This is a genomic window from Zoogloea sp., assembly GCF_041911615.1.
GTDB lineage: Bacteria > Pseudomonadota > Gammaproteobacteria > Burkholderiales > Rhodocyclaceae > Zoogloea.
The window spans coordinates 1-54,486 of record NZ_JAYROR010000099.1; the positions used below are offsets into that span (position 1 = coordinate 1).

The following is a 54,486-nucleotide window of genomic DNA, read 5'->3' on the forward strand; positions in this document are numbered from 1 at the left end:
CGGGCGCCGGCGCGTCCGCCGGGCGGGCGGAGGCGGCAAAATCGAAGTAGGCGCGGGATGCTGGCTCCATCGCCAGACGGCCTTGCTGAGGCGGCGGGAAGTAGGGCTGCGCGGTTTGCGCGGCGGGGGCTTCGGCGGACTGCGTTTCGCCCGCCGCGCCGGCGCCGGAAACCGCCAGGGCGCGGGTCAGGGCGTGATAGACGAACTGGTGCACCGCCCGCGCGTCGCGGAAGCGCACCTCGATCTTGGCGGGGTGGACGTTCACGTCGACGCCGGCCGGGTCGAGTTCGAGAAACAGCGCGTAGGCCGGGTGGCGGCTGCCGTGGAGGATGTCGGCGTAGGCCTCGCGGATCGCGTGGGTGACCAGCTTGTCGCGCACGAAGCGGCCATTCACGTAGAAGAACTGGGCGTCGCGGCTGGCGCGGGAATACGCCGGCAGGCTGGCGAAGCCGGTGAGGCGCAGCACGCCGGAGTCGGCCTCGACGGCGCGGGCGGCATTGACGAAGTCGTCGCCGAGCAGGGCGCGCACGCGGGCTTCGCGGCGGCCGGCGGGCAGGCGCAGGCTGACCCGCCCGTTGTGGGCGAGCTGCATCGCCACGTCGGGCCGCGCCAGCGCGACGCGGCGGAAGACGTCGTCGCAGTGGGCGAACTCGGTGCCTTCGCTCTTCAGGAACTTGCGCCGTGCCGGGGTGTTGAAATACAGGTCGGCCACGTCCACCACGGTGCCGTGGTTGAGGGCCGCCGGCGCCAGCTCGCGCGGGTCGGCGTCGATGCGCCAGGCGTGCCCGGCGCCTTCGTGGCGGCTGGTGATGCTCATCCGCGAGACCGCGGCGATGGCGGCCAGGGCCTCGCCGCGAAAGCCCATCGTGCCGACCCGTTCCAGGTCGTCGAGGCTGGCGATCTTGCTGGTGGCGTGGCGTTCCAGCGCCAGCGGCAGCTCGTCCCTGGGGATGCCGCAGCCGTCGTCGGCGACGCGGATGCGCCGGACGCCGCCCTGTTCGAGCTGCACGTCCACCACCGTCGAACCGGCGTCCATGGCGTTCTCGAGCACTTCCTTGAGCACCGAGGCGGGCCGCTCGACCACCTCGCCGGCGGCGATCTGGTTGATGAGGTGGTCGGGGAGGAGGTGGATCGGCATGGCGGCTTCCTGGTCGGCTGGACGCGGATTGTAGCCGCTGCGCACGCAAAAACGCCCCGTGCGCCGGATGGCGGTCGGGGCGTCGCGGTGGGGACGGCTCAGAACGACAGCACGTCGACGCGGGTGATGGGGCGACCGTCCTTGCTGACGGTGCCCGGCACGGCGGCGCCGGTCTTGATCGCCGCCTCGACCTGCGACGGGCTTTGCTTGCCGTAGCGGCCGAGGTAGAGCGCGGCGGCGCCGGCGGCGTGGGGGCTGGCCATCGAGGTGCCGGAGCCGACGGCGAGGCCGCCGCCGAGGTAGGTGGACAGGATGCTCACACCCGGCGCCCAGGTGTCCACGCAGCTGCCGTAGTTGCTGAACGAGGCTTCGGCATTGGCGCCGTCGGTGGCGGCGACGGTGATCGCGCCGGCGACGGTCTTGCCGATGCGGGCCGGCGACGTGGTGCAGGCGTCGGTGGTGCTGTTGCCGGCGGCGATGGCGTACACCACGCCGGCATTGACCGACTTGACGATGGCGTTGTCGAGCATCGTGCTGGTGCCGCCGCCCAGGCTCATGTTGGCCACCGCCGGCTTGACCGCGTTGGCGGTGACCCAGTCGACGCCCTTGATGACGACCGAGGTGGAGCCCGCGCCGGTGCAGTCGAGCACCTTGACGCCGGTGAGCGCGACGCCCGGCGCCATGCCGACCACCCCGGCGGTGTCGTCGCGGGCGCCGATGGTGCCGGCCACATGGGTGCCGTGGCCGTTGCAGTCGGTGTTCTTGCGGTCGCCCACGAAGTTCAGGTGTTTGACGAGGTTGAGGTCGGGGTGGGTGGCGATGCCGGTGTCGATGACATACACGTTGACGCCGCCCACGGTGCCGCTGCCGTTGCCGGCGAGGGTGGACGAGAGCGTGTCGCGGGTCTTGCCGATGCCCCACGGGATGGTCTGGCCGATGGCCCGCATCGGCGCGTCCTCCTCGATGGCCTGCACGCTCGGGTCGGCCTTCAGCAGCGCGAGCTGGGCGTTGGTGAGGCGTGCCGCGAAGCCCTTGATGGCGTGGCTGTAGGCGTGGTCGGCCTTGATGCCGTAGCGGCTCTCGGTGTTCTGCATCCGCTCCATCACCCGGTCGTCCACGTAGCCCCAGCCCTGCGGGTCGGCATCGCGGCGGCTGTCGCGCACGGCCTTGCGCACCGGTGCCTGCACGGCCGAGTCGTTGAACTGGACGATGTAGCGCTTGGTGGTTTCGGCGGCCTGAACGAGCGGGGCGGCGAGGGCGAGGGCCAGTACACAGGGCTGCAGTTTCATGGAGGATTTTCCTGGATCTGGAATTTTTGGTGACGAATTTGTTGGATTTGTAAATTACGGTGGCACTGGCCCCGGCTTTAGGCGGTTCGGAAGATTTTTCAGGGGTATGCGCGTCGGGGGCGATCCTGTGCCGGTCCCGTCGTCGTCTTCGCTGCCTGGCCCGCCTCCGGCGGCGGGCCGCGGCGTCGCGCAACCCGGCTTGCCGGGCAGCCCACCCGGCAGGCCGGGCACATGCCGGTTTCGCAACCTCGCCGGTTGGGCAAGCCCCCGGCTTTTTGCCTTGCGCCCGCACGAGAGCGCCGTGCGGGGCGGGCAAGGGCGAGGCCGGTGCTATGATCGGCGCCCTCTCTCCCCACACTTTTTTACCCGGAGCGCCCCATGAAACTCGGCACCCCTCTCTCCCCGTCCGCCCTGCGTGTGATGCTTCTCGGCTCCGGCGAGCTGGGCAAGGAAGTCCTGATCGCGCTGCAGCGCCTGGGCGTCGAGACCATCGCGGTCGATCGCTACCCCAACGCCCCCGGCCACCAGGTGGCCCACCGCGCCCACGTGATCCCGATGACCGACGGCGCCGCCCTGCGGGCGCTGGTGGAGCAGGAGAAGCCCCACCTGATCGTGCCCGAGATCGAAGCCATCGCCACCGACATGCTCGAGCGCATCGAGGCCGAGGGGCTGGCCACCGTGATCCCCACCGCCCGCGCCGCGCGCCTCACCATGAACCGCGAAGGCATCCGCCGCCTGGCCGCCGAGGAGCTGGGCCTCGCCACCTCGCCGTACCGCTTCGCCGATTCCCTGGCCGAGCTGCAGGCGGCCATCGACGGCAGCGACGGCCAGCCGGCGATCGGCTACCCGTGCATCGTCAAGCCGGTGATGTCCTCGTCGGGCAAAGGCCAGTCGCTCCTCAAGGGGCCGGACGACGTGCAGAAGGCCTGGGATTACGCCGCGGCCGGTGGGCGGGTCAATCAGGGCCGCGTCATCGTCGAGGGCTTCATCGATTTCGACTACGAGATCACCCTGCTCACCGTGCGCGCCAACGATGCGAGCGGCACCGTGCAAACCTACTTCTGCGACCCCATCGGCCACGTGCAGGTGTCGGGCGACTACGTGGAATCCTGGCAGCCCCAGGCCATGAGCCCGACGGCGCTGGTGCGTGCCCGCGAGATCGCCGGCGCGGTCACCGCCAACCTGGGCGGGCGCGGCCTGTTCGGCGTGGAGCTGTTCGTCAAGGGCGACAGGGTGTGGTTCTCGGAGGTGAGCCCGCGTCCCCACGACACGGGCCTCGTCACCCTGTGTTCGCAGCGTTTCTCGGAGTTCGAGCTGCACGCCCGGGCGATCCTCGGCCTGCCGGTGGACGTGAGCCTCGCCGAACCGGGGGCGTCGGCGGTGATCTACGGTGGCATGGAGGCCGCCGGCATCGCTTTCGAGGGCGTGGCCGAGGCGCTGGCCGTGCCGCGCACCGACATCCGCCTGTTCGGCAAGCCCGAAGCCTTCGTCAAGCGCCGCATGGGCGTGGTGGTGGCCAACGGCGCGGATACCGACGAGGCCCGCGAGCGCGCCAAGCTGGCCGCCGGCAAGGTGCGCCCGGTGCGGGGCTGAGCCACCGCCGGGGGGCGTGCGGCCCACGCCGCCACCCCGAAGCCACGACAACCCGGCCGCCCGCCGGCCGGCAACAGGAGACACGCGATGAAACTGCTGCGCTACGGCCCGGTGGGCCATGAGAAACCCGGCCTGCTCGATGCGGAGGGCATCCTCCGCGATCTGTCCGGCCTCATCGACGACATCACCCCGCATACCCTCGCGCCCGCGCGGCTGGCGGCCCTGGCCGCCCTCGATCCGACGCGCCTGCCCCGGGTGGAAGGCCGCCCGCGTCTGGGCGTGCCCTGGAACGGCACCCCCAAGTACGTGGCCATCGGCCTTAACTACCACGACCACGCGGTGGAATCGAACATGCCGGTGCCCACCGAGCCGGTGATCTTCCCGAAGTGGACCAGCTGCCTGTGCGGCCCCGACGACGACATCCTCCATCCGCCCGAATCCACCCAGATGGACTGGGAGGTGGAGCTGGGCATCGTGATCGGCAGCCGCGCCCGTCACGTGGCCGAGGCCGACGCCCTCGACCACGTGGCCGGTTACGTGCTCGCCAACGACGTGTCGGCCCGCGACTGGCAGCTCCAGCGCAGCGGCGGCCAGTGGGGCAAGGGAAAGGGCTTCGACACCTTCGGGCCGGTGGGCCCGTGGCTGGCGACCAAGGACGAGATTCCCGACCCGCAGCAACTCGACCTGTGGCTGGATGTGAACGGCGAGCGCAAGCAGACCGGCACCACCCGCCTGATGATCTTCTCCTGCGCCCAGGTGGTGGCCTACCTCAGCCGCATCATGACCCTCGAACCGGGCGACCTCGTCATCACCGGCACGCCCCCCGGCGTCGGCATGGGCATGAAGCCGCCCCAGTTCCTCCAGGTGGGCGATCTCGTCGAACTGGGCATCAGCGGCCTCGGTAGCCAGCGCCAGCGCATCGTGGCAGGCCGCTGAGCGCAGCAGGATGGTGCGCCGCGCGGGCGACGGCCTGGCGGCGGACCGTACAGGCTGCCGCGCGCTGGCCACCCCCATCCTTCCTCCCTGAAAACCCCCGTATCGCCGCACGCAGCTACGCCGCCGCGCGCAAGCGTGCGGCTGGGCGACGCATCGCTCATCGCGGCGCCCGCCAGTACGATGCACGATCCGAAACGTCGATGCGAAGGCGAGAAAGCGGTTTTCAGGGGCTGAATCATTGTTTACCGGGGGCGCATCGTGGTTTCATGGCCTGAAACTGTGTTGCGGGCCACGGAGACGCAGTTTCAGCGCGTGAATCAACGTTTCTTGGCGGGAAACGCGCTTTCTTGGCGAAAAAACGATGCCAGCCTCGTAAAAAACGCGGTTTCGGGTGCGCAAGTCCGTTTGATGGTCCGGGGGGGCTGTCGCCCACCGGGCCGGGTGGCCGCGCCGCGCGAAGGCGCAAACCGGAAGGATGCAAGGCCGTGGTGTCGCCCAAAAACAAAAAGCGCCGGTTGCCCGGCGCTTTCTGGTGCAGCAGTGGCAGCCTTGCGGCCGCCGGCGGCTTTTAGACCGACATGGCCAGCTCGAACAGCTCGCGCTTGAGGGCGAACTGCTTGGGCAGGCGGTCAGCCAGCTTGTCGAACCATTCCTTGTGGCCGGCCAGCTCGGACTTCCACGCTTCCGCGTCGATCTTGACGAGGGCGTTGAACTCTTCCTTGGTGACGTCGGAACCGGTCCAGTCGATGTCTTCGTACTGGGGCATCCAGCCGAGGGCGTTTTCCTGGGCGGCAACGCGGCCACGGACGCGGTCGACGATCCACTTGAGGACGCGCATGTTCTCGCCGAAGCCCGGCCACATGAACTCACCCTTCTCGTTCATGCGGAACCAGTTGACGCAGAAGATGCCCGGGGCCTGATCGACGGTGTGACCCATCTTCAGCCAGTGGTTGAAGTAGTCGCCCATGTGGTAGCCGCAGAACGGCAGCATGGCGAACGGATCGCGACGGACCACGCCCTGGGCGCCAAAGGCGGCAGCGGTGGTTTCGGAGCCGAGGGTGGCCGCCATGTAGACGCCGTAGTTCCAGTTGAAGGCCTGGTACACCAGCGGCACGGTGGTGGCACGACGGCCGCCGAAGATGAAGGCGGAGATCGGCACGCCGGCGGGGTCTTCCCAGGCCGGGTCGATGGACGGGCACTGGCTGGCCGGGGCGGTGAAGCGGGAGTTCGGGTGCGCGGCCTTGCGGCCGGTTTCCTTCGCCAGCTCCGGGGTCCAGTCCTTGCCCTGCCAGTCGATCAGGTGCGCCGGGGCTTCCTTGGTCAGGCCTTCCCACCACACGTCGCCATCGTCGGTCAGCGCGACGTTGGTGAAGATGATGTTTTCCTTGAGGGTGGCCAGGGCGTTGTAGTTGGTCTTCTCGGAGGTGCCGGGGGCGACGCCGAAGAAGCCGGCTTCCGGGTTGATCGCGTAGAAGCGGGTGGTGCCGTCGGCTTCCTTGCGCGGCTTGATCCAGGCGATGTCGTCGCCGACGGTGGAGATCTTCCAGCCATCGAAGGACTTCGGCGGGATCAGCATCGCGAAGTTGGTCTTGCCGCAGGCGGACGGGAAGGCGGCGGCGACGTAGGTCTTCTCGCCGGTGGGGCTCTCGACGCCGAGGATCAGCATGTGTTCGGCCAGCCAGCCTTCGTCACGGGCCATGTTGGAGGCGATGCGCAGGGCGAAGCACTTCTTGCCCAGCAGCGCGTTGCCGCCGTAACCGGAACCGTAAGACCAGATCTCGCGGGTTTCGGGGTAGTGAACGATGTACTTGGTGGTGGGGTTGCACGGCCAGGACGAATCCTTCTCGCCGTGGCCCAGGGGGGCGCCAACGGAGTGGACGCAGGGCACGAACTCGCCATCGGCACCCAGCACGTCATAGACGGCCTTGCCCATGCGGGTCATGGTGCGCATGTTGGTGACCACGTAGGGGCTGTCGGAGATCTCGACGCCGATGTGGGCGATCGGGGAACCGAGCGGACCCATCGAGAACGGGATCACGTACATGGTGCGACCGTGCATGCAGCCCGTGAACAGCTCGTTCAGGGTCTTGCGCATCTTGGCCGGGTCTTCCCAGTTGTTGGTGGGGCCGGCGTCGTCCTTGTTGGCCGAGCAGATGTAGGTGCGGTCTTCGACGCGCGCCACATCGGAGGGGTCGGAACAGGCGAGGTAGGAATTCTTGCGCTTTTCCGGGTTGAGCTTGACGAGCATCCCGGCTTCGACCATTTCGGCGCACAGGCGGTCGTATTCTTCTTCGGAGCCGTCGCACCAGACGACGCGGTCGGGTTCGGTCAGGGTCGCGATGTCGGCAACCCACTGCTTGAGTTTCTGATTCTTGACGTAAGCGGGCGCGGCGGCGATGGCGGCTTCGGCAATGCTTTGAGACATCTGACGATTCTCCAGGACGTTACGGATTGCGTTTTTCTCATGTGCCGGCTCGGGAGTCCGCCGGCTGGGCGATCGCGTCTTTTGGCCACCAGGGCACGGCGCGTATTATTGGCATCGATCGGGCCCCCGCCTTGACCGAACCCAGGGTGGGTCAATCGGGATTTACCCTAAAGAAGCTAGCCTATAATTATGCCACGGTTCGATGGGCAAGGTCATTCGCACGTCACACCGGAGTGCTGTGGATGTCACGAATTGCAGCAACCGGTGACGTGCTTTCATGATGTGCGCACACCAACTACACCTTCACCTGGAGAGACAGCAGCATGGATGAACGCATTCGACTGGCCGCACTGGAATACCACCGCCTACCCAAGCCCGGCAAGATTTCGATCGCCCCCACCAAGGCCCTGACCAACCAGCAGGATCTGTCCCTGGCCTACTCGCCGGGGGTGGCCGCCGCGTGCGACGCCATCGTCGAGGATCCCGCCGAGGCCGCCAGCCTTACCGCCCGCAGCAATCTGATCGGGGTGGTGACCAACGGCACCGCGGTGCTCGGCCTCGGCAACATCGGCCCGCTGGCCGCCAAGCCGGTGATGGAAGGCAAGGGCGTGCTGTTCAAGAAGTTCGCCGGCATCGATGTGTTCGACCTGGAAATCGACGAGCCCGACGCCGACAAGCTGATCGACATGATCGCGGCCCTCGAGCCCACCTTCGGCGGCATCAACCTCGAGGACATCAAGGCGCCGGAATGCTTCTACATCGAGAGCAAGCTGCGCGAGCGGATGAAGATCCCGGTCTTCCACGACGACCAGCACGGCACCGCCATCGTGGTGGGCGCGGCGCTGCTCAATGGCCTGCACCTGCTGGGCAAGGACCTCTCGAAGGTGAAACTGGTGACCTGCGGCGCCGGCGCCGCCGCGCTGGCCTGCCTGGATCTGCTGGTGATGCTCGGCGTGCCGGTGTCCAACATCTGGGTGACCGACATCGAGGGCGTGGTCTTTGAAGGCCGCACCAAGCTGATGGACCCGATCAAGGCGCGCTACGCCAAGGTGACCGACGCCCGCACCCTGGGCGAGGTGATCGAAGGGGCTGACGTGTTCCTCGGCCTGTCGGCCGGCGGCGTGCTGAAATCCGAGATGGTCGCCAGGATGGCGCCCAACCCGCTGATCATGGCGCTCGCCAACCCGACGCCGGAAATCCTGCCTGAAGAAGTGAAGAAGGTCCGCCAGGACGCGCTGATCGCCACCGGCCGTTCGGACTACCCGAACCAGGTGAACAACGTGCTGTGCTTCCCGTTCATCTTCCGCGGCGCGCTGGACGTGGGCGCCACCACCATCACCGACCAGATGAAGCTCGCCGCCGTCAAGGCGATCGCCGAGCTGGCCCGCGCCGAGGCGTCCGACATCGTCGCCGCCGCCTACGGCGAGAACGTCTCGGGCTTTGGCCCCGAGTACATCATTCCGAAGCCCTTCGATCCGCGCCTGATCGTCAAGATTGCCCCCGAGGTGGCCCGCGCGGCGATGGAGTCCGGCGTGGCGACCCGCCCGATCAGCGATTTCGACGCCTACCGCCAGCAGCTCAACAACTTCGTGTGGCAGTCGGGCCTGGTGATGAAGCCGGTGTTCCAGGCCGCCAAGCGCTCGCCCAAGCGGATCATCTTCTCGGAAGGCGAATCCGAGCGCGTGATGCGCGCGGTGCAAACGGTGGTGGACGAAGGCCTGTGCCGCCCGATCCTGATCGGCCGCCCGGACGTGGTGATCGAGAACATCGACCGCTTCGGTCTGCGCCTGCGCCCCGAGCTGGATTTCGAGCTGGTCAATCCCGAGACCGATCCGCGTTATGACCAGCTGTGGAGCCACTACCACTCGCTGATGGAGCGCAAGGGCGTGTCGCTGGATTACGCCAAGCGCGAGGTGCGCCGCCGCCCGACGCTGCTCGGTTCGCTGCTCCTCAAGTTCGGCTACGCCGACGGGATGATCTGCGGCACCTACGGGATGCACGGCCTGCACCTCAAGTTCATCGAAACGGTGCTGGGCCGCCAGAAGGGCGTGCGCAACTTCTACACCATGAACTTGCTGGCACTGCCGGGGCGCACGGTGTTCCTGTGCGACACCTATGTGAACTACGACCCGACGCCCGAGCAGGTGGTCGAGATGACCCGCCTCGCCGCCGACGAGGTGCGCCGCTTCGGCATCCAGCCGCGCGTCGCCCTGCTGTCGCACTCGAGCTTCGGCACCGACAACTCCCCCACCGCCGAGAAGATGCGCAAGGCGCTGGTGATGCTCCACACCGAGCATCCCGATCTCGACGTGGAAGGCGAGATGCACGGCGACGCGGCCCTCGATGCGGGCATCCGTCAGCAGATCTTCCCCAACGCCAAGATGAAGGAGGATGCCAACCTGCTGATCTTCCCGACACTCGATGCGGCCAACATTGCCTTCAACCTGCTCAAGACCGCCTCCGGCGAGGGCATGACCATCGGCCCGATCCTGCTCGGCTCGGCCAAGCCGGTACATATCCTCACCCCGACCGCCACGGTGCGGCGGATCGTCAACATGACGGCCCTCACCGTCGTCGAGGCGGGCCGCTGATCGAAACGATCGGCTTAGTTCCGGCCGCCCCATGCCGTTAAGCTTCCCAGCGCTCGCGTGGAGGACGACGGCATGATGGACGGCAGGGCGGCACTGGTGCTCACGGGGGGCGGCGCGCGCGCGGCCTACCAGGTCGGCGCGCTCATCGCCATCCGCGACGTGTGGGGCCGGCGCGCCGAAAATCCGTTTCCGATCATCTGCGGAACATCCGCCGGTGCGGTCAATGCGGCCGCGCTGGCGGTGTTCTCGGCCGATTTCAACGAGGCGGTGAGAAAGCTCGCCTTCATCTGGCGCAACTTCCGGGTCCATCACGTCTATCGCGCCGATACCGCGGCCATCGCCGAATCGGTGCTGCGTTGGGGCTCGGCGATCTTCCTGGGTTGGGTCTGCCGTCAGTCGCCCCGTTCGCTGCTCGACAACGGGCCGCTGCGCGAACTGCTCGAAGCCCAGCTCGACTTCTCGGCCATCGGCCGTTCGATCGCCGCGGGCCACCTGGACGCGGTGTCGGTGACCGCCTCGGGCTACACCTCGGGCGAGAGCCTGTCCTTCTTCCAGGGGCGCGACGATCTGCAGCCCTGGCGACGCGCCCAGCGGGTCGGGCTGCGCGCCGAGCTCAAGGTCGAACACCTGCTCGCCTCGAGCGCGATTCCCTTCGTCTTTCCGGCGGTGCGCATCAACCGTGAATACTTCGGCGACGGTTCGATGCGTCAGACCGCGCCGATCAGCCCGGTGATCCACCTGGGCGCCGAGCGCATCCTCGTCATCGCCGGCGGCCGTCGCTCCGAGGAGGCCCGGCAGCGGGTGGACGCCTATCCCTCGCCGGCGCAGGTGGCGGGGCACGCCATGTCGAGCATCTTCCTCGACGGCCTTGCGATGGATCTGGAGCGTCTCGAGCGGATCAACAGCACCCTCGTGGCCCTGACGCCGGCCCAGCGCGAGGCGGCCGGCATTGCGCTGCGCCCGATCGAAACATTCGTGATTGCGCCGTCGCAGCGGCTGGATTATCTTGCCGCCCGCCATCGCAACGCCTTGCCGCGCGCGCTGAGGCTCGTCCTGGGCGGAATTGGTGCAACGCGAAAGAACGGCTCGGTGTTACTCTCTTACCTTTTGTTCGAGCGTGGCTACACCCGTTCCCTGATGGAACTGGGGTACCGCGATACGATGAGCCGCCGGGCCGAGCTGGCGCGATTCCTGCGTGTCGACGCGCGCTGAGCCGAGACGACCTGCCGTGCCGTCACGGCGCCCGGTCGGTTACAAAAAAATATTCACAAAAAACTTCAAAAATTTAGAATAACCCATTATTTTGAATGGAAGTCTGCCGTAGACATCGTGTCGCCCGTTGCGGCGCGAGACCTGAGGCAGGCGCCGGTCGTCCGGAAGACGGCCGGAGTTGCATGCGAGCTTCATCGCGTGGCGTTGTGTGAAGGAAAAGTGCGCCGCCTTTTCCGTTTATGTTTCGATTTGAAAGACGATGAAAATCCGCAATTCCCTGATCGCCCTGCTGGGCGTATTTGCGCTGAACACGATGGCGCCGGCCGATGCTTTTGCTGCTGCGCAGCATCCGGCCAAGAAGACCGCTCCGGCGGCCAAGGTGGTGGCCAAGTCGGCCGCCAAGATTGAAAAAACGGCCAAGGCTTCCACGAAAGGCAGCAAGCAGGCGGCGATCCGCGAGAAGGCACACCGCGCGGTGTACGCGTCGCCGGCAGTGCAGCGTACCGCCGTGGCAGCCGTCGCGCCGGAGATCGACCAGGAGGGCAATCCGCTGCTGCATTCGGCCGCCTTCATGATCGCCGACCAGGCGACGGGCAGCGTGCTGCTCGAGAAGAACTCCGATGCCGTGCTGCCGATCGCTTCGATCACCAAGCTGATGACGGCGATGGTGGTGCTCGACGCCCGCCTCAGCCTGGGTGAGATCCTCACCATCGGACAGGAGGACGTGGACACCCTGCGCGGCAGCAGCTCCCACGTGCCCGTGGGCACCGAGCTCGCGCGCGAGGACATGCTGCGGCTGGCGTTGATGTCTTCCGAGAACCGTGCGGCGTCGGCGCTGGCGCGCCATTATCCGGGCGGCCTGCCGGCTTTCGTCGCGGCGATGAACCGCAAGGCCCAGGCCCTCGGTCTGCGCGACACCCGTTTCTTGGACAGCACCGGCCTCAATTCCGCCAACGTGTCGAGCGCCCGCGATCTTGTCAAGATGGTGTCGGCGGCGTCCCGTTATCCGCTGATCCGCGAGTTCTCCACCACCGCCAACTACGTGGTGTCGCTGAACGGGCGTCAGCGTCAGTTCAACAACACCAACGCGCTGGTGAGCAGCCCGGACTGGCAGATCGGCGTCTCCAAGACCGGCTTCATCAATGAGTCGGGCAAATGCCTGGTGATGCAGGCCTGGCTGCTCAACAAACCGATGATCATCGTGCTGCTCGATTCGTTCGGACGCTTCACCCGCGTTGCCGATGCCCAGCGCGTCAAGCGCTGGCTGGAAAGCGCGGCGATCCAGCAGAAGCTGGCAGCCAACCTGCGTGGCCCGGCGACCTGATCGTCGCGCTGCCATCAAGACAAAGGGCGCCATGTGGCGCCCTTTTTTGCATCGCGATGGTCGTTCAGCGCACCGCGGGCGGCGTGTAGCCGAGAGCGCGGGAGATGTCGTCGGCGGTTTCGCGGATCAGCGGGGCCCAGTCCGGATCGAAGCGCTCGGATGGCGTGGATAGCGACAGGCCGGCTACCAGTTCGCCCGCGTCGTCGCGAATGCCGGCGGCAATGCAGCGCACGCCGTTCTCGACTTCGTCCATATCGAAGGCGACCCCATGGCGGCGAACCTTGTCGAGTTCCTTCTCGAGGCCTTGCAGGGTGGTGATCGAAGTGCCGGTCGAGGCCGGCAGGCCGGTGCGCTTGGCGTAGTCCTTGACCTTCTGGGCGCCGTCCTCGACGAGGAACAGCTTGCCGGTGGCGGTGGTGTGCAGCGGGGCGCGGGCGCCGACGATGTGCACGACACGCACCGCGGATTTGCCACTGGAGGTGCGCTCGACGTAGACGATCTCGTCGCCGGCGCGAATGCCGAGATTGACGCTCTCGCCGGTGGCGGCGTGCAGCTTGAGCATGGCGGGCATGGCGGTTTCGCGCAGGGAGATGCGCGACTTGACGAGACTGCCCAGCTCGAGCAGGCGGATGCCGAGGCGATATACGCCGGCGTCGCTGCGTTCGACGAAACCGCTGCTGGTCATGGCACCGAGAATGCGGTGGGCGGTGGACGAGTGCAGGCCGGTTTCGAGGGCGAGTTGCTTGAGGGGAACCGGATCGGGATGCTCGGCGAGGACGTCGAGCAGCTTCATCATGCGCTCGATGACCTGGATCGGATTCTTGGGTGTTTCTGGCGTGGACAAAGCGATTCCGGGGTGTCGTCAAGGATGGCGAATGTTAGCGCAGCTGTACGATTTCGCCTAATGAAATGCTGCGGCGCGAAATCCGCTTCACAGGCGGATCGAAAAGGGCGTGAAAGCGGTGCCGACGTCGTAGTGGTCTTCGTGTTCGGCGCGCTTCAGGGCACTGACGACGGCGTAGGTGAGCGGGGTGAACAGCACTTCGACCCCCACCTTCGAGACGAATTGGGTGAGCATGACGGTGGGCAGTAGCGCGTTGGGGATGAGGCCCGCGTTCCAGAACGCGAGGGGGTAGAACAGCAGCGAATCGACGCCTTCGCCGACGATGGTGGAGCCGATGGTGCGTTGCCACAGGTGCCGCCCCTGGCTGTGGATCTTCATGCGGGCGAGAATGAAGGCGTTGACGAATTCGCCACAGAAGAACGCGCACAGCGACGCACCGACGATGCGCCAGGTGGAACCGTAGGCGATTTCGTAGGCCGGCTGGTGCACCCAGCCCGGCGCCGGCGGGAGGGCGACGACGATGGCGGCCATCGCCGAGGCGAACAGCATCGCCGCGAAGCCGGCCCAGATCACGCGGCGGGCGCGGGCGTAGCCGTACACCTCGGTGAGGATGTCGCCAAAGATGTAGGACACCGGGAAGAACAATACGCCGGCGCCAAACGTCATGGGTCCCCAGCCCGGCAGCGTGATCTGTGCGGCCTTGGCCGGCCCGATCAGGTTGGAGCACAGGTACACCGCGACGAAGGCGGCCATCACGAACTCGTAGTACCGGTACTGGCGGGCGGGGGCGGCGGGGGGCGGGTTGGGCGACGAAGGCATGGCGGTTTCAGCCGATCAGCATGTGCCCGCCCATGCGCACGGCGATGCCGACCAGGGCGCCCAGTGCGGCGGGCTTCCAGACTTCGGCGACACGGCGGCCGGCGGAGACCAGCACGGCCACGCCGGGCAGGTCCAGCGGGTGGATCAGCAGGCCGGCGCTGGCGCCATTGAGGGTGGCGACGGTGACGGTGCCGGCGCGCAGCATCTCGTCCATGACGCCCATCATCGCGGTGCCGCCGGCGAGGAACTTGGTCAGCGTCGGCAGGATCAGCGCCGGATCGGCGCCGATGGCGAGCAGCAGCGGCGAGAGCAGGCCGGTGAGGGCGTCCAGCACGCCGAGGCGGCGCAGGGCGAGCACTACGGCGAGCGACAGGACCAGCATCGGGATCGAACCGACGGCGATCTTGAAGGCTTCGGCGCCCGCCCGGTTGATGACGTCGAGCACGCCCTTGGCGTTGTCGGCGACTGGATGGTGGAGCGTTTCGTCGACGCTGTGCTCGGAGGCGGACAGGCTGCGGCCGAAGAGATAGTAGGTGGCTGCCGCGGCGATGAGTCCGCCCACCAGCGACCAGCCCAGCACGATGCCGAAGTGCAGCCCCATCGCCACCAGCGGCATCGAGACGTTGGCCTGGGACATGGCCATGACCATCGCCAGGGTGGCGGCCAGATGGCGGCTGGAGGTGCCGCGCTGCTCCATCATTGCCAGGGTGGCGACGGGGGCGGCGAAGCTCACGAAGTTGATCTGGACGGCGGCGAAGACGCCGAGGCCGGTGAGGCCGAAGGGGCGCAGCGCCGGTGCGACGCGCGGCACCATCCAGTCGAGTACGCCGCGGGCCTCGAGCATGCGCATCAGCGACAGCATGACGATCATTACCGGCAGCAGCACGAAGAACGACAGCTCAACCGCCGAGCGGCCGGCGCGCAGGATCACGTCGATCAGCAGGTCCATGTTTGCGGTGCACCAAAAAAATGACGACCCCGATTATCGGGGCCGTCGGTGGGGGCGGCAAGCAGGGCAGACCCTAGCTCTTGAACCAGCCGGCGAGGATCGGCAGCAGCCAGGGCAGGGCAAGGGCGGTGAACAGGCCGTTCAGACCCATCGCCAGGGCGGCAAAGGCGCCGGTCTGCTCGCTGAGCTGAAATGCGCGGGCGGTACCGATGCCGTGGGAGGCAAGCCCCAGGGCGAAGCCGATGCTGGCTTCATCGCGAACACCGAGCCGCTTGAGCAGGCCGTCGGCGAAGATCGCGCCGAAGATGCCGGTGAGGATCACGAAGACCGCGGTGAGCGAGGCGAGCCCGCCCAGGCGCTCGGCGATGCCCATTGCGATGGGAGTGGTGACCGATTTTGGGGCCAGCGAAACGACGGTCGGCGTGCTGGCACCGAGCAGGGCGCCGATCGCGTACGCGGAAACGCCGGCGACCAGCGAGCCGACCACCAGCGCGATCAGCAGCGGGCCGCTCATCTCGACGAGCCGCCGGAGCTGGCCGTGAAGCGGGACGGCGAGCGCCACGGTGGTCGGGCCGAGCAGGAAGTGCACGAACTGGGCTCCGTCGAAATAGCGCTGGTACGGCGTGCCGGTGAGCGCGAGCAGAGTGACCAGCATCGCTACCGAGAGGAGAACCGGGTTGACCGCCGGATGTCCGCCCGCCTTGCGGTGGAGCAGGATGGCGAGAAGGTAGACGGCGAGGGTCAGGGTTAGCCACAGCAGGGGCTGCGCGGAGAGATAGACCCAGATTTCGGTCATGCTGTCGGGCGTCATTGCGCGTCTCCGGTGCGGCGGCGGGTGAGCAGATGCAGGGTAAGGCCCGTGGCGGCGAGGCCAAGCAGGGTGCTGGCGACGAGCGCGACGGCGATCGGTCCGGCTTCGTCGACCAGGCGCCCGGCGTGGAGCATCACCCCGGTGCCGGCGGGCACGAACATCAGGGACAGGTTCTGCAGCAAGGTGCCGGCGGTGCTGCGCAGGGGTTCGCTGGGGCCGCGTCGGGCAATCAGATACATCAGCAGCAGCGCCATGCCGAGCACCGGGCCGGGAACCGGCAGGTGCAGCGCGACCCGCAGGGTTTCGCCGGCAAGCTGAAAGGCGAGGAGGAGGGCAAAGGCGGCGATCATGGCAGGCCTCTTGAAGGGGGCGTTGAAAACGGGACGCCATTATCCGCCACTGTGCCGGGGCCTTGCAGCCACTGTGGGGCGGCCGGGCATGAAAAAAGGGCCGTGCTGGCACGGCCCTTCGGGTGAAGCGGGAAGCTGCGGGATTACTTCTTGCCGGCCTTGGCCGAGGCGCTGCGGGCGCTCTGCATGAAGTTGTCGAAGCGGTTTTCGGCGACGGCGAACCACTGGAGCTGCTCGTCGCGGAATTTCTTCCAGTGCTCGTAAATCTTCTTGAACTTCGGGTTCTTGGCGGCGGTTTCCTCGTAGAGCTCGTGGGCGGCCTTGTAGGCGGCGGCCATCACGTCGCTCGGGAACGGACGCAGCTGCGTGCCCGAACCCACCAGTTGCTTGAGGGCGGTGGGGTTCTTGGCATCGTAGCGGGCCTGCATCTCGGCGTGAGCGTAGAGGCAGGCGTCTTCGAGGATGGTTTGATATTCCTTCGGCAGTGCGGCCCACTGCTTCTGGTTGACGTAGAGGGCGATCTGCGGGCCGCCTTCCCAGAAGCCCGGGTAGTAGTAGTACTTGGCAACCTTGTTGAAGCCGAGCTTCTGGTCGTCGTAGGGGCCGATCCACTCGGCGGCGTCGATGGTGCCCTTTTCGAGGGCCGGGTAGATGTCGCCACCGGGGATCTGCTGGGGCACCACGCCGAGCTTGGCGAGCACCTGGCCGGCAAAGCCGCCGCAGCGGAACTTGAGTCCGTTGAGATCCTCGACGGTCTTGACCTCCTTGCGGAACCAGCCGCCCATCTGGGCACCGGTGTTGCCGCAAGGGATGTTGTAGATGTTGTATTCCTTGAAGAACTCGCGGAAGAGTTCCAGGCCGCCACCGTCCATCATCCACGCCGTCTGCTGGCGGCTGTTGAGACCGAACGGCACTGCGGTTTCAAAGGCGAAGGTGGGGTCCTTGCCGATGAAGTAGTAGGAGCAGGTGTGGCCGCATTCGACGGTGCCGTCCTTGACGGCGTCGAGCACGCCCGGGCCGGGGACGATTTCGCCCGCTGCGAAGACCTGAATCTGGAACTTGCCCCCCGTGGCCGCCGCCACGCGCTTGGCCACCACGTCGGCGCCGCCGAAGATGGTGTCGAGGCTTTTCGGGAAGCTGGAGGCGAGGCGCCACTTGATTGTGGGCAGCTCGGCGGACAGGGCGGGGGCGGCCACGGCGCCCGCGGCGACACCGACGCTGGCCTTCTTCAGAAATGAACGACGTTCCACTTTGTCTCCTTCTTTTTTGGAATGCTACGAACGGTGCTCTGATTATTCATGAGCCCCCGGACCCGAGACAGTAAGGAAAACCCTATGCTGCCGTGCGGCATAAAAGCGCGGGTCCGGGATGCGTCCGGCGACGTTTACTTGCCCTTGGCGCCGCCGCCGTGGCGGGTGGCCTGCATGAAGTTGTCGAAGCGATTCTCGGCGACGGCGAACCACTGGAGCTGCTCGTCGCGGAATTTCTTCCAGTGGTCGTAAATCTTCTTGAACTTCGGGTTCTTGGCGGCGGTTTCCTCGTAGAGCTCGTGAGTCACCTTGTAGGCGGCGGCCATCATGTCGCTCGGGAAGGGGCGCAGCTGGGTGCCGGCGGCGATCAGCTGCTTGAGCGCGTGCGGGTTGCGGGCGTCGTAGCGGGCCTGCATCTCGGCGTTGGCGAAGGCACAGGCGTCCTCGAGGATGGCCTGGTATTCCTTCGGCAGCTCGGCGAACTTCTTGGCGTTGACGTAGAGCGAGAGCTGCGCGCCGCCTTCCCAGAAGCCCGGGTAATAGTAGTACTTGGCGACCTTCGAGAAGCCGAGCTTCAGGTCGTCGTAGGGCGCAACCCACTCGGCCGCGTCGATGGTGCCCTTTTCGAGGGACGGGTAGATGTCGGCCGGCGGAATCTGCTGGGGCACGACGCCGAGGCGGGCGAGCACCTGGCCGGCAAAGCCGCCGATGCGAAACTTGAGGCCCTTGAGATCGTCGAGCGACTTGATCTCCTTGCGGAACCAGCCACCCATCTGGGTGCCGGTGTTGCCGCAGGGGATGTTGTGGATGTTGTATTCCTTGAAGAACTCGCGCAGCAGTTCGAGGCCGCCGCCGCTCATCAGCCAGGCGTTCTGCTGGCGGCTGTTGAGGCCGAAGGGAATGGCAGTGTCGAACGCCAGGGCCGGGTCCTTGCCGATGTACCAGTAAGAGGCGGCGTGGCCGAGTTCGACGGTGCCGTCCTTGACCGCGTCGAGCACGCCGGGGGTCGGGACGATCTCGCCGGCGGCGAACAGGGAGATCTGGAACTTGCCCCCGGTGGCCGCGGCAACGCGCTTGGCGACGGTCTCGCCAGCGCCGAAGATGGCATCGACGGTTTTCGGGAAACCGGAGGCGAGGCGCCACTTGATGGTCGGGAGGTCGGCGGCGAGGGCCGGGGCGGCAGCTGCGCCGGCGGCGAGGCCGGCGCCGGCCTGTTTCAGGAAAGAACGTCTTTCCATGGTGTGCTCCTTCTTTTCTTGGAGGTCTGGCGGAAATCGGGGGGGGGGCTCAGGCGCCGGCGACGGTCATGCGGTCCACGAGGATCGAGCCGCAATGCTTCGAGCCGCGCACCAGCACGTCGTTGCCGATCTCGCGGATGCCCATCAGCATGTCCTTGAGGTTGCCGGCGATGGTGATCTCGTGCACCGGGTACTGGATCACGCCGTTCTCGATCCAGAAGCCGGCTGCGCCGCGGGAGTAGTCGCCGGTGACGTAGTTGACGCCGTGGCCGAGCAGTTCGGTGACGAGCAGGCCGCGGTCCATCTGCTTGATGAGGCCGGCGAGATCGTGCTCGCCGGGCTTGACCAGCAGGTTGTGGCTGCCGCCGGCGTTGCCGGTGGTCTGCATGCCGAGCTTGCGGGCCGAGTAGGTGGACAGGAAATAGCCCTGCAGCACGCCGTCGATGATCACCTCGCGGTCGCGGGTGGCCACGCCGTCGTCGTCGAAGGGGCTGCTGGCGAAGGCCTTGGCGAGGTGCGGGCGCTCGGAAATCTGGATGTGGCCGGGGAAGACCTGCTTGCCCAGGCTGTCCTGCAGGAAGCTCGACTTGCGGTACAGCGCGCCGCCGCTGACGGCGTGCACGAAGGCGCCGATCAGCCCGGCGGCCAGCGGCGCCTCGAACAGCACCGGCACTTCGCAGGTGGGGATCTGGCGGGCGCCGAGGCGGGCCAGCGCGCGGCGGGCGGCGAACGTGCCGATCTCGTCGGCGTCGGCCAGTTCGGCCGGGTCGCGCTTGGTGGAGTACCAGTCGTCGCGCTGCATGTCGTCGCCTTCGCCGGCGATCACCGAGCAAGACAGGTAGTGACGCGAGCTGGAATAGCCGCCCATGAAGCCGAGGCTGTTGGCCGAGATGAAGTGGGATTCCTGCATCGACACGCTGGCGCCGTCGGAATTGCGGATCTCGGGGCTCACCGCGAAGGCGGCGCGCTCGCAGCGGGTGGCTAGCGCGATGGCGTCCTCGGTGGACAGCTTCCACGGGTGGTAGAGGTCGAAATCCGGGAACGCGCGGGCCAGCAGCGCTTCGTCGGGCAGGCCGGCGGCGGGGTCGGGCGCGGTGAAGCGGGCGATGGAGACCGCGGCTTCGACGGTCGCCTTGAGGGCGTCCTTCGAAAAGTCGGAGGTGCTGGCGTAGCCGCGCTTCTGGCCATCGTAGATGGTGACGCCGATGCCCTTGTCGCGGTTGTATTCGATGGTGTCCACCTCGTCGCGGCGGACGGTGACGGACTGGCCGAACCCTTCCGAGACATCCACTTCGCAGGCGGTGGCGCCACGCTTCCTGGCGAACTTGAGGATGTCTTCGGCGATGGTCCTGAGGGTGTCCTGACTGAAGCTGAAACGGTTGTCGGCCATGGCTTTGCGGGAGGGGCAGAGGCTAAAGCTATAATCTTACCCTTCCCGCGCCTTTTTCACCCCCCAGATGGCCAAGCACAAATACAACCCAGACGAAGAATTCGACGGCCCCAGCAAATCGCAGCTCAAGCGCGACAGCGCCGCCCTGCAGGATCTCGGTCGCGAGCTGGCCGAACTCGGCAAGGAACGCCTCGCCAAGGTGCCCATCGACGAAGACCTGCGCGACGCGGTCAAGGACTACCAGCGCTTCACCGCCCACGAGGCCAAGCGGCGCCAGCTGCAGTACATCGGCAAACTGATGCGCAGTGTCGACCCGGAGCCGATCCGGGCCGCGCTAGACGCCTTCAAGGGCGTCTCCGCGGTCGAAACCGCCAGGATGCATCGCCTCGAGGCCTTGCGCACCCGGCTCCTCGAAGACGAGAAGACGCTCCACGACATCGCCGAAGCTCACCCGGGCGCCGACCTGCAGCAACTGCGTGTGCTGCGTCGCAACGCGATCAAGGAAAAGGAGCAGAACAAGCCGCCGCGGGCTTACCGTGAGCTTTTCCGGGTACTGCGCGAGCTCGAGGAGGGCCGCGCCGAGGCCGATGTCTCCGATGAAAAGGGCGAGGACGGCGATGCGTGATGCACTGAAGATCGGCCTCGTGTCGATCAGCGACCGGGCTTCGTCCGGCGTCTATGAAGACAAGGGCATTCCGGCGCTGCGCGACTGGTTCGGCAAGACCCTGGCCTCGCCCTGGACGATGGAAACCCGTCTGATCCCCGACGAGCAGGCCGCCATCGAGGCGACCCTGATCGAGCTGTGCGACGTGGCCGGTTGCCATCTCGTGCTCACCACCGGCGGCACCGGCCCGGCGCCGCGCGACGTGACGCCCGAGGCGACGATGGCCGTTGCCGACAAGCTGATGCCCGGCTTCGGCGAGCAGATGCGCCAGATCAGCCTCGCCTTCGTGCCCACCGCGATCCTGTCGCGGCAGGTAGGGGCGATCCGCGGTACTTCGCTGATCCTCAATCTACCCGGCCAGCCGAAGGCCATCGCCGAGACGCTCGAGGGCCTGAAGGACGCCGAGGGCAATCCGAAGGTCGCCGGCATCTTTGCCGCCGTGCCGTACTGCATCGACCTGATCGGTGGCCCGTACATCGAAACCCACGACGCCGTCGTGAAGGCCTTCCGGCCCAAGTCGGCGATTCGCCCGAAGGCCTGATCAGGCCATGCCCAGCGCGGCCCGTAGCGCCGCCGCGCCGGGCGCCATCAGGAGCCAGCCGAGGGCGCCGCAATTGGCCCACGCGGTCAGCCAGAACACTGCCCGAAACGCCGCCTTTTGCGATTTGTGACGCAGCCAGCGCTGTGCCAGCACCGCGCCGGGCCAGCCGCCGACGAGGGCGAGCAGGTGCAGGGTGCGCTCGGGCGTGCGCCAGGCACCGCGGCGCGCAGCGGACTTGTCGTGGGCGTAAACCGCGAACGTCAAGCCGCTCACCAGCCCGTAGAGGCCGGCCAGCCAGCGTGGCCAGTGGCCATTCGACACGCCGACGGCGAGCGCGCCCGAAAAGCCAGCGAGCAGGATGAGCGAGGCCGGATGGTCGCCACCGGTGCGCACGGCTTCCCGCCGCCGCCCACCCGTAGCCGTTCTGCCCGGCGTCGGATCATTGCGCAGTCGGCGCGTCACGGCGCAGCGTTCACTTGGCGAAAATACGGATCACCTTGCCGGTGAGCGTCGGCGGCTGGGGCAGGTAGCCGCCGGTGATCTGTTTGCGTCGCTCCAGCTCGCGCCACCACGCTCGAATGCCGAGCAGCGCGGCGACGATCAGCGAGTAGATCAGCGGCTCGGTCACGTCCTTCTTGACCAGCCACCAGAAATGCACGCAGCCCAGCACCGCGATCGGGTAGATCGCCCGGTGCAGGTTCTGCCAGCGTCGGCCGCCGAGCTTGCGGATCGCGAAATTGCTCGAGGTGGCCGCCAGCGGCGCCATCAACACCAGCGCGGCGAAGCCGACGGTGATGAACGGGCGCTTCAGGATGTCCTTGGCGATCGCCGGCCAGTCGAAGAACTGATCGAGCCAGACGTAGGTGGCGAGATGCGCGACGCCGTAGGCGAAGGCGAACAGGCCGAGCATCCGGCGCAAGCGGATCAGCCAGTGCCAGCCGGTGTACTTGCGCAGCGGCGTCACCGCGAGGGTGATCAGCAGGAAGCGCAGCGTCCATTCGCCCGAGCCGCGGGTGATCGCCTCGATGGGGTTGGCGCCGAGGGTGTCGAGTTCGAAACCGCGCCACAGGCCGTAGGCGGGCAGCAGGCACAGCACGAAGAGCACGGCCTTGATGGCGGAAAGTTGGGTCTTGCCTGGATTCATGGTTGCGGTGTGGCGAGGGCTCAGAAGTAGCGGCGCAGATCCATGCCGCCGTAGAGCGAGGCGACCTGGTTCGCGTAGCCGTTGAAGGGCAACGTCTTGCGCTTGGCGAACTCGCCGATGCGTCGCTCGGTGGCCTGGCTCCAGCGCGGGTGGTCCACCTCGGGATTGACGTTGGCGTAAAAGCCGTACTCGGACGGCCCGGCCTTCATCCAGGCCGTGAGCGGCTGCTTTTCGACGAGGCGAATGGCAACGATCGACTTGGCGCCCTTGAAGCCGTATTTCCACGGCACCACCAGCCGGATCGGCGCGCCATTCTGAACCGGTAGCGCCTCGCCGAACAGCCCCACCGCGAGCAACGTCAGCGGATGCTGCGCTTCGTCGAGGCGCAGGCCTTCGACGTAGGGCCAGTCGAGCACGCCGCGGGTCATCGTGGCGCGGTCGTAGTGACTGACGAATTCCACGTAGCGGGCGCTGCCCTGCGGCTCCACCTGCCGCAGCAGCGCCGCCAGCGGAAAACCGGCCCAGGGAATCACCATCGACCAGCCCTCGACGCAGCGCATACGGTAAATGCGCTCCTCCAGCGGTGCGAGCTTGAGCAGGTCGTCGATGCCGAAGGTGCGCGGCTTGTTCACCAAGCCCTCGACGCGCAGCTGCCAGGGCGCGGGCTTCAGGCGGAAGGTGTTCTCGGCCGGGTCGGCCTTGTCGGTGCCCAGCTCGTAGAAATTGTTGTAACTGGTCACCGCGCGCCGCGAGGTGGGCGGCTCGGTGGTGCTCAGCGGGCTGGCCGCCAGCGGACCCAGACTACCCGCCGCGGCGTGCGTGACGGAGGCGGGGAGCGCCGCGGCCAGCGTCAGCGCGCTCGCCTGTGTCATGAACTGGCGGCGGCTGCGGTAGTGGGCCGGATCGGTGATCTCGGAAGGCAGGATGTCGGCGGGGCGACGGATCAGCATGGGGTGGTCCTCGAAAACGTCCAGAGCGGTAGACGCGCCAGCGGGGCGGAAATTACACCGCCGCCGGAAATATTTTCGCAAGCGTCCGGCAGTTCGACTGCCGGCCTGACGACTTCGTTTCGCCTTGCGTCGTGGCGGGGCGGCTCGCGTCGAGCGCCTAGCAGGTGCCAAGCCGACTCTGCTAAACTCGGCGACTGTTCAAGGTATGCCGCACGCTGCCGTCAACCCGGGCTTCACCCAGTTCGGGACGCGGGCTTCGCGAGCCTGTACCCGTTTTCGCCAAGCCTGATTCCGGTCTTTTCCATGCGCATCCTGCTCTCCAACGACGACGGTTACTTTGCCCCCGGCCTGCAGGCCCTGGCTGCGGCCCTTTCCCAGGTCGGCAAGATCGAGGTGGTCGCGCCCGAGCGGGATCGCAGCGGCGCCAGCAACTCCCTGACCCTCGATCGTCCGCTGTCGCTGCGCAAGGCGGCCAGCGGCTTTCACTATGTCAATGGCACGCCGACCGACTGTGTTCACCTGGCCGTCACCGGTATGCTGGACGAATTGCCGGACATGGTGGTGTCGGGCATCAACCACGGCGCCAACATGGGCGACGACACGATTTACTCGGGTACCGTCGCTGCCGCCACCGAAGGTTTTCTGCTCGGCGTGCCGGCCATCGCCATTTCCCTCGTCGCCAAAGGGGCGTCCGATTTCGGCACCGCGGCGCGCATCGCCCGCGAACTGGTCGAGCGTTTCCAGCGCGACCCGGTTCGCCAGCCGACCCTGCTCAACGTCAATGTGCCCGATCTGCCCTACGCGCAGCTCAAGGGCATTCAGGTGACGCGCCTGGGCAAACGCCACAAGGCCGAGCCCACCATCAAGTCGGTCACGCCGCGGGGCGACACCGTTTACTGGGTCGGCGCTGCCGGCAGTGCCCAGGACGCCGGCGAGGGCACCGATTTCCACGCCGTCGCCAACGGTTATGTTTCCGTCACCCCCCTGCAGATCGATCTGACCCATAATGGGCAGATTGCCGGTATCCGCGACTGGTTGGGCAAATGACCAGCGAGGTCCTGCGCGTCGCCCTCCAGACCGCCCAGCGTGCCCGCGCGCGCATGGTTGAACGCCTGCGCGAGCAGGGCGTGCGTGACGAAAAGGTGCTGGCGGCGATGATGGCGGTGCCGCGCCACCTGTTCGTCGAGGAGGCCCTGGCCTCCCGTGCCTACGAAGACACCGCGCTGCCGCTGGGGCTGCAGCAGACCATCTCGCAGCCCTTCGTGGTGGCGCGGATGATCGAATTGCTCCGTGCCGGCCGCGAACTCGGCAAGACGCTGGAGGTCGGAACCGGCTGCGGTTACCAGGCGGCGGTGCTGTCCCATGTCGCCACCGAGGTGTATTCGGTCGAACGGCTGCGTCCGCTGCTGGATCGGGCACGCGACAACCTGCGCCACCTGCGCCTGCCCAACGTCCGTCTGAAACATGCGGACGGTAGCGTCGGCCTCAAGGAAGCGGCCCCGTTCGACACGATCATCGTCGCCGCTGCCGCACCCAAGGTGCCGCCGGCCCTCACCGAGCAGCTCGCCGAAGGCGGCCGTCTGATCCTCCCGGTGGGCGCCGCGGACCAGAATCTGGTGCTGATCGAGCGCACCAGCCGCGGCCTCCGAGAAACACGCCTGAGTGCAGTGCGCTTCGTCCCGCTGCTGCCGGGCACTGAATGATTGACCCCGAACGCATGATGTTGTCCCGTTTCAGTCTCACCAGCGTCCTGATCGCCCTCGCGGTGACGGGTTGTGCCACCAAGTCGCCGGCCCCGGTCTCCGAACGTACCCGTCCGGGCAGCGCGTCGTCGCCTGCCGCCGAGCCGCCGGCCCCACCCCGGGTGGCGCGCCCCGGTTATTACATCGTCAAGCCCGGCGACACGCTGATCCGCATCGCGCTCGACCACGGCCAGAACTACCGCGACATCGCTGCCTGGAGTGGCCTCGAGAATCCCAACTTGATCGAAGTCGGCCAGGAATTGCGGGTGCGCCCGCCCGAGTCTGGCGTGGTGGTCCGGCCGGTCACCGCGCCGGGCGTCGAGGTCCGTCCGGTGACGCCGCCGGGTGGCGCCGCCGCCGCGCCGGTCGCCGGCGACGGCGTGCGGCGCGAGCCCAAGGGGGGCAAGGTGCCGTATTCGGAGCAGGCCTGGGCCCAAGCTCAGAAGCCCGAGGCGCCCGTCGCAGTGGCGAAGGTCGAGGCCAAGCCTGAGCCGAAGCCCGTCGAGCCCAAACCCGAACCCAAGCTCGTCGAGCCGAAGCCCGAACCCAAGGTGGTCGACACCAAGCCCGAGCCAGCCGGCGGGGACAAGATCGACTGGGCATGGCCCACGTCGGGCAAGGTCATTGCGGGTTTCAACGACACTTCGAGCAAGGGTGTCGACCTTTCCGGCAAGCTGGGCGATCCGGTGCTGGCCGCAGCGGGCGGTCGCGTCGTTTATGCCGGCACGGGTTTGCGTGGATATGGCAAACTGGTGATCGTGAAGCACGACAACAGCTTCCTCAGCGCCTACGCCCACAACCAGACCTTGCTGGTCAAGGAGGGGCAGGCGGTGACGAAGGGACAGAAAATCGCCGAACTCGGCGACACGGACAGCGATCGACCCAAGTTGCACTTCGAGATCCGCCGGCAGGGCAAGCCTGTCGATCCGGGCAAGTTCCTCCCGCCTCGCTGATTTTCCGGCGCAGCGCGACAGTGCGGCGAAGGTGGGTTCGAGTCGGTTAGTACGACTATAGACGCCGGATGCCACCTTTGCCGGCTTTTGGGTGGCGACCGGACGGACGACAGGCTCCTCGGCGGCCTGTCGGTGTTTCTCCCCTGACCCTGCAGCGAGGACTCCATGTACGATCCGGCAGTGCCTGAGGAACTGGATAGCACCGAACCGGACATGCCGCCGGAAGTCGAGGTCTTCCTCGAAGCGCCAACGGTCTCGGCGGCCGACACCGAATTCCTGGGTGACGTCACCCAGCTCTACCTGAACGAGATCGGCGTCAATCCGCTGCTCACCGCCGACGAGGAGCTCGCCTTGTCGCGTCAGGTGCGCCAGGGCAATTTCTCGGCGCGCCAGACGATGATCGAGCGCAACCTGCGCCTCGTCGTCAATATCGCCAAGCACTACCTCAACCGCGGCATTCCGCTCCTCGATCTGGTCGAGGAGGGCAATCTCGGCCTGATTCACGCCCTCGAGAAGTTCGACCCGGAACGCGGTTTTCGCTTCTCGACCTACGCCACCTGGTGGATTCGCCAGAACATCGAGCGCGCGATCATGAATCAGTCGCGCACCATCCGCCTGCCGGTGCACGTGGTGAAGGAGCTCAATCAGGTCCTGCGCTGCCAGCGCCAGCTCGAGGCGGCCAGCAACGGCGACACGACCGTCGAGGATGTAGCCCGGACCCTCGAACGGCCGGTCGAGGACGTGCGGGCGATCCTGGCCCTCAACGAGCACACCGCGTCCCTCGACGCGCCGCTGGATATCGATCCGACCCTGTCCATCGGCGAATCCCTCGCCGACGAGGATGCCGAGACGCCCGACCTGCAGATCCACGACCTGGAAGTCGAAACCCTGGTCCGCGACTGGATCGGCCAGCTCAGCGAGAAGCAGCGTCTGGTGATCCGTTACCGCTACGGCATCGACGAGTGCGAGGTGCAGACCCTCGAGGAACTCGCCGACAGCCTGGAGCTGACCCGCGAGCGGGTACGCCAGATCCAGCTCGAGGCGCTGGGTCAGTTGCGGCGCATCATCAAGCGTCGCGGCGTGTCCAAGGACGTGCTGCTCTGATTGCCTCCATTCCCTGAAAGACCGAGGATGAGCGAAACCATTCGCGTGTATCACAACGCCCGCTGCAGCAAGAGCCGCGGGGCCTGTCAGCTGCTGGAAGAAAGAGGGGCGCCGCTGGAGGTGATCGAATACCTCAAGTCGCCGCCGAGTCGTGCCGAGCTGGCCGATCTGCTCAAGAAACTCGGGCTGCCTGCCGAGGCCATCGTACGCAAGGGCGAGGCGATTTATAAATCCGATTTCCAGGGCCGCAACCTGAGCGAGGACGACTGGCTCGATGCGTTGGTCGCGCATCCCATCCTCATCGAACGGCCCATCGCGGTGCGCGGGGACCGGGCCGTGATCGGGCGCCCGCCCGAGAACGTGCTGGCGCTTCTCGATTGATCGTCCGCGGGCCCGCCCGCGCGTCTTAGCGCTTGCCGAACAGGGCCGCCGTTCGCGCGGCCTTCACCGCTTCGCCTAGCTGGAACACCGACATCGCGTAAAAGCTGCTGCGGTTGTAGCGGGTGATCACGTAGAAATTCTGGTAGCCGAGCCAGTATTCGCTGTCCTCGCCGGGCGTGACCAGTTCGACGAAGGCTGCCTTGCCGGCCGGCGTGGTGCCGTCGGCGGTCCGCACGCCCTTCGCGGCGAGGGCGGCGGCATCGAAGGCCGGGGTGATGTCGTTGGCGATCAACGGCGGCAGCTCGGCATCGTCGGCCACGCTGGCGCGCACGGCCACCGGCGCACCGGCCTCCCAGCCATGCATCTGCATGTAGCGCGCCACGCTACCGATGGCATCGGCCGGGCTTCCGAGCAGGTCGATCTGTCCGTCGCCGTCGAAATCCACCGCGAAGTTGCGCACGCTGCTGGGCAGGAATTGAGGCAGGCCGAGGGCGCCGGCGTACGAGCCCTGGTAGTCGAGCGGGTCGCGATGCTGTTCGCGGGCCATCAGCAGCAGGGCTTCGAGTTCGCCCCGGAACAGCTCGGCGCGGCGGGGATAGTCGAAGGCCAGCGTCGATAGCGCCGACAGGGCCTGGAAGTTGCCGGTGTTGCGGCCATAGATCGTCTCGACGCCGATGATGCCGACGATGATTTCTTCCGGTACGCCGTATTTTTCGCTCGCTGCCTTGATCGTGTCCTGGTGGCGGTTCCAGAAGGCGACGCCGGCCTTGATGCGCACCGGCTCGATGAAGCGGCTGCGGTAGCGCTGCCATGAGCGCACGCCGGGGTCCTTGGGCGGCGAGATGTACTTGATGACTGACGGCAGGTATTCGGCGCGGCGGAAGACGTAGGTCAGCGCATCTTTGTCGAAGCCATGCTTTTGTTGCATCTCCTCGATGAACTGCTGGGCTTCGGGCCGGTCGGCGTAGCGTTCGGCGGCGTGGCCGGTGCCGGCGGCGAGCCCGGCGAGCAGGAGCGGCACGAGGCGCAGGCGGAACAGGGAAATCTTCATCGGGGGTGGAAAGTTCGGGTGGATTGGTGAAAGCGTCGCAGGCGCGCCGGGTCCGGGCCTGACGCGCCGTAGCGCAGGCGGGCGTAGTCGGTGGCGATGGCGGTCAGGGCGTCGGCCAGATCCGGGCGGGCGCGGGCGACGCGTCCGGCGTAGTCGAGCGGGCCTTCCCAGTCGCGACGGGCAAGGCCGACGGCAGCGAGACGGGCGCAGACCCGATTCCAGCCGCGATCGATGGCGTCGCCGGCGCGGTGCCGGCGCAGCGCCCAAAGAGTAAGTCCGCTCATCACGACCGCGCAGCCACCGGCCATCAGGGCGGCGATGGTCTGCCAGTCGGGTTCGCCGAAGCCGAGGCCGGCGAGCAGGGCGCGCTGGCGGGCCGGATTGTACCCGAGAACCCATTGGTTCCAGCGGTTGTTGAGGGCGTCGAGGCGGTCGCGCAGGCCGTGTAGCCAGGCCAGATCGGCGCGTACCAGCAGCGGCAGGCGGGCACTGTCGGGCAGGGCGGCGGCGATGCCGCTCTGGATGCGCTGCGGGGCGCTGGCGGCCGTCGGGTCGATGCGCAGCCAGCCCTGGCCGGCGAGCCAGACCTCGGCCCAGGCGTGGGCGTCGGACTGACGCACGACGAGGCTGCCGTCCACCGGGTTGATTTCTCCGCCCTGGTAGCCCGTGACGACGCGGGCGGGCACGCCGGCGGCGCGCAGGGTGACGACGAAGGCGGCGGCGAAGTGCTCGCAAAAGCCCTGGCGGGTGTCGAAGAGGAAGCTGTCCACGTCGTCGCGACCCAGAGGCAGCGGTTCGAGGGTGTAGCGGAGGCGGCTGCGCTGGAAGTGTTCGATGGCGAGCGTCGGGATGTCGGCCGCGGCGTTGGCGCGCGCGCGAAGCTGGCGGCCGAGGTCGACGGTGCGTGGATTGCTGCCGGCGGGCAGGGCGAGGGCCTCGCGCAGGGAGGCGGCGTCTTCGTCGCGGCCGACCGGGGTGTGGGGGTAGGACACCAGCTCGATGCGGCGCAGGCTGTTCACCGGCTCGCGGGCGAGTAGCTGGTAATCCGTCGAGTAGCCCAGCCCCGGAACCACGGCCGGGAAGTCGAGGGCCAGCAGCCAGCGCGCGTTGTTGGGGCTGAGCGTGGTGGCGTAGGGGTAGGCGACGCCCTGTGGTCGGTAGGCCGGTTGGTCGTTCACCCGCAGCGGACCCGCGCGCCAGGTGCGGCCGTCGAAGCGGGCAAGCACCGGACCGCGCCAGTAGCGTTCGGACGGGGGCGGCGGTTCGCCGGAGAAGTCGACCCGGAAGGCGATCTCGGACGATTCGCTGAGACGCGCCAGATCGCCCGGCGCCATGCTCTCGGACAGGCCGCTGCGGGCGAAGGCGTCGCTCGGCAGGCCCCACAGGGGGCCCTGCACGCGGGGAAACAGCACGAACAGCACGAGCATCAGCGGCACGGCCTGGGCGACGAGGCGAGCGGCGTCGCCGGCGCGGCGGCGCAGGCTGGCCGGTGATCCCTGCAGCGCCAGCAGGCTGGCGAAGCTGGCGACGGTGCCCAGCAGGGCGAGGCCGGCGATGGCCATGTCCTGCCGGTAGAAGAATTGGGCGAGCTGCATGAAGCAGCACAGCAGGACGACCGCGCGGCCGTCGCGCACGTTGCGGGTTTCGAGCAGCTTGAGACTGAGCAGGCCGGCGAGCAGGGCAACGCCGGGCTCCTTGCCGAAGAACTGGCGGAACTCGATCAGCACGCCGGCCAGCACCGCCAGGGCCAGACCGCCGAGCAGCAGGCGCGGTGGCAGACGTCCGCCGCGCCGGTCGATGAGTGCGCGCCAGCCCAGCAGCAGCGCGCACAGCCCGCTCAGGGCCGGTGCCAGGTGCGCCGCGTGGGGCGCGAGGCTCAGCGCGGCGGCGGCGAGGAGCCAGCCGGCCTGATCAGGACGTAGCGTCATCGCGAGCGCCGAACAGCGCGAGGGCGGCGAGGCAGGTGTGGCGATGCCCCGCTCCGCGGGCCGGGGCGTACTCGATGCCGGGCAGGCGTAGCCCGTAGTCGAGCCCGGCGGCGTCGGCGTCGAGCACCCAGCGGGCGAGGCGAGCCAGACGGGCGTCGGTGCTCATGCCGGTCGGCAGGTGCTGCCAGTCGAGCCAGACCGCCTGGCTGCCCGAGCCGTCGAACGTCTTGGTGCGCCACGGGCCGCCTCGGGCGACGTGCTTCCAGGCCACATGGCGCGGCGAGTCGGCCGGTTGGTGGTGTCGCAGGCCGGCGAAGTCGTCCCGCCCGCGGCCGCCGCCGCCGCTGCCGGGGCTCGGGTCGTCGCCATGGGGCAGCGGTGGGGCGGCGCGTTCGGGGGCGGGGTAGACGAGGCAGCGCTGGTCGGGTTGGAGCAGGCTCCAGGCGCGGATCAGGCCGAGCGGATGCCGGGTCTCGAGGGTCAGCCGCGGGAGGGGCTGCCAGCCGCGACGGGTCGTCGGCAAGACGATGTCACGGGTCACGCTGGCGCCGGGCGGGATGTCGAAAGGGTCGGTCGGGTCGGCGCCCGGGCGCAACACGAGGCCCAGGCGCGCCCGTGGCCCGGGATTGGAGACGATCAGCCCGAAGCGCGCCGGCGCGCCGCAGAACACGGCCTCGCTGCGGCCCGGTGCGATGCTCAGCGCCAGCAGGTTGCGAAACGCGTGGTGGATGCTGAGCCAGGCGACGCTGCCGATCAGGAAGGTGAGGGCGAAGCCCAGGCTCAGGCCGTAGTTGATCGACGCCAGCAACATCGTCAGCAGGGTGATGCCGACGGCGAGGCCGAAGCCGGTGGGCAGCACGAAAATGCGCCGCTGGCCGAGTCGGATCGGTGCCGGTTCGGGGCCACCAACACGGAACAGCCAGCGCCGCAGGCGCTCGCGCATGGCGGCGATGCGTGTCATCAGGGCAGCGCCACCGCTTCAATCAGGCGGCGCACCAGCGCGTCGGGCGGCAGCGGCGTGTCGTCCGCCGGACGCAGCCGGTGGCCGGCGACGGCTGGCAGCACGGCCTGCACGTCTTCGGGCAGCACGTGGTCGCGGCCGGCCAGCAAGGCCCAGGCTCGGGCCGCCGCGAGCAGCCCGAGCCCGGCCCGGGGTGACAGGCCGAGGGCAAAGGCGACGCCCCGCCGGCTCTCGGTGAGCAAGGCCTGGAGGTAGTCGAGCAGCCGCTCGCTCACCGCGACGGCCCGCGCGGCGGCGAACAGGGCGTCGAGCTCGCCGGGCTGCAGCACCGCGTTCAGGCCGTCGAGCAGCGTCCGCCGGTCCTCGCCAGCGAGTAGCGCACGCTCCGCGGCGCGGTCCGGGTAGCCCAGGGAAAGGCGCATCAGGAAGCGGTCGAGCTGGCTCTCGGGCAGCGCGAAGGTGCCGATCTGGTCGGCCGGGTTCTGGGTGGCGATCACGAAGAATGGCTCGGGCAACGCCCAGGTCTGTCCTTCGGCGCTGATCTGGCGCTCTTCCATGGCTTCGAGGAGCGCGCTCTGGGCCTTCGGCGTGGCGCGGTTGATCTCGTCGGCGAGGACCAGTTGAGCGAACACCGGGCCTGGATGGAAGCGGAAACTCGCCGCTCGCTGATCGAACACCGAGACGCCCAGAATATCGGCAGGCAGCATGTCGCTGGTGAACTGGATGCGCTGGAAGCGCAGGCCCAGCAGATGCGCCAGGACGTGGGCAAGGGTCGTCTTGCCGACACCGGGAATGTCCTCGATGAGCAGGTGGCCGCGGGCAAGGATGCAGGCCAGGGCGAGGCGTACCGCATGTTCCTTGCCGAGAATCACGCGGCTGGCGGCTTCCGTGAGACGGCGGGCAATGTGAATCGGCATGGCAGAGGCTTTTTTCGGCAGCGGGTTAAGTGGATAATGATTCCACAACAGCAGCCGGGCCGGGCGGCTTTGCCGACCCCGGGGCTGCAACAATCAACGCGCTTCTGCGACGTCACGCGAGAGGGGAGAGTTCATGACGAGTACCGCATTCATCACGCACCGCGACTGCTGGCTTCATAACATGGGTGAGCACCACCCGGAATCGCCAGAGCGGCTGGCCGCCATCAACGACCGCCTGATCGCTGCCGGTCTCGACATGTATCTTTCCTTTCACGACGCGCCGATGGCCAGCGTAGAGCAGATCGCCCGGGCCCATCCCCGCGCCCATGTCGAGGAACTGCTCGCGAGCGTGCCCGAACACGGCATCCGCCACCTCGATCCCGACACCGCGGTCTGCCCCAATTCGATGAAGGCCGCGCTGCGCTCCGCGGGCGCCGGCATCCTCGCCACCGATCTTGTCATGGCCGGCGAGGCCGAGAACGCGTTCTGCGCGATCCGCCCACCCGGCCACCACGCCGAGGTGGATAAGGCGATGGGTTTCTGCTTCTTCAACAACGTCGCCGTTGCTGCCCGTCACGCCCTCGAAGCGCACGGGCTCAAACGCGTCGCCGTGATCGACTTCGACGTGCACCACGGCAACGGCACCGAGAGCATCTTCAAGGACGACCCGCGGGTGCTGATGGTCAGCATCTTCCAGCATCCGTTCTACCCATACAGCGGGGCCGACAATCCGGCGCCGAACATGGTGAATGTGCCGGTCAAGGCCGGGACGCGGGGCGACGTGTTCCGAGAGATCGTCACCGACATCTGGATGCCCGCGCTGCGCAACCATGCGCCCGAGATGCTTTTCATCTCCGCCGGCTTCGATGCCCACTACGAGGACGACATGGGCTCCCTGGGCCTGGTCGAGGCCGATTACATCTGGGCCACCGAGCAGCTCAAGAAGGTTGCCGCCGAGACCGCCGGCCGGCGCATCGTGTCGATGCTGGAAGGCGGCTATTCGCTGTCTTCCCTGGCGCGCAGCGTGGTGGCGCATATCAAATCGCTGGCCGATCTCTGAGCGGACGCCCGATTCGGGGCGGGGGAGGCCTCGCCGCTCCGGCGCCGGGCTGAAGTCCGGCTTTTCGTAACATCAATTTGCGCCCGTCTAGCCTTCCGGAAGTGATTGGGTACAATGTTCAACTTTCCCTCTTTCCTCGAGCGCTCATGATTACCGGTTCGATTGTCGCCATCGTCACGCCGATGCTTGAAGATGGCAGCCTGGATCTGCCCCGTTTCCGCAGCCTGATCGACTTCCACATCAAGGAAGGCACCGACGGGATCGTCGTCGTCGGCACCACCGGCGAGTCGCCCACCGTCAATGTCGAAGAGCACTGCGAACTCATCCGCGTGGCAGTCGAGCATTCCGCTGGGCGCATTCCCATCATCGCGGGTACCGGCGCCAACTCCACCCGCGAGGCCATCGAGCTGACCGAGTTCTCCCGCAAGGCAGGTGCCGTCGCTGGCCTGTCGGTCGTGCCGTACTACAATCGGCCGACCCAGGAAGGCATGTATCGCCACTTCCGCGCCATCGCAGAAGCCAGCCCGCTGCCGATGATCCTGTACAACGTACCGGGCCGCACCGTCGCAGACCTGTCGAACGACACCACCCTGCGCCTGGCCGAGATTCCGAACATCATCGGCATCAAGGACGCCACCGGCAGCATCGACCGTGCCTGCGACCTCGTCGCCCGCGCACCCAAGGATTTCGCCCTCTACACCGGCGACGACATGACCGCCATGGCCTTCATGATGCTTGGCGGCCACGGCACCATCTCGGTCACCGCCAACGTCGCGCCGCGTCTGATGCACGAGATGTGCGTGGCCGCCATCGCCTGCGACGCTCCGCGTGCCCGCGATCTGAACGCCAAGCTCGTCATGCTGCATCGTGACTTGTTCTGCGAAGCCAACCCGATCCCGGTCAAGTGGGCGGTCGCCCGGATGGGGTTGATCGGCGACGCGATCCGTCTGCCGCTCACGCCGCTGTCCGAGTCCTGCCAGCCGCGCGTGCTCGAAGCCTTGCGTCAGGCCGGCATCGAAGTTTGAACCAAGCCCGGCTGCTCCTGTCGCAGTTGGGCAGATTGCAGTTGGACAGGTTTTTCCCACCCCGAGGGTTACGAATGCAAAGCCGAAAACTGGCTTCCGGTGCGACGGTTCTCGTCGCGTTTGCACTGGCCGGATGCTCCGGTTCCTTGCTGGAATCGAAAAAGATCGATTACAAGAGCGCGTCGTCCACCGCCAAGCGCCCTTCGCTGGAAGTGCCGCCGGACCTCACCGTGCCGACCGCCGACGACCGCTACAGCGTGCCCGACGTCAGCCCCAAGGGCGTTGCCACGTATTCGGCCTACAGCGCGGAGCGCGCGGCCCAAGGTGCCGTCACCTCTGGCGCGCCGTCGGCTCAGCCGGCCACGTCCGTGGCCCCTCAGACCATCGACAAGATGCGGGTCGAGCGCGCCGGGTCGCAGCGCTGGCTCGTGGTGCCCGGCACGGCCGACAAGCTGTGGCCGCAGGTCCGCGAGTTCTGGCAGGAGAACGGTTTCATCCTCAACGTCGACCAACCGGAAATCGGCGTCATGGAAACCGATTGGGCCGAAAACCGGGCCAAGATCAACGACGACATCCTGCGCCGAACGCTGGGCAAGGTGATCGATGGTCTGTACTCCACGCCGGAGCGTGACAAATATCGGACGCGCCTTGAGGCGGGTACCGAGCCGGGTACAGTCGAGATCTACATCAGCCATCGCGGCATGATGGAAATCTATCCGAACGAGGCCAAGGATCGCACCATCTGGCAACCCCGCGCGGCCGATCCGGAGCTGGAGGCGGAATTCCTGCAGCGCCTGATGGTTCGCCTCGGTGCCGACGAGACACGCGCCAAAGCCCAGATCGCAGTCGAGCCCAAGCTCGAGAAGGCGAGCCTGCAGAAGTCGGATGGTGGCTCGTCGATGCTCCAGGTTCAGGAGGGTTTCGACCGCGCCTGGCGGCGCGTCGGCCTAGCGCTGGATCGCGTCGGGTTTACCGTCGAGGATCGCGATCGCACCCAGGGGCTATATTACGTCCGCTACGTTGATCCCGAGATCGACGTCAAGTCGAAAAAGGACGAAGGCATCCTGTCGAAACTCGCCTTCTGGCGAAGCGACAAGCCGCAGGTGCCGAGTGGTAGCCAGTATCGGATTTACGTGAAGGGGGCGGACGCGGCCTCGACAGTTCAGGTCTTGACCCGCGAAGGCGGCGTCGATACGTCCGAGTCGGCACGCAAGATCCTCGGGCTGCTGCATCAGCAATTGAAGTAAGCGTCGACGGGCCCAGCCGGTGGTTTGGCCGGGCGTCGTCTGCATGTTATTCGATCCCCGTCCTGCACGTGCTGCATGACGGGGATTGTTGTTTATGGTGGGGGCAGACGTGCAGGCGATGAAGAAGCGGGGCCGCTCGACGTGTTGGACTATTCCGAACTGTGCTTCCCTCGCGATGGCAGGCATGTGCCAGCATGAAGGCTAGGGGCTGGAAAATCGATGGCTTGAATATCGTTGAAGCCTCTGACGGGAGCACGTGAAATGAGCGTGAGAGTGTCAGCGATTGGCGCCGGTCCGAAAGGTGCTTTTAGGTAGAAGGGGCAGCGTTTTCGGTTCGCCAGTCTTGGGGAGCCGGGTTGTACCAGCTTGGTATTGCTGCTCCGGGGTTGAGCCGTGAATTCCTGTGGAATATGGCGAATTCCAGGCGTAAAAAAAGCCAACCCGCAGGTTGGCTTTTTTCAACGGGGAGAAGATTACTTCTTCTCGGCGTTGGCGGCAGCGGCAGCGGCAGCGTTCTCGGCGGTGTTGCCAGCGGCAGCCGGGGCAGCAGCCGGAGCGGCGGCATCAGCGGGCTTGGCATCAGCAGCCGGGGCAGCGGCGGGAGCGGCAGCCGGGGCAGCGGCTTCAGCGGGCTTGGCATCAGCAGCCGGAGCAGCCGGGGCAGCAGCAGCGGGGGCAGCAGCCGGAGCTTCAACGGGCTTCGGCTCTTCCTTCTTGCCGCAGGCGGTAACAGCGAGTGCAACGAGAGCAGCAACCAGGAGAGATTGTTTCATTGTTGGTTTCCCTTATCGATAAATGAAGTACAACAAGCTTTAATCAGGAGCAATCGGGTGGGGATCCGATCTGCACTGAATGCTATCACGGAGGAAGTGCTTGAATAAAGACATTGTTGCGTTGCCGCAACAGGCATGGGCGGAAAATCGCCCATCCTGTCAATACGTTGGCCTATTCGATCAGATTTTTTGATGGATGGGCGAAGCCGCTGCAATACCAGTCGTAAAGCAAGGCGATGCCTTCCTCGGACAAACCCTTGATGGAGTCGATGTGCCGCTCGTCGGCGAGGTGCTGCAGCAGGTCGCGGTCTTCACTTTCGACAGGCACCGGTTCGCCGTTCAGGAAGAACTGCTCGTCGGAGAAAAGCAGGAGACTGCGCGCATCGAGTCGGTAGCCCGTTGCGCAGGCGGCAACGAACTCGTCGTGCTCGAGGGGATCGTCCGGACAGTCGAAGAAGACATGCGGTTTGGGCTCGGTGAGGTAGGCGCCGAGAAAGCTGCGTACGTCGTCGCGATCCCAGGTAATTCGACGGAGGGTTTCCGCGACGCGGTCGATCATGGTGTCGCTGATCTGCGCGGAGTGATCCTGACGTACCAGATCAGGGTCGGCGTAAATGCCGTCGAGCTGGAGGGTGTCCTGCAGGTGGACGAGGAACTGCTGGGCAAGCTCCTGGGACGTCGGCGAGCGGAAGCCGATGGAGTAAGTGGTGCATTCGCCGATGGCGATGCCGTTGTGAGCCCAGTGTGGAGGCAGGTAAAGCATGTCGCCAGGCTCCAGCACCCAATCGTAGACGGGCTGGAAATCCTGAAGGATCTTGAGCGGGGCATCTTCGACGAGGCTGCGGTCGTCTTGGTCGCTGATGAGCCAGCGGCGCTGGCCGATGCCCTGCAGCAGGAATACGTCGTAGTTGTCGAAGTGGGGGCCGACGCCGCCATTATCGACGGCGTAGCTGACCATCAGATCGTCGAGGCGGGCCTGTGGGATGAAATCGAAGCGATGTAGCAATGCGTCGCCATCCGGGCAGAACAGGTTCAGGCCCGATACCAGTACCGTCCAGGGGTGCTTCTTGCGGCGCAGGTCGGCGGCTTTCTGGGGGCCGTGGATGACTTCCCAGGTGTGGCCGTCGTGGGTGACGTAGCGCGATTCGACGTCTGGATCGCGGGCGAGCTGGAACAGTTCTTCCTTGGTCACCACGCCGGTGAAGCCGGGGATCGCCTGACGCACCAAGAGCGGTTTCTTTTGCCAGTATTCGGCGAGGAATTCTTCGGCCGAAAGGCCACCAAGAAGTGTGTTTGTCATCGCGCGATTATAGCGCGTCGGATTGCATTGGCCGGGCCCCCCGCTAAAATGTCGGCCTTCATTTTCGGACGCCAATTCATGCGCGAAGCTGCCAGCCGGGAAGCGGTCATCGAGTCCCTCGATCACGAAGGGCGCGGGGTCACCCACGTGGACGGAAAGACGATCTTCATCGAGGGGGCGCTGCCGGGCGAGCGGGTCACGTTCAGGCCGTACAAGGTCAAGCCCAACTTCGAGGTGGGTGACGTCGAGCGGGTGATCGAGCCGAGCGCCCAGCGCGTCGCGCCGCGCTGCCCGCATTTTGGCGTTTGCGGCGGCTGCAGCATGCAGCACCTGGAAGCTGGTGCCCAGGTCGCGGCCAAGCAGCGAGTCCTCGAGAACGCGCTGTGGCATATCGGTCGCGCTCGTCCCGAGGTGTTGTATCCGGCCATCGTCGGGCCGGTCTGGGGCTATCGCTACCGGGCGCGGCTGTCGGTGCGAATGGTGCCCAGCAAGGGCGGGGTGTTGATCGGTTTTCATGAGCGGCGCAGCAGCTACGTGGCGCCGATGGAAAGCTGCCCGATCCTGCCGCCTCATCTGTCGGCGATGATTCCACGTTTGCGCGAGCTGGTGGCAGGTTTCTCGGCCCCGGATCGTCTGCCCCAGATCGAGGTTGCCGTTGGCGAGGGGATCACGGTGCTGGTCTTCCGCCATCTGCTGCCCATCACTGCCGCGGACGACGCACGCTTCGCCGCCTTTGCCCAGGCCGAGGGGGTGCAGGTCTGGCTGCAGCCGGGCGGGCCGGACTCGGCCTACCGGCTCCACCCGAAGTCGGCGCCAGGTTTGGCCTATACGCTGCCGGAGTTCGGCGTGTCGATGGCCTTCCGGCCGACCGATTTCACTCAGGTCAATATGGGGATCAATCGTGTCTTGATGCGCCGTACCATGCAGCTTCTCGATCCGCGGCCGGGAGAGCGCATCGCCGATCTGTTCTGTGGTCTGGGCAACTTCAGCCTGCCGATCGCCCGCCTCGGCGCGTATGTGGTGGGGGTCGAAGGCAGTGACGCACTGGTGCGTCGAGCGGCGGAAAACGCTGTCGAAAACGGCTTGGACGCGCGCTGCGAGTTTCACGCCGCCAATCTTTTCGAGGCAACCGAGGACAGCCTTGCGGCCCTCGGCCATCTCGACAAGCTGCTGATCGATCCGCCGCGGGAGGGGGCGATCGCGGTGGTCAAGGCGCTGGGCGACGATGCGCCGAAGCGCATTGTTTACGTTTCCTGCAATCCGGCAACGCTGGCACGGGACACTGCCGTCCTGACCAACGAGAAGGGCTATCGACTCCGGGGGGCTGGGATTGCCAACATGTTCCCGCAGACGTCTCACGTGGAGTCGATCGCCGTGTTCGAGCGGGGTGGATTCGCGTGAGGCTGTTGTTAACACAAAAAAAGGCGACCAGATGGTCGCCTTTTTTGCTGAAGGAGGCTGCGCTCAGTCGCGCTCGCCAGTGAAGGCCATGATCAGATTGAGCAGACTGACGAAGACGTTATAGACGTCGAGATAGACGGCCAGCGTCGCCGTGACGTAGTTGGTCTCGCCACCCTGCACGATGTTGCTGATGTCGTACAGGATGTATCCCGAGAACAGCAGCACTACTGCAGCGGAAATCACCAGATGAAGCACCGGCATCTGAAGGAAGATGTTGGCAACCATGGCAAGCAGGACGACGACCAGTCCGACGGTGAGAAACTTGCCCATGTTGGTGAAGTTTCGCTTCGAGACGCTCGCAACGCCCGCGAGGACGGCAAAGATCGCACCGGTACCGCCGGCTGCGAGGGCGATCATCGTGCCGCCGTTCGAGAAGCCCAGTGCCACCTGCAGTACGCGTGACAGCATCAGGCCCATGAAGAACGTGAAGCCCAGCAGCAATGCGACGCCGAGACCGCTGTTCTTGTTTTTCTCGATTCCGTAGAAAAAGGCGAACGAGATCCCCAGAAACAGCGCGAAGGCGATGAAGGGGTTACCCGGCAGGAACGAGAATTGCATCTGCACGCCCAGCAAGGCACCGGCAACGGTCGGCACCATCGTAAGGGCGAGCAGCATGTAGGTATTGCGCAATACGCGGCTGGCGCCTTGCGACAAAACCTGCGTTTGCTGACCGTAAGTGTCGAGTTGCATGAAATTCCTCCGAATTGATCAAAAACAGTGATGAACTGTGCTGATTGAGAGTAACGGAGCGGCCAAAAAGTTTCAACCGCACGCGCCGTGCTAGAATCCGCGCCCTGCGGAGGTGTGGCAGAGTGGTCGATTGCACCGGTCTTGAAAACCGGCAACGGGAAACCGTTCGTGAGTTCGAATCTCACCGCCTCCGCCATCGGTATTCCATCTGATCCGGACGAAACGTCATCGTTTCGAGCCGGATTTTCTTTTTCGGGCCGGCTGTCATGGCCGCGCTTCGCGAACCTGCGCGGCAAACGCCAGGGCATCCGGAAGGAAAGATAGGAAATCGGCTTCCAGGCCGGCGTATTCCCGTTCCAGTTCCTCTCCAGCGCCCGCCAGGGTATTGGGCTGGCGCAGGCGGAAACGCGACATCCGGTCGAGGGCTAGGGCGACGTTGCTGCTGTCGTGATAGCTGGCGAGCCAGTCGTGGCTGGCCATCCGCTCGAAGACAGGCAGGAAGTCTGCGGGCAGGGGATCGGTGTGACGGGCGATCAGCTGGTAGGTCTCGGCGGTGAATGCGTGCAGGGGCTGGATGCTGAACTGCGCCCAGTGCCTCGCCAGGAAGTGATCGTAGAACAGATCCACCATGATTCCGCCGACCCGTCGCCGGTCGGCGCTGACGCGCATCCGGCTGCGAATGAAGGCGGGGTGACGGTCGGCGAAGCTGTCGATGCGTCGATGCAGCATAACGCCGTCGACGAGCGCTGCGCTGAGCCCCGCAGGGCGTGGCGACAGCGGCCCCTTGACGAAATCGCCAATGATGCCGCCGATCCTGTCGGTGGCAAGCGGGCCGGCAAGCAAGGCGTGGGCGAGATAGTTCATCGGGCGCGGCGGATTAGTTTCGCTGAACGGGAAGGGTGCCATTGTGCGCTGGCGAGGCGCGCTTGCGGGGTGCGTGTCGGTGTCTGGGGGGATCGGATTTGATAGATAAATCCAATCGATAAAATCCGAACAATCAATTAGATCAATTTAGGCGCGATCACTACCATTCGTTCTGTCTTCTTCAACGACATCCCAACAGGAGTGAACGACATGGCAATCATCAACAGCAAGATCAAGCCCTTCGCCGCCGAGGCCTACCACAACGGCAAGTTCGTCAAGGTTTCGGAGGCCGATCTGGCCGGCAAGTGGTCGATCTTCTTCTTCTACCCGGCCGACTTCACCTTCGTCTGCCCGACCGAACTGGGCGACATGGCCGATCTGTACCCGGAATTTCAGAAGATGGGCGTCGAGGTTTACTCGGTATCCACCGACACGCACTTCACTCACAAAGCGTGGCATGACGCGTCGGACACGATTCGCAAGATCGCCTATCCGATGATCGGCGATCCGACCCACGCAATCTCGAAGAACTTCGACGTGCTGATCGCCGACGAGGGGGTGGCGCTGCGGGGCACTTTCGTGATCAACCCCGCGGGGGAGATCAAGGTTGCCGAAATTCATGATCTGGGCATCGGCCGGGACGCCTCCGAGCTGCTGCGCAAGGTCAAGGCCGCGCAGTACGTGGCGACCCACCCGGGTGAGGTTTGTCCCGCCAAATGGACCGAAGGTGCCGCGACCCTTGCGCCCTCGCTCGACCTGATCGGCAAGATCTGAGCCCTCTCGCCGGATCAGTCCGGCGTGGATTGCAGCGTCAAGCGTTCGCACCGATGAACGCTTGGCGATGTCATCCACCGCGATGCGATTTGTACCCATTCAACGCACTGAACACCTAAAGAACGGAGATCCTCATGCTCGACGCCAACATCAAGCCCCAACTCAAGGCCTATCTCGAAAAGCTGCAGCGCCCGATCGAACTCGTCGCCTCGATGGACGACAGCGCCAAGGCGGCCGACATCCGCGCCCTGATCCTCGACATCGCCGAACTCTCGGACAAGGTTACCGTGCGGGAGGATGGTGCGGCGCCGCAACGTCCGTCGTTTGCCGTCGGCGTGCCGGGCGAGGCGCCGCGCATTCATTTTGCCGGCGTGCCGATGGGCCACGAGTTCACCTCGCTGGTGCTCGCACTGCTGCAGACGGGGGGGCATCCGCCCAAGGTTGACGCGGCGGTGATCGAGCAGATCAAGGCCTTGCCCGGCAAGTTCGAGTTCGAAACCTTCATTTCCCTGTCGTGCCACAACTGCCCGGACGTGGTTCAGGCGCTCAACCTGATGGCGGTGCTCAACCCGAATGTCACCAGCACGATGATCGACGGCGCGCTGTTCCAGGATCTGGTCAATGCGCGGCAGATCATGGCGGTGCCGACCGTCTTCCTCAATGGCCAGCCCTTCGGCCAGGGCCGCATGACCGTGGAGGAGATTCTCGCCAAGGTCGACACCGGTGCGTCGGCTCGCGCGGCGGAGGCGATCTCGGCCAAGGACGACTTCGACGTGCTCGTCGTCGGTGGGGGACCGGCCGGTGCCGCGGCGGCGATTTACGCCGCCCGCAAGGGCATCCGCACGGGCATCGTCGCCGAGCGCTTTGGCGGCCAGGTGATGGACACTCTGGGCATCGAGAACTTCATCTCCGTGAAGGAAACCGAAGGGCCCAAGCTGGCGAAGGCGCTCGAGGAGCATGTCAAGCAGTACCCGGTGGATGTGATGAATCTCCAGCGTGCCGCGAAGCTCGTGCCCGGCGGCCTCATCGAGGTGCAGCTCGACAATGGTGCGACCCTGCGCAGCAAGTCGGTGATCCTCGCCACCGGCGCCCGCTGGCGCGAGATGAACGTGCCCGGTGAGAAGGAGTACAAGGCCAAGGGCGTGTGTTTCTGCCCCCACTGCGATGGTCCGTTGTTCAAGGGCAAACGCGTTGCGGTGATCGGCGGCGGCAACTCGGGCGTCGAGGCGGCGATCGATCTCGCCGGTATCGTCAGTCACGTGACGCTGCTCGAGTTCGCCGACACGCTGCGCGCCGATGCGGTGCTCCAGACCAAGCTGGCCAGCCTGTCCAACGTGACGGTCATCAAGTCTGCCCAGACCACCGAAGTGACCGGCGATGGCCAGAAGGTGAACGGCATCCGCTACAAGGATCGGATCAGCGGCGAAGTGCATCTCGTCGAACTGGAGGGCATCTTCGTGCAGATCGGTTTGTTGCCGAACACCGACTGGCTCAAGGGAACGGTCGAACTCTCGCCGCGCGGCGAGATCGAGATCGACGCCCGTGGCCAGACTTCGGTGCCCGGCGTGTTCGCCGCGGGCGACTGCACAACGGTGCCGTACAAACAGATCATCATCGCGATGGGGGCGGGCGCCACGGCCTCGCTCGGTGCCTTCGACCACTTGATCCGGCGTTCCGTGTCGGCGTGATCCATGCGCGCGGCCGCGGATCCGGCAGCCCGGCCGGACGTGCGGCCCGCGCCGATGAAGCAAGTGCCGACGCCGAGATGCGCGCGTGCATCTTGCGGAGGGGGAAGCGCGCGAACGATAATGTCATCCCGCTTTGTATCGACATGTTTCGCCCGTGCGTAGAAAACCCACCATGCTGCGTCTCGTTCCGGGTTCCTCGGAGGACTCCCCAGCCGGGCTGGATCCGGATGCGGCCGCGTTGATGGCCGACATCGACGCATTCGACCTCGAATCGGCGCGCCAACGGGTGCAGGAAATCGATGCGCGGGCAACCGGCCTGCGCGTGTCCGCGACGGCCTTCCCCGAAGCAGTGCCCGAGCTGATCCCGTCGCCTCCGGAGACCACGGCGGAGGTCGAAACCAGACCTGCCGCAGCGCGCTCCGCCGCGCCGGCGCAGACGCCGTTTCCGCGAGTGGGGGGCCTGCTCGACCAGCTCAAGGACGAAGTTGCGGACAGCCAGCGTCGTGCCAGCGAGGCAACCCAGCAGATCGATGCCGTGCGCTGTGGGCTCGACCGGCGTCTGCGCACAGTCTTCGAGTACTTTCACGACCTTACCACGCAGCTCAACTACCTCAAGCCGAGTGTCGCGCGGAGCTATTACTTTCTCGATTGCGACGACGCTTTCCGGAACCTGAGCTGGCTCGAGGGGTTCGCGGATTTTCGCACCCAGTCCGAGCGGGATGGCGGGCACATCGAACGCGTTACCCTCGGTTTCACCCTCAAGGGGCGAGGCGAGCGCACGTTCGAGCGGTCGGGAGCGGGTGTCGAGCGCCTGCGACAGGTGTTGTTCGATCTCGGGCTGCGCTTCGAATGCCAGGAGCGCCGCAACAGTCAGCGCGAGCTCGAATACGGCTGTTTCACCGTGGCCGACGAGATCAGCGTACTCGCGGTGTGGCGGGTCGATTTCGAGCGTCACGAGGTGGTGCTCGAAACCCGTAATCTCGAGCGTCTGGGCTATGCCCGCTGCACCTTGTCGGCAGAGGCCATCGGTCCGGCAATGCTGGACGAGTTCGGGCGATTGATTCTCGGCCGCCCGAACCGTTTCCGCAGCTTCACGCTGCGCTGAGCCGTGGGCCGGCGCTCAGGCCGGCTTGACCAGATCCAGTGCCACCGCTTCGGCAACGCGGATGCCGTCCACGCCCGCCGATAGAATGCCCCCGGCGTAGCCCGCGCCTTCGCCGGCCGGGAAGAGGCCTTTGACGTTCAGGCTCTGGCAGGTTTCATCGCGCGTGATTCGCAGGGGCGACGACGTACGCGTCTCGACGCCAGTGAGGACCGCATCGTAGAGGTTGAAACCGCGAATCTGGCGGTCGAACGCCGGGATCGCCTCGCGGATGGCGGCAATCGCGTAATCGGGCAGTGCCGTGGACAGGTCGCCAAGATGCACGCCCGGTTTGTACGAAGGTTCGACGCTGCCCAATTTGGTCGACGGCCTACTTTGCAGGAAATCGCCGACCAATTGACCCGGCGCTTCGTAATTACCGCCACCGAGCGTGAAGGCGCGGCTTTCGAGCTGGCGCTGGAATTCGATCCCGGCGAGCGGGCCGCCGGGGTAGTCGTCGGGCGTGATGCCGACCACGATGCCGGCGTTGGCGTTGCGCTCGTTGCGCGAATACTGGCTCATCCCGTTGGTGACGACCCGGTTCGGCTCCGACGTTGCCGCGACCACGGTTCCCCCCGGGCACATGCAGAAACTGTACACCGCGCGACCGTTCGAAGCGTGGTGCACCAGCTTGTAGTCGGCCGCGCCCAACAGCGGATGGCCGGCGTGGGGACCGAGGCGAGCCTTGTCGATCAGCGACTGTGGATGTTCGATGCGAAAGCCCACCGAAAACGGCTTGGCTTCCATGAACACGCCCTTTGCGTGGAGCATCTCGAACGTATCGCGAGCGCTGTGGCCGAGCGCCAGCACCACGTGATCGGTGCGAATCTCGTCGCCGGTGGCGGTCTTGACCCCGCGTACCTGGCCGTCCTCGATCACGATGTCGGTGACACGCTGCTGGAAGCGGATCTCGCCGCCGAGTTCGATGATCTCGGCGCGCATGTTCTCGACCATGCCGACCAGCCGGAAGGTGCCGATGTGGGGCTTCGAGACGTAAAGAATTTCCTCGGGTGCGCCGGCCTTGACGAATTCGGTCAGCACCTTGCGCCCGAAGTGCTTCGGATCCTTGATCTGGCTGTAGAGCTTGCCGTCCGAGAAAGTGCCGGCGCCGCCCTCGCCAAACTGAACGTTGGATTCGGGGTTGAGGTTGTTCTTGCGCCACAGGCCCCAGGTGTCCTGAGTGCGCTCGCGCACGGCCTTGCCGCGCTCGAGGACGATCGGACGGAATCCCATCTGGGCGAGCACCAGCGCCGCGAAGATGCCGCAAGGCCCGAATCCGATCACCACTGGACGATTGCCGAATCCGTCGGGCGCCTTCGCGACGAAATGGTAGGCCATGTCGGGCGTGGGCCGGAGGTGAGGATCACTCGCTAACCTGGCGCACAGCGCAGCTTCGTCACGCACCGCGATGTCGACGATGTAGATGAAGGACAGGGATTGATTCTTGCGCGCGTCGTAGCTGCGCTTGAATACGTCGAAACGAAGCAGATCGGCGGGCGCAATGCCAAGGCGGCGGATGATGGCGGCCGGAAGGGCGTCGGCCGGGTGATCGAGGGGAAGCCGGAGTTCGGATAGTCGCAGCATGGCGTTCGGGCGGGGCGGACTGCTTTGCCGGCCCCGCAGTTGGCGTACGGGCCGCGATTTTATCCGGAAACTCCGGCGGCGGGAGGCGTCAGCCGGTCGCCAGCACCGGACGCAGCGGCGCGACGCGCTGCGGCCGGGTCGCCACAATCCGGTCGAGTTGACGCGCGACGGTGAGGTGTACGCGCTCGGCGACGCGATCGATGACGCGGCTCATGTCCGCACCGAGCTCCTCGAGGACGACGGAACGGCTCTTCATCTGGATCACGATGCGGCACAGTTTGTCCGCGCCGCCGCTCTTGGGACCGTTGATGTCGCTCAGACGCACGCTCACCCGTTGCACGATATGTCCGCAGCGACCCAGCGCTGCCTGGAGGCGCTGACTGGCGTGCTGACGGAGTTTCTGGGCGGCGGGCAGGCCGGTTGACTTGATCTGGATTTCCATTCTTCTCATCTCCTTGTCGTCGTTGTAAGCCGTGAATGTAAGGTCTTCACGGTGCAAAGAAAAGTCGCAATATGTTTTAATGTATTTCGATAATTTCGAACTGTTTGTGGCGATTGATGAATCTTAAACACCTCTTTTACTTCTGGAAGACGGCCCGCAGTGGTGGGGTCGTCAAGGCGGGTGAAGCGCTCCATATCACGCCTCAGACCATCAGCGGACAGATTCGTTTGCTCGAGGAGAGTCTCGACACGCAGCTTTTTTCCCGTGAAGGGCGGGCCCTCGAACTGACGCCCGCGGGCCGGCTGGCGATGGAGTACGCCGACGAAATGTTCTCGCTCGGTGCCGAGCTCGAGCAGGCGCTGCGGCACTACCCCAAGGGGCGGCCGGCGGAATTTCGCGTCGGCGTCTCGGACGCGGTTCCGAAGTCGCTCGCCTACCGGCTGCTGCACCCTGCCGTCGACCCGGCCGATCCGGTGCGCATCATCTGCCGGGAATGGCGGCTTGATCGCCTGCTGGCCGAGTTGGCGATCCACAGGCTTGATCTGGTGATCGCGGACTCGCCCATCCCGCCGTCGGTGGACGTGCGGGCCTACAACCATCGTCTCGGCGATTCCGGGCTTAGTTTTTTTGCCGCGCGTAGCCTGCTGAGTGGCCGCGATCAGCCGTTTCCGGCGTGCATCGCCGAACTGCCGGCGTTGCTGCCGGGCGAAGATTCGGCGATTCGTCGAAAATTGATCGACTGGCTCGATCGAAAACGACTGCGACCGAGGATCGTGGGCGAATTCGACGACACGGCGCTGATGACGGCTTTCGGCCGCGCTGGCGTGGGGGTTTTCGCGGTGCCGTCGGCCATCGAGCAGGAGACCCTGGCGAGTGGCGACCTGGTGCTCCTCGGGCGTGCCGAAGAGGTGCGGGTGGAATACTTCGCGATTTCCGTCGAGCGACGCCTGACCCATCCGTGCGTGCTGGCCATTTCTGAGGCGGCTCGGGCCGGCTTCGAATCGCTGGAAAATAATGGCGGCCCAACTCCTGCGGCCGAGGAGTGACGAGCCCGGGAGCGGGCCGCCGCCGGGGTGCCCTGAGGCCGCCGGCGGCGGGGCGTGGGTGGATCAGCTATTTTGCTGGATGCCGGCGACGACCCAGCCGGTCTTGCCGTCGCGCGGCTTGGTCATGTGCCAGATTTCGTCGATCCCTTCCGGTGCGGCATTCGCGTCCTCGCGGAGCAGACCGGTGAAGCGCACGCTGACGATGTAGCGCGCAGCCTCCTCGGTCACGTCGATCACTTCGGCGTTGAGCGATACCACGTCAGTCTTCTGCGCGGCGTTGCCGTGCTCCATCCAGTTCATCTTGATTTCTGCGAAGAGTTCCGGGGTGGTGTATTCCCGGATGTCCTCGAGATTGCGGGCGTCGTTGGCGGCCTGAAGGCGGATGAAATTGACCTTGGCGTTGCGTACGAAGCCGTCCGCGTCAAAATCGGACGGTACGCCACTGCGCCTGCTCGCCCCGCCCACGCTGCTGTTCGGGGGGGAGGCGGGCGGAGCGTCGTGGGGCTGCGCCGCACCGTCGAAACGCATGCCGCCTGCGCTTGCAAGGGTCGGCTGCTGCGGGGCGCGTCGACGCATGAAGAAGCCGATCAGCGCGATCACCGCAAATGCGATGAGCGCCATGGTCATCATCGAGGCGAGTTCTTCACCAAAGCCAAAGTGGGAGGCCAGTGCGGCGAGACCGATACCGGCAGCCAGACCGGCGATCGGCCCCATCCACGAGCGCTTCTGCGGCGTCTGGGCTGCCGCGGGCATGCCTGCCTGCTGGTTGCTGCGTGGCGCCATGGTGGCGGACGGGGCTTGAGCGGGTGAGGCCGGCGTGGCGTTGGGCGCATGGGGCTGGCTCATTTCCTGGCGCTGCATGCCCGAAGACTTGCCACCGCCAAAGCGTTTGGCGGCGTCGGCATCGCCGGCTGCGAGCGAAAAGCCCAGCGCCAGGGTGGCGGTCAGCAGGGCGAGGGATTTCATGAGGGGTCTCCTGTATGTAGAGGGGTTGTCTGTTCAGGTTAGCTGAGTGTGGCGATAAAGAAAATCAAGATTGTTTGTAGGTTTTGTTCGGTAAAAATTGATATTTGGTTGGGGCGTCAGGGACGTGCGGCTAGAGGGGGCGCCCGAGGCTAAGCCTCTGCGTGGGGCGATTCGAGCGGTTCGTGACGGGGATTTCGAGGGGGGCTCCGCTCGTGGAACGCCACACACCACAACGTCTTTCACCGTTCTGCGCTGCAATAAAGTTGATCTGTGTCAAAATGTCGCCCTAATCGCGGGGTATCCTTCCGCGAAGCCTGCCGGCGGTCCGTCCGTCGAGCGGGTTTGGGGGGTTTTTGTTTTTCTTTCTTGAGGTGACTCACATGCAATCGCAGACTTACAACTATAAAGTCGTGCGGCAGTTCGCCATCATGACGGTGGTTTGGGGCATCGTGGGCATGCTGGTCGGTGTTATCGCCGCAGCACAGCTCGTGTGGCCCGAATTGAACGTTGCCGAATGGTTCCACTTTGGACGGCTCCGGCCGCTCCACACCAACGCGGTTATTTTCGCGTTTGGTGGCTGCGCTCTCTTTTCAACGTCTTATTATTGCGTCCAGCGTACCTGCCACACCACGCTCTTCGCTCCCGGCCTTGCTGCCTTTACCTTCTGGGGTTGGCAGCTTGTCATCCTGCTTGCGGCGATCACCCTGCCGCTCGGTTACACCTCATCCAAGGAGTATGCCGAACTCGAGTGGCCGATCGACATCCTGATCACCGTGGTGTGGGTCTCCTACGCCATCGTGTTCTTCGGTACGATCGGTAAGCGCAAGACCACCCATATCTATGTGGCCAACTGGTTCTACGGAGCCTTCATCATCACCGTCGCGCTGCTGCACTTGGTCAATAGCGCCGAGATCCCGGTCACGTTGACGAAGTCCTACTCCGCCTACGCTGGTGTTCAGGACGCGATGATCCAGTGGTGGTACGGCCACAACGCGGTGGGTTTCTTCCTGACCGCGGGCTTCCTGGGCATGATGTACTACTTCGTGCCGAAGCAGGCAGGTCGTCCGGTTTACTCCTACCGCCTGTCGGTCGTGCACTTCTGGGCACTGATCTTCACCTACATGTGGGCGGGTCCGCACCATCTGCACTATACCGCGCTGCCCGACTGGACCCAGTCCGTCGGCATGATCTTCTCCCTGATCCTTCTGGCTCCGTCCTGGGGTGGCATGATCAACGGCATCATGACGCTCTCCGGCGCCTGGCATAAGCTGCGCACCGACCCGATCCTGAAGTTCCTGATCACCTCGCTGTCGTTCTATGGCATGTCGACCTTCGAAGGTCCGATGATGTCGATCAAGACGGTCAATGCGCTGTCGCACTACACCGACTGGACCGTCGGCCACGTGCACTCCGGCGCCCTGGGCTGGGTTGCGATGGTGTCGATCGGCGCGATGTATTACCTGATCCCGCGCATGTACGGCAAGACCGAGATGTACTCCACCAAGCTGATCACTACCCACTTCTGGATCGCGACCATCGGCGTCGTGCTTTACATCGCCTCGCTTTGGATTTCTGGTGTGATGCAGGGCCTGATGTGGCGTGCCACCAACCCGGACGGTACCCTGACCTACTCCTTCGTCGAGTCTGTCAAGGCCAGCTACCCGTTCTGGACCATCCGTGTCGTGGGCGGCGTGCTGTTCCTGACCGGCATGCTGATCATGTTCTACAACATGGTGAAGACGATCGCCGGTCAGAAGGCATACGACGCTCCGGTGCTGGCACCTGCCGGCGCTCACGCCTGATCGGGAGGAAAAATAATCATGGCTCAATCGAATCACGACTTTATCGAACGCAAGGTTGGCTGGCTGATCGTCTTCACGCTGCTGACCGTCAGCGTCGGCGGCCTTGTCGAAATCGTTCCGCTGTTCTTCCAGCACTCGACCACCACGCCGGTCGAAGGGCTCAAGCCCTACGATCCTGTTCGGCTGGTCGGGCGGGACGTGTATATCCGCGAGGGCTGCAATAACTGTCACTCGCAGATGATTCGCCCCTTCCGTGCTGAAACCGAGCGCTACGGTCATTACTCCGTCGCCGGCGAGTACGTTTATGACCACCCCTTCCTCTGGGGCTCCAAGCGTACCGGCCCGGACCTGCACCGTGTCGGCGGCCGGTATTCGGACCAGTGGCATCGCATCCACCTGCTGAACCCGCGTGACGTGGTACCCGAGTCCAACATGCCGGCTTTCCCGTGGCTTGATCGTCCGGCGAAGATCGATGACATCGAAGCCAAGATGACCGCGCTTCGCAAAGTTGGCGTTCCCTACACCGACGAGGAAATTCAGGGTGCTCGCAAGGCGCTGGAAGGCAAGACCGAGCTGGAGGCCGTGATTGCTTACCTGCAAGGGCTTGGCACCGCGCTGAACGCCGGCAAGCCCGCTCCGGCGCCTGCCGCGACAGCGCCTGCACCTGCCGCCGCTGCCGCGGACGCGCTGGGTAAGGTTTTCTTCGAAGTCGGCTCGAGTTCATTGCCGGCCGATGCCACTGCTGCGGTCAATGCGGCGGCTGATTTCCTGAAGGGGAAAGCCGATGCCAAGATTGACGTGACCGGCTATACCGACAAAACCGGTGACGTCGAGAAGAACCTCGAGCTGGCCAAGGAGCGTGCTAAAGCTGTCCGCGAAGCCCTCAAGGCCGCTGGTGTTGCAGAGGATCGGATCAACATGAAGCCGCCCGTCAGCATCACCGGTTCTGGTGACAATGCCGAAGCTCGTCGGGTTGAACTCAACCCGGGCAGTTAAACCGTTTGGCGACCATTCTGAGAACGCAGGAGTCAGATCTTGGATATCAATGATGCACGCGCACTAATCACCGTTGTGGGACTGGTTTGTTTCATCGCCATTTCCATCTGGGCTTTCAGTGGTCGGGCACGCAAGGGATTCGAAGAGGCTGCGCTCCTGCCGTTCAGCGAGGACGACTTGCCGTCCCCTCAAGCGGGACGGCAATCCAAGGAAGGAAATAAAAATGGCTGACTTTGTTAGCGGTTTCTGGAACGCCTACGTGATGGTGCTGGTGTTCCTGAGTATCGGTTTCTGCGTGTTCGTGCTCGTCTCGAATACCACCAAGCGGACGTCCGGTCCGGTTGGTCTGCACGATCACGTCTGGGACGAAACGCTGCAGGAGTACAACAACCCGCTGCCGCGCTGGTGGATGTACATGTTCTGGATCACGATCATTTTCGCGATCACCTACCTGAGCATGTACCCGGGTTTCGGCAACAATCAGGGCAAGCTGGGTTGGTCCTCGACGGGCCAATGGGAGGCCGAGCAGAAGGCCGCCGCTGAAAAATACGGTCCGATCTTCGCCAAGTTCCGCAGCATGGATCTGAATGCGGTGTCGCAGGACAAGGAAGCCAATGCAATGGGGCAGCGTCTGTTCCTGACCTACTGCGCGCAGTGTCACGGTGCGGATGCAAAGGGTGCCAAGGGCTTCCCGAATCTGACGGACAACGATTGGCTGTACGGTGGTGAGCCGGAAACCATCAAGACCACAGTGCTCGGTGGCCGTCAGGGCATGATGCCTCCGTTCGGTCCCGCGCTTGGCGCGGATGGCGTCAAGAACGTCGCCAACTATGTCCGGTCCCTGTCCGGTCTGGCTCACGATTCGCTGCGTGCCCAGCAAGGGAAGGAGCTGTTTGCCCAGAACTGTGCGGCATGTCATGGTCCGGAAGGCAAGGGGACGCCGGCCATTGGCGCACCCAACCTGACCGATAAGACCTGGTTGTACGGTTCCGCTGAAGCGACGATCATCGAAACCGTCACCAATGGACGTACCAACAAGATGCCTGCTTTCCAGGAGTTCCTTGGCGAAGACAAGGTTCATCTGCTGGCCGGTTATGTGCTGAGCCTTTCGAAGAAGGAAGCGGCTCCGGCAGAAGGCAAGAACTGATTTTTTAGGAAGTCTTTCTTGTTCTTCAGTTCATGCTCCCCGGGTTCATCCCGGGGAGTTTTTGAACAAATATATTAGAATATAATTAAATTTAGATCATGACCCAGCCAGATACCGGAGCCCAGAAGGCATCCGCTTCTCCGAGCAAGGCCGCTGGAGAGGCCGACGATACGTTGTATGCCGTCAGGCAGAAGGTGTATCCGCGCGCGGTTAGCGGGATGTTCGCGACTTGGCGGTGGACGCTGGTTTGGGTGACCCAGGTGATTTTCTATGGGCTTTGCTGGCTGCCCTGGAATGGACGACAAGCGGTTCTGCTTCACCTCGTAGACCGCAAGTTTTATATTTTCGATTGGGTTTTCTGGCCTCAGGATGTCTTTTTCCTGGCAATTCTGCTGATCATCAGTGCCTATTCCTTGTTCTTCTTCACGGCCGTCGCGGGGCGTTTGTGGTGTGGTTACGCATGCCCCCAAACTGTTTATACAGAGATATTCACCTGGATCGAGGAGAAGATCGAAGGAAATCGCGCGCAGCGCATGAAGCTCGATCAAGGGCCGATGACTGGCCGCAAATTCGCGCTGAAGGCCGCTAAATTTGGTGCTTGGGCCGCACTGGCGCTTTGGACTGGTTTCACTTTTGTCGGTTATTTCACACCGATTCGTGAGTTGGTGCGGGAGGCTGCGAATTTCAGTTTTGGTCCGTGGGAACTCTTCTGGATTCTATTCTACGGCGGTTTCACTTACCTGTTTGCGGGTGTCATGCGTGAGCAGGTGTGCAAGTACATGTGTCCGTACGCCCGCTTTCAGGGGGTGATGTTCGATCCAGATACCTTGGTCATTACCTACGATCCAGAGCGCGGCGAGCCGCGGGGGGCGCGCAAGAAGGGCGTGGATCCGCGCACGGTATCGAAAGGCGACTGTGTCGATTGCGGTATCTGCGTGCAGGTTTGTCCGACTGGCATCGATATCCGGAACGGCATGCAGTACGAGTGCATCGGGTGTGCTGCGTGCATCGATGCCTGCGATCAGGTGATGGAAAAGATGGATTACCCAAAGGGTTTGATCCGCTACACCACCGAAAATGCGATGAAGCGTCATTGGGGGCGGAAGGAGATCATCGGGCATGTGATGCGTCCGCGGATCATGATTTACGCGGGCGTGCTGATGGCGATTTGTGCGGCGTTTGTCTGGGGGTTGGCAACGCGTTCTACGTTACGAGTCGACGTGATCAAGGATCGTTCCACTCTTAGCCGCGAAGTTGAAGGGGGGTTGATTGCGAACGTTTATAATCTCCATGTAATGAACATGACCGAAGGTCCAAGACGTTTCGCTTTGTCGGCGAGCGGGCTGGACGGTGTTCGCATTACCCCGATGGAACCTTTTGAGGTGGACGCTGCCGGACTGAAATCAGTCACTGTTGAAGTGGCCGTGCCTCCCGAGTCCGGTAAGCCCGGATCGAATACGATCTATATCGAAGTGAAGGCACTGGATGATGAGAGCGTCCGTGTGCGAGAAAAGACTTCGTTCCTGATGCCGCGTTGACGCACCGAGAAAAATGAATATGACTGCAACCCAAACCTCCCGCTCTGCAACCCCTTGGTACAAGGAGCGTTGGACCTGGTTGTTGATGTTGATGCCTGCGACCGCCATCGTGGCGGGCTTCATAACTCTATGGCTGGCAATCAAGTCTTTCGACGGGTTGGTTGCGGACGATTACTACAAGCAGGGTCTTGCCATCAATCAGACCCTGGCGAGGGCAACGGCTGCCCAGGCGCTCGGCCTGACGGCGCAGGTTAAGTTCACGGCCGAAGAGATGAGCGTGCTGTTGAACGCCAAGCCGGGCACTGAGCTGCCTCCTCGCTTGCTGGTTACCCTGGCCCATCCGACAAAGGGTGGGCTGGATCAGCAACTGGTTTTGACGCGTGACGGTGACGTTTATCGGGGCAGAATTCAGTCTGCCCTGGCGAGCGCGCATTGGAAGGTTTTATT

Annotated in this window: 51 protein-coding genes, 1 tRNA gene and 1 pseudogene (1 of these 53 only partly in view); 28 read left to right on the plus strand and 25 right to left on the minus strand. The window is 65.3% G+C overall.

Annotated elements, in window-relative coordinates:
• A partial coding sequence (gene mutL, locus ACE3P2_RS12070; RefSeq protein WP_374264747.1) for a DNA mismatch repair endonuclease MutL occupies window positions 1-1,138 on the minus strand: 1,138 nt, incomplete at its 3' end.
• Between the two features lie 98 nt (window positions 1,139-1,236).
• Window positions 1,237-2,427 (minus strand): S8 family peptidase, encoded by a 1,191-nt coding sequence (locus ACE3P2_RS12075; protein WP_374264749.1) that lies wholly within the window; start codon window positions 2,425-2,427, stop codon window positions 1,237-1,239.
• Window positions 2,428-2,805: 378 nt separating this feature from the next.
• Here ACE3P2_RS12075 and purT point away from each other — a divergent pair, with 378 nt between their 5' ends.
• Window positions 2,806-4,020 (plus strand): formate-dependent phosphoribosylglycinamide formyltransferase, encoded by a 1,215-nt coding sequence (gene purT, locus ACE3P2_RS12080; RefSeq protein ID WP_374264751.1) that lies wholly within the window; start codon window positions 2,806-2,808, stop codon window positions 4,018-4,020.
• Between the two features lie 87 nt (window positions 4,021-4,107).
• The gene (locus tag ACE3P2_RS12085; RefSeq protein ID WP_374264753.1) at window positions 4,108-4,956 is read left to right on the plus strand and encodes a fumarylacetoacetate hydrolase family protein; all 849 of its coding nucleotides are present in this window, start codon (window positions 4,108-4,110) and stop codon (window positions 4,954-4,956) included.
• A 568-nt stretch (window positions 4,957-5,524) separates the two neighbouring features.
• On the opposite strand, the gene ACE3P2_RS12090 is transcribed toward ACE3P2_RS12085, so the two are convergent.
• Window positions 5,525-7,381, minus strand: a complete 1,857-nt coding sequence (locus ACE3P2_RS12090) for a phosphoenolpyruvate carboxykinase (GTP) (protein WP_374264755.1) — start codon at window positions 7,379-7,381, stop codon at window positions 5,525-5,527.
• A gap of 323 nt (window positions 7,382-7,704) precedes the next feature.
• Between ACE3P2_RS12090 and ACE3P2_RS12095 the strand changes: the two genes are divergently transcribed.
• The 3 genes from ACE3P2_RS12095 to pbpG all read left to right on the plus strand — a co-directional run bounded on the left by ACE3P2_RS12095 (window position 7,705) and on the right by pbpG (window position 12,508).
• A complete protein-coding gene (locus ACE3P2_RS12095) occupies window positions 7,705-9,972 on the plus strand; it encodes an NADP-dependent malic enzyme (protein ID WP_374264757.1) in 2,268 nt (755 codons plus the stop codon).
• Between the two features lie 72 nt (window positions 9,973-10,044).
• Window positions 10,045-11,184 carry a patatin-like phospholipase family protein gene (locus tag ACE3P2_RS12100; protein ID WP_374264759.1) on the plus strand — a complete coding sequence of 380 codons (1,140 nt, stop codon included), beginning with the start codon at window positions 10,045-10,047 and terminating at the stop codon, window positions 11,182-11,184.
• Window positions 11,185-11,443: 259 nt separating this feature from the next.
• The gene (gene pbpG, locus ACE3P2_RS12105) at window positions 11,444-12,508 is read left to right on the plus strand and encodes a D-alanyl-D-alanine endopeptidase (RefSeq protein WP_374264761.1); all 1,065 of its coding nucleotides are present in this window, start codon (window positions 11,444-11,446) and stop codon (window positions 12,506-12,508) included.
• A 64-nt stretch (window positions 12,509-12,572) separates the two neighbouring features.
• On the opposite strand, the gene ACE3P2_RS12110 is transcribed toward pbpG, so the two are convergent.
• From ACE3P2_RS12110 to pmbA, 8 genes are all read right to left on the minus strand, one after another.
• The gene (locus tag ACE3P2_RS12110) at window positions 12,573-13,304 is read right to left on the minus strand and encodes an IclR family transcriptional regulator (protein ID WP_374264914.1); all 732 of its coding nucleotides are present in this window, start codon (window positions 13,302-13,304) and stop codon (window positions 12,573-12,575) included.
• 135 nt (window positions 13,305-13,439) lie between these two features.
• Window positions 13,440-14,171 carry a queuosine precursor transporter gene (locus ACE3P2_RS12115; RefSeq protein WP_374264763.1) on the minus strand — a complete coding sequence of 244 codons (732 nt, stop codon included), beginning with the start codon at window positions 14,169-14,171 and terminating at the stop codon, window positions 13,440-13,442.
• Between the two features lie 7 nt (window positions 14,172-14,178).
• Window positions 14,179-15,120, minus strand: a complete 942-nt coding sequence (locus ACE3P2_RS12120; protein ID WP_374264765.1) for a nucleoside recognition domain-containing protein — start codon at window positions 15,118-15,120, stop codon at window positions 14,179-14,181.
• Between the two features lie 73 nt (window positions 15,121-15,193).
• A complete protein-coding gene (locus tag ACE3P2_RS12125; RefSeq protein WP_374264767.1) occupies window positions 15,194-15,931 on the minus strand; it encodes an LrgB family protein in 738 nt (245 codons plus the stop codon).
• Window positions 15,928-16,281, minus strand: coding sequence for a CidA/LrgA family protein (locus ACE3P2_RS12130; protein ID WP_374264768.1), 354 nt, complete (start codon window positions 16,279-16,281; stop codon window positions 15,928-15,930). The genes ACE3P2_RS12125 and ACE3P2_RS12130 overlap by 4 nt, the downstream gene beginning before the upstream one ends.
• A 143-nt stretch (window positions 16,282-16,424) precedes the next feature.
• Window positions 16,425-17,531: a TRAP transporter substrate-binding protein gene (locus ACE3P2_RS12135; protein ID WP_374264770.1), complete on the minus strand. Its 1,107-nt coding sequence runs from the start codon at window positions 17,529-17,531 to the stop codon at window positions 16,425-16,427.
• 134 nt (window positions 17,532-17,665) lie between these two features.
• Window positions 17,666-18,769, minus strand: coding sequence for a TRAP transporter substrate-binding protein (locus ACE3P2_RS12140; RefSeq protein ID WP_374264772.1), 1,104 nt, complete (start codon window positions 18,767-18,769; stop codon window positions 17,666-17,668).
• Between the two features lie 49 nt (window positions 18,770-18,818).
• Window positions 18,819-20,159 (minus strand): metalloprotease PmbA, encoded by a 1,341-nt coding sequence (pmbA, locus tag ACE3P2_RS12145; protein ID WP_374264774.1) that lies wholly within the window; start codon window positions 20,157-20,159, stop codon window positions 18,819-18,821.
• 67 nt (window positions 20,160-20,226) lie between these two features.
• On the opposite strand from pmbA, the gene yjgA reads away from it, so the two are divergent.
• Entirely contained in the window at window positions 20,227-20,784 is a 558-nt protein-coding gene (gene yjgA / locus ACE3P2_RS12150) for a ribosome biogenesis factor YjgA (RefSeq protein ID WP_374264776.1), read from the plus strand.
• Window positions 20,777-21,364, plus strand: coding sequence for a molybdopterin adenylyltransferase (gene mog / locus ACE3P2_RS12155; protein ID WP_374264778.1), 588 nt, complete (start codon window positions 20,777-20,779; stop codon window positions 21,362-21,364). The genes yjgA and mog overlap by 8 nt, the downstream gene beginning before the upstream one ends.
• Here the strand turns inward: mog and ACE3P2_RS12160 are convergent, their stop codons facing one another.
• The 3 genes from ACE3P2_RS12160 to msrP form a co-directional block, all read right to left on the minus strand.
• Complete coding sequence (locus tag ACE3P2_RS12160; protein ID WP_374264780.1) at window positions 21,365-21,757, minus strand: DUF1294 domain-containing protein; 393 nt, start codon at window positions 21,755-21,757, stop codon at window positions 21,365-21,367.
• A 79-nt stretch (window positions 21,758-21,836) separates the two neighbouring features.
• On the minus strand, window positions 21,837-22,508 hold the full coding sequence (locus ACE3P2_RS12165; protein WP_374264782.1) for a sulfite oxidase heme-binding subunit YedZ: 672 nt from the start codon (window positions 22,506-22,508) through the stop codon (window positions 21,837-21,839).
• Between the two features lie 20 nt (window positions 22,509-22,528).
• Window positions 22,529-23,458 (minus strand): protein-methionine-sulfoxide reductase catalytic subunit MsrP, encoded by a 930-nt coding sequence (gene msrP / locus ACE3P2_RS12170; RefSeq protein WP_374264784.1) that lies wholly within the window; start codon window positions 23,456-23,458, stop codon window positions 22,529-22,531.
• A gap of 303 nt (window positions 23,459-23,761) precedes the next feature.
• Here msrP and surE point away from each other — a divergent pair, with 303 nt between their 5' ends.
• The 5 genes from surE (at window position 23,762) to arsC (ending at window position 27,638) form a co-directional block, all read left to right on the plus strand.
• Window positions 23,762-24,505, plus strand: coding sequence for a 5'/3'-nucleotidase SurE (surE, locus tag ACE3P2_RS12175; RefSeq protein WP_374264786.1), 744 nt, complete (start codon window positions 23,762-23,764; stop codon window positions 24,503-24,505).
• Window positions 24,502-25,161 carry a protein-L-isoaspartate(D-aspartate) O-methyltransferase gene (locus tag ACE3P2_RS12180; RefSeq protein ID WP_374264788.1) on the plus strand — a complete coding sequence of 220 codons (660 nt, stop codon included), beginning with the start codon at window positions 24,502-24,504 and terminating at the stop codon, window positions 25,159-25,161. Before surE ends, ACE3P2_RS12180 begins: the two co-directional genes overlap by 4 nt.
• A complete protein-coding gene (locus ACE3P2_RS12185) occupies window positions 25,158-26,153 on the plus strand; it encodes a peptidoglycan DD-metalloendopeptidase family protein (RefSeq protein ID WP_374264790.1) in 996 nt (331 codons plus the stop codon). Before ACE3P2_RS12180 ends, ACE3P2_RS12185 begins: the two co-directional genes overlap by 4 nt.
• Before the next feature lie 165 nt (window positions 26,154-26,318).
• The gene (gene rpoS, locus ACE3P2_RS12190) at window positions 26,319-27,257 is read left to right on the plus strand and encodes an RNA polymerase sigma factor RpoS (RefSeq protein ID WP_374264792.1); all 939 of its coding nucleotides are present in this window, start codon (window positions 26,319-26,321) and stop codon (window positions 27,255-27,257) included.
• Window positions 27,258-27,284: 27 nt separating this feature from the next.
• Window positions 27,285-27,638 carry an arsenate reductase (glutaredoxin) gene (gene arsC, locus ACE3P2_RS12195; RefSeq protein ID WP_374264794.1) on the plus strand — a complete coding sequence of 118 codons (354 nt, stop codon included), beginning with the start codon at window positions 27,285-27,287 and terminating at the stop codon, window positions 27,636-27,638.
• A 25-nt stretch (window positions 27,639-27,663) separates the two neighbouring features.
• On the opposite strand, the gene mltB is transcribed toward arsC, so the two are convergent.
• Genes mltB through ACE3P2_RS12215 form a run of 4 tightly spaced genes read right to left on the minus strand, consistent with a single transcriptional unit; the run spans window position 27,664 to window position 32,495 of the window.
• Entirely contained in the window at window positions 27,664-28,689 is a 1,026-nt protein-coding gene (gene mltB / locus ACE3P2_RS12200; RefSeq protein ID WP_374264795.1) for a lytic murein transglycosylase B, read from the minus strand.
• Window positions 28,686-30,617 carry a DUF3488 and DUF4129 domain-containing transglutaminase family protein gene (locus tag ACE3P2_RS12205; protein WP_374264797.1) on the minus strand — a complete coding sequence of 644 codons (1,932 nt, stop codon included), beginning with the start codon at window positions 30,615-30,617 and terminating at the stop codon, window positions 28,686-28,688. Before ACE3P2_RS12205 ends, mltB begins: the two co-directional genes overlap by 4 nt.
• Complete coding sequence (locus tag ACE3P2_RS12210) at window positions 30,601-31,578, minus strand: DUF58 domain-containing protein (RefSeq protein WP_374264799.1); 978 nt, start codon at window positions 31,576-31,578, stop codon at window positions 30,601-30,603. Before ACE3P2_RS12210 ends, ACE3P2_RS12205 begins: the two co-directional genes overlap by 17 nt.
• Complete coding sequence (locus ACE3P2_RS12215; protein ID WP_374264801.1) at window positions 31,578-32,495, minus strand: AAA family ATPase; 918 nt, start codon at window positions 32,493-32,495, stop codon at window positions 31,578-31,580. The genes ACE3P2_RS12210 and ACE3P2_RS12215 overlap by 1 nt, the downstream gene beginning before the upstream one ends.
• Window positions 32,496-32,628: 133 nt before the next feature.
• Between ACE3P2_RS12215 and ACE3P2_RS12220 the strand changes: the two genes are divergently transcribed.
• The 3 genes from ACE3P2_RS12220 (at window position 32,629) to bamC (ending at window position 35,827) form a co-directional block, all read left to right on the plus strand.
• Window positions 32,629-33,555 carry a histone deacetylase family protein gene (locus ACE3P2_RS12220; RefSeq protein WP_374264803.1) on the plus strand — a complete coding sequence of 309 codons (927 nt, stop codon included), beginning with the start codon at window positions 32,629-32,631 and terminating at the stop codon, window positions 33,553-33,555.
• Window positions 33,556-33,701: 146 nt separating this feature from the next.
• Complete coding sequence (dapA, locus tag ACE3P2_RS12225; protein ID WP_374264805.1) at window positions 33,702-34,580, plus strand: 4-hydroxy-tetrahydrodipicolinate synthase; 879 nt, start codon at window positions 33,702-33,704, stop codon at window positions 34,578-34,580.
• 74 nt (window positions 34,581-34,654) lie between these two features.
• Entirely contained in the window at window positions 34,655-35,827 is a 1,173-nt protein-coding gene (bamC, locus tag ACE3P2_RS12230) for an outer membrane protein assembly factor BamC (protein ID WP_374264807.1), read from the plus strand.
• A gap of 307 nt (window positions 35,828-36,134) precedes the next feature.
• Here the strand turns inward: bamC and ACE3P2_RS12235 are convergent, their stop codons facing one another.
• Both ACE3P2_RS12235 and ACE3P2_RS12240 read right to left on the minus strand, forming a co-directional pair.
• Window positions 36,135-36,521: a hypothetical protein gene (locus ACE3P2_RS12235; protein WP_374264809.1), complete on the minus strand. Its 387-nt coding sequence runs from the start codon at window positions 36,519-36,521 to the stop codon at window positions 36,135-36,137.
• A 251-nt stretch (window positions 36,522-36,772) separates the two neighbouring features.
• Complete coding sequence (locus ACE3P2_RS12240; protein WP_374264811.1) at window positions 36,773-37,900, minus strand: JmjC domain-containing protein; 1,128 nt, start codon at window positions 37,898-37,900, stop codon at window positions 36,773-36,775.
• 78 nt (window positions 37,901-37,978) lie between these two features.
• On the opposite strand from ACE3P2_RS12240, the gene rlmD reads away from it, so the two are divergent.
• Window positions 37,979-39,301 carry a 23S rRNA (uracil(1939)-C(5))-methyltransferase RlmD gene (gene rlmD / locus ACE3P2_RS12245; RefSeq protein WP_374264813.1) on the plus strand — a complete coding sequence of 441 codons (1,323 nt, stop codon included), beginning with the start codon at window positions 37,979-37,981 and terminating at the stop codon, window positions 39,299-39,301.
• A gap of 63 nt (window positions 39,302-39,364) precedes the next feature.
• On the opposite strand, the gene ACE3P2_RS12250 is transcribed toward rlmD, so the two are convergent.
• Window positions 39,365-40,051, minus strand: a complete 687-nt coding sequence (locus tag ACE3P2_RS12250) for a Bax inhibitor-1 family protein (protein ID WP_374264815.1) — start codon at window positions 40,049-40,051, stop codon at window positions 39,365-39,367.
• 108 nt (window positions 40,052-40,159) lie between these two features.
• Here ACE3P2_RS12250 and ACE3P2_RS12255 point away from each other — a divergent pair.
• A tRNA-Ser gene (locus ACE3P2_RS12255) sits at window positions 40,160-40,247 on the plus strand.
• A 68-nt stretch (window positions 40,248-40,315) separates the two neighbouring features.
• On the opposite strand, the gene ACE3P2_RS12260 is transcribed toward ACE3P2_RS12255, so the two are convergent.
• A complete protein-coding gene (locus ACE3P2_RS12260; RefSeq protein WP_374264817.1) occupies window positions 40,316-40,915 on the minus strand; it encodes an ACP phosphodiesterase in 600 nt (199 codons plus the stop codon).
• Between the two features lie 210 nt (window positions 40,916-41,125).
• On the opposite strand from ACE3P2_RS12260, the gene ahpC reads away from it, so the two are divergent.
• From ahpC to ACE3P2_RS12275, 3 genes are all read left to right on the plus strand, one after another.
• Complete coding sequence (ahpC, locus tag ACE3P2_RS12265) at window positions 41,126-41,689, plus strand: alkyl hydroperoxide reductase subunit C (protein ID WP_374264819.1); 564 nt, start codon at window positions 41,126-41,128, stop codon at window positions 41,687-41,689.
• 134 nt (window positions 41,690-41,823) lie between these two features.
• Window positions 41,824-43,377, plus strand: coding sequence for an alkyl hydroperoxide reductase subunit F (gene ahpF, locus ACE3P2_RS12270; protein WP_374264821.1), 1,554 nt, complete (start codon window positions 41,824-41,826; stop codon window positions 43,375-43,377).
• 172 nt (window positions 43,378-43,549) lie between these two features.
• The gene (locus tag ACE3P2_RS12275) at window positions 43,550-44,482 is read left to right on the plus strand and encodes a hypothetical protein (RefSeq protein ID WP_374264823.1); all 933 of its coding nucleotides are present in this window, start codon (window positions 43,550-43,552) and stop codon (window positions 44,480-44,482) included.
• Window positions 44,483-44,497: 15 nt separating this feature from the next.
• Here the strand turns inward: ACE3P2_RS12275 and ACE3P2_RS12280 are convergent, their stop codons facing one another.
• Both ACE3P2_RS12280 and ACE3P2_RS12285 read right to left on the minus strand, forming a co-directional pair.
• Window positions 44,498-46,102, minus strand: coding sequence for an NAD(P)/FAD-dependent oxidoreductase (locus ACE3P2_RS12280; RefSeq protein WP_374264824.1), 1,605 nt, complete (start codon window positions 46,100-46,102; stop codon window positions 44,498-44,500).
• 88 nt (window positions 46,103-46,190) lie between these two features.
• Window positions 46,191-46,544: an HPF/RaiA family ribosome-associated protein gene (locus ACE3P2_RS12285; protein ID WP_374264826.1), complete on the minus strand. Its 354-nt coding sequence runs from the start codon at window positions 46,542-46,544 to the stop codon at window positions 46,191-46,193.
• Between the two features lie 116 nt (window positions 46,545-46,660).
• Here ACE3P2_RS12285 and nhaR point away from each other — a divergent pair, with 116 nt between their 5' ends.
• On the plus strand, window positions 46,661-47,590 hold the full coding sequence (nhaR, locus tag ACE3P2_RS12290) for a transcriptional activator NhaR (protein ID WP_374264828.1): 930 nt from the start codon (window positions 46,661-46,663) through the stop codon (window positions 47,588-47,590).
• Window positions 47,591-47,653: 63 nt separating this feature from the next.
• On the opposite strand, the gene ACE3P2_RS12295 is transcribed toward nhaR, so the two are convergent.
• Window positions 47,654-48,556, minus strand: a complete 903-nt coding sequence (locus ACE3P2_RS12295) for a Tim44 domain-containing protein (RefSeq protein WP_374264830.1) — start codon at window positions 48,554-48,556, stop codon at window positions 47,654-47,656.
• Window positions 48,557-48,936: 380 nt separating this feature from the next.
• On the opposite strand from ACE3P2_RS12295, the gene ccoN reads away from it, so the two are divergent.
• The 7 genes and pseudogenes from ccoN to ACE3P2_RS12330 all read left to right on the plus strand — a co-directional run.
• Window positions 48,937-50,358 (plus strand): cytochrome-c oxidase, cbb3-type subunit I, encoded by a 1,422-nt coding sequence (ccoN, locus tag ACE3P2_RS12300; RefSeq protein WP_374264832.1) that lies wholly within the window; start codon window positions 48,937-48,939, stop codon window positions 50,356-50,358.
• Window positions 50,359-50,376: 18 nt separating this feature from the next.
• Window positions 50,377-50,982: pseudogene (ccoO, locus tag ACE3P2_RS12305) on the plus strand (cytochrome-c oxidase, cbb3-type subunit II); the annotation flags it as partial.
• Between the two features lie 63 nt (window positions 50,983-51,045).
• Window positions 51,046-51,354 (plus strand): OmpA family protein, encoded by a 309-nt coding sequence (locus ACE3P2_RS12310; protein WP_374264916.1) that lies wholly within the window; start codon window positions 51,046-51,048, stop codon window positions 51,352-51,354.
• Window positions 51,355-51,393: 39 nt separating this feature from the next.
• Window positions 51,394-51,585: a cbb3-type cytochrome oxidase subunit 3 gene (locus ACE3P2_RS12315; RefSeq protein ID WP_374264834.1), complete on the plus strand. Its 192-nt coding sequence runs from the start codon at window positions 51,394-51,396 to the stop codon at window positions 51,583-51,585.
• On the plus strand, window positions 51,578-52,501 hold the full coding sequence (gene ccoP / locus ACE3P2_RS12320; RefSeq protein ID WP_374264836.1) for a cytochrome-c oxidase, cbb3-type subunit III: 924 nt from the start codon (window positions 51,578-51,580) through the stop codon (window positions 52,499-52,501). The genes ACE3P2_RS12315 and ccoP overlap by 8 nt, the downstream gene beginning before the upstream one ends.
• A 98-nt stretch (window positions 52,502-52,599) precedes the next feature.
• Window positions 52,600-54,039, plus strand: a complete 1,440-nt coding sequence (gene ccoG, locus ACE3P2_RS12325) for a cytochrome c oxidase accessory protein CcoG (RefSeq protein ID WP_374264838.1) — start codon at window positions 52,600-52,602, stop codon at window positions 54,037-54,039.
• Window positions 54,040-54,058: 19 nt separating this feature from the next.
• On the plus strand, window positions 54,059-54,486 hold the 5' portion of the coding sequence (locus tag ACE3P2_RS12330; protein ID WP_374264840.1) for a FixH family protein. Its footprint extends 100 nt past the window's final position; only the first 428 of its 528 coding nucleotides appear in the window; its start codon is at window positions 54,059-54,061; its stop codon lies off the right edge, out of view.

What these genes read in the sequence shown, in the direction of transcription:
- rlmD (WP_374264813.1), top strand. Translation starts at nt 37,979, where the DNA reads ATGCGCGAAGCTGCCAGCCGGGAAGCGGTCATCGAGTCCCTCGATCAC.
- arsC (WP_374264794.1), top strand. Translation starts at nt 27,285, where the DNA reads ATGAGCGAAACCATTCGCGTGTATCACAACGCCCGCTGCAGCAAGAGC.
- pmbA (WP_374264774.1), bottom strand. Translation starts at nt 20,159, where the DNA reads ATGGCCGACAACCGTTTCAGCTTCAGTCAGGACACCCTCAGGACCATC.
- ACE3P2_RS12115 (WP_374264763.1), bottom strand. Translation starts at nt 14,171, where the DNA reads ATGCCTTCGTCGCCCAACCCGCCCCCCGCCGCCCCCGCCCGCCAGTAC.
- ACE3P2_RS12120 (WP_374264765.1), bottom strand. Translation starts at nt 15,120, where the DNA reads ATGGACCTGCTGATCGACGTGATCCTGCGCGCCGGCCGCTCGGCGGTT.
- pbpG (WP_374264761.1), top strand. Translation starts at nt 11,444, where the DNA reads ATGAAAATCCGCAATTCCCTGATCGCCCTGCTGGGCGTATTTGCGCTG.
- ccoP (WP_374264836.1), top strand. Translation starts at nt 51,578, where the DNA reads ATGGCTGACTTTGTTAGCGGTTTCTGGAACGCCTACGTGATGGTGCTG.
- ACE3P2_RS12095 (WP_374264757.1), top strand. Translation starts at nt 7,705, where the DNA reads ATGGATGAACGCATTCGACTGGCCGCACTGGAATACCACCGCCTACCC.
- ACE3P2_RS12260 (WP_374264817.1), bottom strand. Translation starts at nt 40,915, where the DNA reads ATGAACTATCTCGCCCACGCCTTGCTTGCCGGCCCGCTTGCCACCGAC.
- bamC (WP_374264807.1), top strand. Translation starts at nt 34,655, where the DNA reads ATGCAAAGCCGAAAACTGGCTTCCGGTGCGACGGTTCTCGTCGCGTTT.
- ACE3P2_RS12220 (WP_374264803.1), top strand. Translation starts at nt 32,629, where the DNA reads ATGACGAGTACCGCATTCATCACGCACCGCGACTGCTGGCTTCATAAC.
- ACE3P2_RS12240 (WP_374264811.1), bottom strand. Translation starts at nt 37,900, where the DNA reads ATGACAAACACACTTCTTGGTGGCCTTTCGGCCGAAGAATTCCTCGCC.
- surE (WP_374264786.1), top strand. Translation starts at nt 23,762, where the DNA reads ATGCGCATCCTGCTCTCCAACGACGACGGTTACTTTGCCCCCGGCCTG.
- ccoG (WP_374264838.1), top strand. Translation starts at nt 52,600, where the DNA reads ATGACCCAGCCAGATACCGGAGCCCAGAAGGCATCCGCTTCTCCGAGC.
- ccoN (WP_374264832.1), top strand. Translation starts at nt 48,937, where the DNA reads ATGCAATCGCAGACTTACAACTATAAAGTCGTGCGGCAGTTCGCCATC.
- ACE3P2_RS12295 (WP_374264830.1), bottom strand. Translation starts at nt 48,556, where the DNA reads ATGAAATCCCTCGCCCTGCTGACCGCCACCCTGGCGCTGGGCTTTTCG.
- ACE3P2_RS12250 (WP_374264815.1), bottom strand. Translation starts at nt 40,051, where the DNA reads ATGCAACTCGACACTTACGGTCAGCAAACGCAGGTTTTGTCGCAAGGC.
- mog (WP_374264778.1), top strand. Translation starts at nt 20,777, where the DNA reads ATGCGTGATGCACTGAAGATCGGCCTCGTGTCGATCAGCGACCGGGCT.
- ACE3P2_RS12130 (WP_374264768.1), bottom strand. Translation starts at nt 16,281, where the DNA reads ATGATCGCCGCCTTTGCCCTCCTCCTCGCCTTTCAGCTTGCCGGCGAA.
- ACE3P2_RS12205 (WP_374264797.1), bottom strand. Translation starts at nt 30,617, where the DNA reads ATGACGCTACGTCCTGATCAGGCCGGCTGGCTCCTCGCCGCCGCCGCG.
- ACE3P2_RS12100 (WP_374264759.1), top strand. Translation starts at nt 10,045, where the DNA reads ATGATGGACGGCAGGGCGGCACTGGTGCTCACGGGGGGCGGCGCGCGC.
- ACE3P2_RS12185 (WP_374264790.1), top strand. Translation starts at nt 25,158, where the DNA reads ATGATTGACCCCGAACGCATGATGTTGTCCCGTTTCAGTCTCACCAGC.
- ACE3P2_RS12125 (WP_374264767.1), bottom strand. Translation starts at nt 15,931, where the DNA reads ATGACGCCCGACAGCATGACCGAAATCTGGGTCTATCTCTCCGCGCAG.
- ACE3P2_RS12140 (WP_374264772.1), bottom strand. Translation starts at nt 18,769, where the DNA reads ATGGAAAGACGTTCTTTCCTGAAACAGGCCGGCGCCGGCCTCGCCGCC.
- nhaR (WP_374264828.1), top strand. Translation starts at nt 46,661, where the DNA reads ATGAATCTTAAACACCTCTTTTACTTCTGGAAGACGGCCCGCAGTGGT.
- purT (WP_374264751.1), top strand. Translation starts at nt 2,806, where the DNA reads ATGAAACTCGGCACCCCTCTCTCCCCGTCCGCCCTGCGTGTGATGCTT.
- ACE3P2_RS12285 (WP_374264826.1), bottom strand. Translation starts at nt 46,544, where the DNA reads ATGGAAATCCAGATCAAGTCAACCGGCCTGCCCGCCGCCCAGAAACTC.
- yjgA (WP_374264776.1), top strand. Translation starts at nt 20,227, where the DNA reads ATGGCCAAGCACAAATACAACCCAGACGAAGAATTCGACGGCCCCAGC.
- ACE3P2_RS12085 (WP_374264753.1), top strand. Translation starts at nt 4,108, where the DNA reads ATGAAACTGCTGCGCTACGGCCCGGTGGGCCATGAGAAACCCGGCCTG.
- ahpF (WP_374264821.1), top strand. Translation starts at nt 41,824, where the DNA reads ATGCTCGACGCCAACATCAAGCCCCAACTCAAGGCCTATCTCGAAAAG.
- ACE3P2_RS12075 (WP_374264749.1), bottom strand. Translation starts at nt 2,427, where the DNA reads ATGAAACTGCAGCCCTGTGTACTGGCCCTCGCCCTCGCCGCCCCGCTC.
- msrP (WP_374264784.1), bottom strand. Translation starts at nt 23,458, where the DNA reads ATGCTGATCCGTCGCCCCGCCGACATCCTGCCTTCCGAGATCACCGAT.
- ACE3P2_RS12275 (WP_374264823.1), top strand. Translation starts at nt 43,550, where the DNA reads ATGCTGCGTCTCGTTCCGGGTTCCTCGGAGGACTCCCCAGCCGGGCTG.
- dapA (WP_374264805.1), top strand. Translation starts at nt 33,702, where the DNA reads ATGATTACCGGTTCGATTGTCGCCATCGTCACGCCGATGCTTGAAGAT.
- ACE3P2_RS12090 (WP_374264755.1), bottom strand. Translation starts at nt 7,381, where the DNA reads ATGTCTCAAAGCATTGCCGAAGCCGCCATCGCCGCCGCGCCCGCTTAC.
- rpoS (WP_374264792.1), top strand. Translation starts at nt 26,319, where the DNA reads ATGTACGATCCGGCAGTGCCTGAGGAACTGGATAGCACCGAACCGGAC.
- ahpC (WP_374264819.1), top strand. Translation starts at nt 41,126, where the DNA reads ATGGCAATCATCAACAGCAAGATCAAGCCCTTCGCCGCCGAGGCCTAC.
- ACE3P2_RS12210 (WP_374264799.1), bottom strand. Translation starts at nt 31,578, where the DNA reads ATGACACGCATCGCCGCCATGCGCGAGCGCCTGCGGCGCTGGCTGTTC.
- ACE3P2_RS12280 (WP_374264824.1), bottom strand. Translation starts at nt 46,102, where the DNA reads ATGCTGCGACTATCCGAACTCCGGCTTCCCCTCGATCACCCGGCCGAC.
- ACE3P2_RS12165 (WP_374264782.1), bottom strand. Translation starts at nt 22,508, where the DNA reads ATGAATCCAGGCAAGACCCAACTTTCCGCCATCAAGGCCGTGCTCTTC.
- ACE3P2_RS12215 (WP_374264801.1), bottom strand. Translation starts at nt 32,495, where the DNA reads ATGCCGATTCACATTGCCCGCCGTCTCACGGAAGCCGCCAGCCGCGTG.
- ACE3P2_RS12110 (WP_374264914.1), bottom strand. Translation starts at nt 13,304, where the DNA reads ATGATGAAGCTGCTCGACGTCCTCGCCGAGCATCCCGATCCGGTTCCC.
- mltB (WP_374264795.1), bottom strand. Translation starts at nt 28,689, where the DNA reads ATGAAGATTTCCCTGTTCCGCCTGCGCCTCGTGCCGCTCCTGCTCGCC.
- ACE3P2_RS12180 (WP_374264788.1), top strand. Translation starts at nt 24,502, where the DNA reads ATGACCAGCGAGGTCCTGCGCGTCGCCCTCCAGACCGCCCAGCGTGCC.